Source organism: Burkholderia sp. BCC1996, assembly GCF_905339955.1.
GTDB lineage: Bacteria > Pseudomonadota > Gammaproteobacteria > Burkholderiales > Burkholderiaceae > Burkholderia.
Genome location: NZ_CAJPHM010000044.1, coordinates 1 through 42739 on the forward strand (window position 1 = coordinate 1; position 42739 = coordinate 42739).

A 42739-nucleotide genomic window follows, 5' to 3' on the forward strand; every position below is an offset into this window, starting at 1 on the left:
CAACAGACGCTTGAGCTTGCTGTTCTCCTGCTCCAGTTCCTTCAGGCGCTGCGCTTCGGAGACCGTCATCCCGCCGAACTTCGCTTTCCAGTTGTAGTAGGTCGCTTCCGAGATGCCGTACTTGCGGCACAGCTCCGCCGGCTTCAGGCCAGCCTCGGCTTCCTTCAAGATGCCGATGATTTGTTCTTCGGTGAATCGCTTTTTCATTGCCGTTCCTCTCTGGAACGGACTCTACACCGTCACCGTACTAAACGCGGGGAGCAGGTCACTGCTGCTATCACAAGGCTTCATGGCGTGAAGGCACGTATGCCATACTGAGTTCACCGTTTTCGACGGCCCGACATTAGAATCAATGGCGGGCTACCTCGGCGCGCTTTAGCGGACTAGTCAGCCTTCTCTAAGCCGCCCATACGAAATTCGTCACGCCCCGGGCCCATAAACCAGTAGCGATCGATCTCCCGTTGGACACGACCAATTAGCGGCATCAGTTACCGAACCTTTTCCCGAGTAGCGAGCTACAGCGGGAAACGGACACAGTGGCATTGTTCTCGCAATACCTTCTGATACGACGTCATCTTTATATTTTGTCGCTGTAATTGATTCCGGGCTCTTTCCGCTTTCCACCCACGCATCGATAGCCGCCAACGCATCATGATCTGCATCGAATGGTACGGCTGGCCCAGAAAAGAAGCCGGGAGCATTATATTGATTTACGAATGCATTTGGTCCATATCCTCCAACGCAATGATCCATGCCAGGGGCCAGAAACATGCGAACATTATTTTGTAGCGCGCCATAGCCACCACTTGCCTCCGCCAGATTTATATAATATTGAATTGTATTATTCACATTAACAAAAGGATCATTAAGACCTTGATATAAAAATAGCTTACCACCTCTCTTTATGTAAGCCGCCATGGCACTCGCGTCATTCCATCGACCGTTTTTCATGGCACTATCGATAGCTCCTACGGCCCTATCGGCAAACGTTATATGAAAACTCGACGAATCGGCTGGATTGGCGCGCCCGAAACTCTGCCCAAGGGAAATTGTTCCGTCGTAACTGCTGGCTCCAGCGAACACGAGATCGCGGATCGTATAGTTTGCGAAAGACCAATCGGTAAAGCTTGTCATATATGGCTGTAGGCCAAAAACGTCAGGACCTGGGAGTGGCGATGACGGGAAAACAATCGAACCCACCGCCTCATCGGAACCCAGCACCAGAGGTGACCATCCCGCCGCAAGCATCGCACCGCTAGACTGCCGTGCTGTTGACAGCATCGCCGAAACGCTATCAATTTGATCTGAAGTTAAGCAGCTGTCGCTGGCTGCTACGCTGGATGGGCAAATCGGCAAATCTCTACGTGGGTTGAAATCGCAGGCATTTGGATTTTGCACCAGTCCATCCGCAACACCGTCGCGTGAGTCGCACGCCGATAATACCGTATTCGCGACCAGCTTCAGTTGCGCGGCGCTAAGTGCAGCTCCGCTACTACGGAGCTGAGTAAGGGCTCGCGTCATAAAATTTATATTGGTAAGCAATGGGTCGTACGGCGCACCAGCGACAATTCCGTCGAAGTCGCCTGGATATTTTGTTGCCTCGACCATAGCCTCACGGCCGCCATCTGAGCATCCCAGGAAATAGGATCTCTTAACCTTTCCAGCTTTATAAAGCAAAGCCGTAGCTTGTGGACCAACGACAGCAAGCGTATGGACCGCACGATATAAGTAGTCGTTAATTGCCTCCGTATCAGGTACCCCAGGCGACTTTATTGCCCAACTCGGATCTGCCTCAACTGAATTACCAGTCGCAGTAATCGCCCCGTCGACATGGCCATCATCGGTCTGCCAAATCGCGTACCCGGCTTTAACGTGGGCCGGGGTAGGAATGCCTGCATCGAAGACGTTACCGCAGTTCCCGCCGCAGCCGATCTGAAGGTATTTTCCGTTCCATTTGTCTGCAGCTGGCAGTACGGCGGCGAAGTTCGCTGTTTTTCCCGTCGCCGCGTTTGTGACATAACTACCTGTCACCACACAGTAAGACGGTGCGCCATCTCCGAGAGCGTTCGCCGCGAGCAAACTAACACCGCCCTTTGTAGCACGGATCTGAACCGGCAGATACGTCAGTAGGTTCGGGATGTCCTTTACGGTTACTCCCTGTGGCATTACCTGCTGTAGGGCACGCGGCGTGCACATTGACTCGATTGTTGGCTTATCCTCCTGCCCAGACGTTGAACCATCCCCAGTGCAGCCCGCGACAGAAATCGATAATATCAGAAGCACTATCAACGAACTCACAACCGATGTTTTTAAAATTCGCACATCAATTCTCCTAATATTTTCTACCAAGACACCCCGAGTATGATGCATACATTGAATGACAAAAATTCAGGATTTCATTAGATTTATCTCATATACATATTTGAATCAATCACACGCATTTTTCAACACACCTTCTCTGACATTTACCCAATGCATTTTCGCCATCCCATCCAAATCATCCGGCAAGCACCACAATTCAGAGATATATTTCACCAGAATCAGGGGAGTTATAAATCACCCAATGCACGCAGATCAATATTCAACAAAAAATCCTCGACCACATTAACTCCACTTTCCCACAACGCAGATTGCCAGTCCGCAACGGCCGGTTATTTCATCGCAAATTGCCATTCCCCTGACATGCTCACACCCTCCGACATTCGATTATTTTTCACCGCGCGCCCAATTCCGCCACCAAAATCGGCAGCCACCGCCAGCAATGTTGCGGCACAAACGAATATTCGTACGCTAAATCATCCGAACATCAAACGCCCATAGAATATCCATCATCGTCCTAGAAGATGATTTCCCTAGATTTAATAAATCTCGATTGTGGCTCACCGAATTACCAATCAACCCCCAAACTGCCTCAGTGCATCACATCAAAAATTAATTTCGGAAATCTAAAAAAACGGATCATGTCAATCGCGCCTTGATCATCAACTTGAGCAACGACCAGAGGCTTGAGCTCCAGCGCGGGATGTCGACTCATACGTTTCCATTTCGAGGGGGATCGTCTTATCCTGGCTCAATCATGAAACCGGATTCTTGAGCTGAGAGTTCCAACCTGGCAATCGCTACTGTTTGCAGACTCAGCTCGATTCTAGGCCCGCGTACCGTATCCTCCAGCGACAATATGCTTGCTCGCAAAACACACGTTATTAATCAAAATTACCCGCCCCGCCATGCTTCTTTCCGTTTGCTTAGGCGCGACCAAGATTTGATCCGCTAAGTATCGTTTGCACCTCATCACCTCCCCTGCAAAAGAGAGGCATGCGCCCAAGCAATGATGCTTGTTTCCGTTAAAACTTCTACTGCAGATCGCAGCAGCTGCGAGACGCTGCATCAACGCAGTTCATCAATGCACCCTGACACATGCCCATCTATTTCCCAATAATCATAATACTCCGACTTCTTGCCCCCTGGATTAGGTCCATAGATACCCAACATTCGCGCATACCTTGGTGCCCAGTATCTCCCTTTAGCTCCTGCCGGAACGTTGATGTAATCACCAGGTCGCGCTATAAACTCTTGACCGCTCACTTCCACATGCAGTTCGCCCTCAAGAATAAATGCGCTCTCTTCGTGCGGATGTAAATCCGAAAAACCAGCTCCAATCAGCTCCCATTCTGTCACTGCCGTATTCCGCCAGCCGTCTGGCGACGGCGCAACAATCCAGCGTGCGCGCATGCGGGGAGTAGCCGGTGTCACTGGTTTAAGGCCATTAGCGTGAATCAGTTCTACCTTATGCATGCCGTCACCTTTCTTCAGTAAAAGAACACTTTCATATAGTGCGAGCAGCCAGAGATCGATAACGCATTTGCGCGCCGTGTCTCACGACAGTCCAACCATGTTCTGACTCGTGTTGCAAAATGAACTCGGAACATTCTTTGAAGTAGATTCACGGTAGAAGCTTCGTGGACCGTAGCCTCAAACACGCAAATCTACCGAGACCCTGACCGGTAAAAGTGTCTGCCTACACGACCAACCGCAAAGGCAACCGATCATATACGCCGTTACGATCGTCATGGTCATAAATCGGCTCACCGCCCAGATCAATACGCTTTACCCGTGCCGCGAGCGCGTTGTAGACGGCATGAGCTTCGGCACGTGCCAAGAGCATCCCTGGGCAGGAGTGAGCACCGGTGCCAAAAGTCAAATTTACCTTACCGTCAACAGACCTTTCTACATCGAATTTATCTGGATTAGGAAAGGCTTCGGGATCACGGTTAGCCGCGGAAATCATAAATCGAATCATCATCCCTGGCGGAATTTTCACACCACGAATATTCAGTTCCTCGGTTGTGAACCGAGTGAAGGAGACCTCCGCAGTATACAACCGGGCAATTTCATTAAAGATGGCGTGTCGCTTTTCAGGTTGATTACGCCACATATCGAACACTTCAGGGTGCCTTGCGAACATCTCAAGGCCACCAGTGATGAGATAAGCAGCATTTGGAGTTGCGGTCGCCCAAAACAGTAGCAGACCCTCAAAGAGTTGACGCTCGGTCATCTCGCCTTTGACAACCGAGTCAATCCAGCTGGAGACCATTCCTTCGTCCGGAGATTCACGGCGCAAACGGATATAGTGGTTCACGCGGTCAGTGAGATAAGCGAATGCCGCGTAGCATCGCTCCTCCTCTTCTTCCGAAACGACAGATCCGAGAGCAAGCATGGCGTCATGCATCCAAGCGGCAGCAGTGTCGAAGCCATCATTCGGGATACCGAGGGCTTTGCACATCGCATAGTGTGCTGGGATCAGGGCGAGATTGCGATAGGCTTCGATCATTCCCGACGGCCCCAACCGGTCAATCACGTCGATTACTTCCGCCGAGGTCGCCTCGACCCATTCCTCGGCCTTCTTCGGGGTGAACCATTTGTTCGACTTGCGGCGCATCGCAGCATGTTCCGGCGGATCGACGACGATCATACTGTCCTTAAACAGACTCCATGGGCCCCTCGGCACCCAACTGGGGGCCTTTGTTGTCAACGAGGGATGCTTGCCGAAAGTCAACACATCGTAATAGTGAGAAATAACATAGGTGTTCTCACTTAACGGGTCGCGATACACCGGCGCCTTCTCCCGTAGCACTTCGTACCAAGGGTAGGGATTCGCCCGAAACGCTTTGTCCCGCCACGGCAGCAATATCTGCTCGCCGGCATGCTGCTTATCGTGCGTTTGGACGCCATCGCAACTGGCGTTTGTATAGAGAGCGTTCATGTCTAATGTTCCTACGACTGATTACGGCAGTTTTAACAGAATCGCCACGCATCCTCGACGACCGATCGATCCTCAAGGCAACGGCACAAGAACAATGCTAACTATCGTTCGTTCTTACACTACGGTGAACGCAAAACATGTGCCATCAGTTTTTCTCCCTATGTCTGAGCAAGATTGACGGCCAACGTGTCTCGCCTGCCTCGATTTGGGGCGGACCCGACGCTTGACCGCACCATCATCGCGCGGACGGCTTACTTCTAGCGCACACACGGAGCGACCTGGAGTTGACCCTGTAATCCCGGACACAGCGTCACACTAAGGTTGCTGAATCCATTGAGCGCCGGAACTCGCGAGGCGAGCGGTACTTCAGTGCGCTATGGGGATGCTTCTCGTTGTAATGCTCGAACGCGATGGCCAAGTTGCGTGCAGCGGTCGCTGCGTCCGGCTTCGGCATGAAGGCGACGTAATCGCGCTTCATTGTCTTCGCGATGCTCTCCGCGATGCCGTTACTGTGGACTGAGCACCGCAGCGTCCCCGGTTTCGGGCCGATGTCGGCAACGTAGGCGCGGGTCCTCTCGGGCACGGGTCCTCTGGGCGATCTCGCCCGAACCGTTATCCGTAAGCCATTCAATTTCCGCTGGCGCCTTCACAGCGTTGCCAAAGCAATGTTCGAAGGCCGGGAGCATTGCGTCACACACGATGTTCCCGCCGCGGCCACTGGTCGCCGCCACCCAGCTCATCGCCTCGCGAACGCAGCAGTCCAGCGCAAACGTCACGCGCAGCGGTTCGCCGTCGTCGCGATGAAACTCGAAGTCATCAGACCGCCAGCGCCGATTGCTGTTCGCCAACGCGACCTTGAGGCGCGCATCCGGATCGGTGCTCGATTCATGCGTGTCGTTGCTGCGCCGCTTCCCCTTCAAGTCGGTGTCGACATTGCGGCCATCGCCGGCCGGCGGATCGTCCGATCCGTCCTTGGGCCGGAAGCTCTTGTGGCTGGCCAACGCCTGGATCAGCGTGCCATCGACCGAGAAGTGTTTTCTGGACAGCAGCCTTTGCTTGTCGGCCAAGCGCATGACTTCGATAAAGAACGCTTCGATCACTTCGTGCTCGAGCAAACGATCGCAGTTCTTCGAGAACACCGAGTGATCCCATGCGGCGTTTTCAATCGCCAGCCCGACGAACCAACGGAACAGCAGGTTGTAGCGCATTTGTTCCATCAGCATGCGCTCGCTACGCACCGTAGTAAACACTTGCAACAGCAGCGCACGCGGCTGTTTCTCGGGCGCAACCGATGCTCGACCGCTGCCTGCATAGATCGTGCTGAACAGCCCATTGCGTCGCATCAGCGCTTACTTGACCAGCAGTCGAAGCGGCCTTAATGGGTGATCGGCCGGAACAAAATCTTCCCGCTTTACCGTCGTGAACATCGGTTCTTGCATCTCGTCCATTCCGCGCATCGCTCTCGTTTGCCCAAGATCATGAACACGATATCTCTAACGCACCGCCCTCAGGCCTCGTTTACTCCGTATCCAATTTCAACAGCCTGCTAGGCCTGCGCTCGAGCATCATGGACAACCACTTTTCGTCGAAAACCTTGTTATTAATTAACTATACATTTAATAACCACACCAAAATTCGCTTTTTGATCAACATTTTAGCACCCTAAGGCAGGAGTCGCCCCATCTTAGGGTGCCCATCAAAATAGCACCTCGGAATAATGTATGATTACACTACCACGCACCCAAATCTTCTACGGACTCGGAATCAACAGCGGCGATATTTTCTTTGAGTTCTCAATAAAAATATTATCGCTGTCTGTTTTTAATAGATACCCAGCCGCAACCAGCGATTCTGATGTAGCAGCGATCTTCGCTTGGTAATCACTTCGCCCGCCATACAGGGATGCGAGTGAGGCTCGTCGATCACCGATTGCCTTTGTCGAGTCGTTGATTGCGAATGGAATCGCCGAGCCACTCCAGCCGCAACCTTCCCCAATTGCATGGCCGCTACCACGATAATTCCATCCAGTGTAGGTTGCGATCGGCACTGCAACGTCAGGCACTTTGATTCCAGACGTTTCATTTCCATTGCGATCTACTTTCGGCACGAGGATTGTATACTTCTTTGACAGATCTACACGTGGAATTTCTGAACTATAATCAGTTACAAATATCTCATTATACAAGCCCGTGTAATTCACCGATATTGTCGTTGAAGCCGCATTTGATCCACTAGGCACTGTGATGCTACTGAGACTCGGAAAGTTGAGTATGGAAGGAACAACAGCATCACCAGAGTTCACTGATGGGTACTGCGACGCAGGTGGTTCCGCTCCTTGAGCGATCCAGTTCACGAGCGCGGGAACCAACGCACGTTCGACGGCATCTTCTTGAACTGGCGACTCCGTAAACTGACAAATGCTGCCGGATGGCGGCACCGTCGCCAATCCAGTTGTAATGCCCGGCCCCCCATCATGCTGCGTGCCTGCAATAAGGTAATAACGGACGTTTGTAGGCAGGGTAAGGTCATGCCCTGCGCCGTCAGTTGTGACCAGCGATGCCCCGGCGCCCCACCATTCGTATGAACCATCAACTTGCATAATTTGCGGGCAGGTTTGCGTAGCCAAACATTTCTTCAGCAGACCATCTGTAGCGCCACTTATCGGATCTGTAATTACATTGTAGGAAAATGGAAATTGAAACCCTGGCATGAAATGATCTTCATGCTGTTTCGACCAGCGTCCTGGTTGCGAAAACTGATAATTTGTCCACGTGCGCCGGCCACCAGCGATGATCGGCATCAACCCATCAAACACCATTTTTCCGTTGACGTCTTCGTTAAAACCTTGGTATAGGAAATCGCGAATAAAACGCCCAGACTGCGAGATACCTTCGCCTATCGCAATATCAAAATTCGATGAGCTTTTTGCACACGTAGCCCCCACGCACGCGGCATTCTTCAACCCGTTAAGAGGGTTCGCATCCCCAGCTGCGTCCGCTTCCTGATAGCGCAAAAACGAGATAAGATCTCGAACTGCGGCAAATCCAATCCCGTTAATGATCGGATTTTTTGCTGTATAAACAAAATTATAGATAGTACCCAAGTCAGCAGGAACACTTTTCCCGCCTGGTCCCGGGACAGATGAAGGCGTGGAAAATTCCACGGAATATGTACCGTCTTGATTTATTACGTAATGCCAGTTCGTCACCTGTGTCGATGGCGCGCTGTAGATTTCATATCCACCATCCCCCTGACCATAGTTTTCGAGCCACGATTGGCGCGCATTAAGTACAGCTGACGTAGTATCGGATGGATCTGCTGGCGGGTAAGTCAACGAGATAGAATTGATGCCCCCAGCATAATCTGGAACAAACTCCTCTCGGCTCTGACCGACTAACGTCGAGTTATTCGCTAGTTGGGCAACTGGAAAATTGGCTCCAATAGCTCCAGCCGCCCCGATCGTGTCATTGCCGGTTTGGGCAATTGTCCCTTGCCATCCGCTCCATACGATGGTGTATCCGGCTTGAAGTAGTGATGGAATTGTTCCGTCTGGCGAAGTACCGACATCTAGCGCACCACCACCAATAAATGTGTCTTTGCCTAATTTATTACCGCGATTAACGACATCGTAGAACACCACTCGTTTTCCGCTTGCTGGATTCTGAGGGGTCAGAATTACCACATCAGTTGAGTAATCGACGTAACCGTTTTCGTTGACTGGCGCGCTCTTCAGATTCACAATACCAGCATTCGCGGACGCGTTTGGATCTAGTTCACCGTATGCCGTCGCCGTGATCAGCCGATATGGACCTACCGCGCCAGTTGGTGTAGCACCTCCAAATGCTGGCACACTCGATAGCACCTTGAGATTATTGATGCGCCCTGCGGAACGATCGATACCCGACACTGGAGACGACTGTAGCTCGTCGGTGCCTCTACAAGAACAAAGCATAGAAATACATAAAGCCAGCCATATCGCCTTCCCCTTCATTTTCCACTCCCTTTAAAATAGAAAACAAATCTTATCGTCAACCCTGACAATACCGCCCTTTTGCGCCCACCAGTTCGCACCTTCTATATTCGAAGCCAATCGAATGAAAATACAAAAATATTCAAAATCGCGAATGTCTGGCGTTTCCTCGGATCAGTTGCACTGCGAACGCGATCGCGCCATCAGCGATTCCGCTCTCGCCGTCGATGAATTCCCGCCAACATACGCGAGCGCGAGGACGAACGTCAGCCAGTACGACCGATCGGTGCGATGCACAATGACCAGGCCAACGAGCGCAGGCTGAGCGACCAGGCCGTTATGGGCGACCGTCTTTTCAAGCATCCGCAGAATTGCGGCACGGCGGCGAGCGCCGGTCGTCCCGGCCAGTGCGCGCGAGCACCTCGATGCAGTCGGCGCATGTCGCGACGGGGTCGCCTTTTAGCGCGGCGAGTACGTTCTGGTTCGCGACCGTCGCGACGACGACCTAGATAGACATCCCGCCGAAAGTCGACGCCCGCCGCCTCAGTCTCCTTCAGCAGCCAGCTGCGGCAATACAGGCAAAGGCACCGGCAGATTAGCAACAGCATCGCAATGTCGGGGCCAAGCGGGTCGCCGAGGGACAACCCCATCAGATGGCATAGCGCGAGTAACGCGATTCCGAAACTGGTCATGAGGCGGCCGTCGAGGCAATATATTTTGTACTACTGATTTACCTATGCTAGACACACGGTCTTATCTTATAATTTCGAAAGATTACCTATTTGTGGCTAGACGACTTATAAAGCTGTCAAATCAAATTCGGTACGGCATCGATGAGTGGCCTTACCCCAATCACCCGGCGCTCAGACTTATCCATCTGCGGCGAGCATCCGTCCAGACGCCGCAACAAGGTGCTCAAGGGCGCCTTGTTCCTATCCGCCTTCGCAGCCTTGCGAGGCCTAATCTCGCGGGCGTATTATGCGCGCGAGATCAAACAAGGCAAGCACCGCAACCTGGCGCTCATCGCGCTGACAGGGCGACGGTGCGACGTCCTGTTCGCCCTGTTCGCCCTGCTGCACGACGGTACCATTTACCAACCCGATTCAGCCCCTAACGCTTGACCAACCACTTAGCCCCATCGAGACGTTATCTCAACACAGTACCGCGGGAGTTCGGATTGAACGAGTCGAAACGAGTTCGGTCCATCTAGCATCCGCATACCTTAGTGAAGTCGATTGCCGGCGGCGCGGAAGCACCGCCTTATGCAATAGGGCTAGACTCAGCGAAATTAACGCCAAACGCAAAAAACTGTGTAGCACACAACCACTCCCCCCCCATTCTCTTCCACGCAAAGAGTATTTTGTAGACCAAAGTCTCCCCTCCCGCCACAGGCTCAATCGCACCGATAAGATACTCAAGCACACCTCCCTCTCCCGTCGGGATAAAACGCTCGCGCTTGGATTCCCATCGATAGACTCCGACAATGTCTTTGTATAGCGCAAAGATACTCTCCCTTCCTTTCCATGTCGCCCCTTCCGGCCCGACCACCCAAGCATCAGAGGTATAGAATTCATTCGCAATCGCCTCCGCGTCCTTTTCTTCGAATGCCTTTCTCATCAACTCGTGTTTCGAGTCGATTGCGTCGATAAGTTCACTATCCATCACATTTTGATCATATGACATAACTCAGCCCCTTTAAAATTAATAACGTTTTCTCACGAAGCAGGCCATTTCAGTCACCTAGGCTGGCTATATGAATTAGCGCTTCCAAAGATTGCCATTTCCATGGACATCGTCCTTACAGCAAACGGCATCTTCTCTATGAGCTAGGCGATTTGCATTGCGTCCATTTGTGCACGACGGAAGCCATCGCGTTTGCGTGCGTGAATGCCGCTAGCATACTCCCATTCCGCAGCACCTCGCGAAGATCAGATTGGCAGGCATCTAGCTAGGGCGACCCGAAAAGTTTGACCGCGTAACGATATAGGGCAGAGCAAAGATATAACGACGCGGGATGGCACTCGCCCTTCGAAATTAAACGCCGAGGATCAGAAGCAGTTGGCTCGACAGATGAGAGAATTTTAACCATTTCTCTATAGATGATGAGGGCGCGATCATCCGGAAATTCAGCCGGACTAGCACCGCCCTCGTTATATCACGGTACGCTGGACCATTATGTAGATAACGACCATGAAGCAGTGGACATCACGCAACCTACCCGAACGAATGTTTGTACGTTTACGTTAGTGCGAAGATTGCGACACTGTCAAGCAGGTAAAAAAAAACTCCCCGAAGCGCCGCAATTTCTGCACCTCACGGGAATGAGAAGGTGCAGCAAGCTGCCGGAGGTAGCGGAGAGACTGAAAGCGTATAGGCCGGGCCGGGAAGCGTCCTTTCAGCTTGCGCAGACGCCGAGGTGTTCCGTGAACATGACGAGTGGTTCAGGCACCGGCTCCGTGCAGTGCAGCTAATGCACTCGCGTCGAGGTACAACGACGTACCGGGAGTTGTTGGCACTGGGCGCCTCGAAAGAGGATGCCCACCGCGTGGCCACGAACAATTGGCAATAGTGGCGAAACATTCGCTGGCTCCCCGAATCGCGCCATGACGATCGCCTCCTTCGACCGCATACGGCTCCTCATTCAGTTGCGCTTCGCTTCATTTGCCATGGTCAGTGTACGGCGAGACCTACACCCACAGGAGTGCGCCCATGCTGGGCGCATACGAAAAAGGCGCGCGTTGCTGCGCGCCTTTCGCGGGAGGTTGCGTGGAAATCAAACACCTGACGCTTACGCCACCGTCTTCACCATATCCTCGATGACTTTCTTCGCATCCCCGAAGACCATCATCGTCTTGTCCATGTAGAACAGGTCGTTGTCGAGCCCCGCATACCCCGCCGCCATCGACCGCTTGTTCACGATCACCGTGCGCGCCTTGTACACCTCGATGATCGGCATCCCCGCGATCGGCGATTTCGGGTCGTTCTTCGCGGCCGGGTTCACGACGTCGTTCGCGCCAAGCACCAGCACCACGTCGACCTGGCCGAACTCGCCGTTGATGTCCTCCATCTCGTGGACGATCTCGTACGGCACCTCCGCTTCCGCCAGCAGCACGTTCATGTGCCCCGGCATCCGCCCCGCGACGGGGTGGATCGCGTAGCGCACGTCGATGCCCTTCTCGACCAGCTTGTCGGTCAGCTCCTTCAGCGCGTGCTGCGCGCGCGCGACCGCGAGGCCGTAGCCCGGCACGATCACGACCGTTTCCGCGTTGCCGAGCATGAACGACGCATCCTCGGCCGAGCCCGACTTCACCGGCCGCTGCTCCTGCTTGCCGCCCGCCGCCGCCGCGCTCGCCTCGCCGCCGAAGCCGCCGAGGATCACGTTGAAGAACGAACGGTTCATCGCGTGGCACATGATGTACGACAGGATCGCACCCGACGAGCCGACCAGGGAGCCGGCGATGATCAGCATCGCGTTGTTCAGCGAGAAGCCGATGCCCGCCGCCGCCCAGCCCGAGTACGAGTTCAGCATCGACACCACGACCGGCATGTCCGCGCCGCCGATCGGGATGATGATCAGCACGCCGAGCACGAACGCAAGCGCCGTCATGATCCCGAACGGCAGCCACGACTGCGTCAGGAAGAACAGCACGCCGAAGCCGAGCATGGCGAGCGCGAGCATCAGGTTGATCAGGTGCTGGCCCGCGTACACGACCGGCGCGCCCTGGAACAGCCGGAACTTGTACTTGCCCGACAGCTTGCCGAACGCGATCACCGAGCCGGAGAACGTGATCGCGCCGACGAACGTGCCGATGAACAGCTCGATCCGGTTGCCGTACGGGATGAAGTTCGGCGACGTCGCGTCCTGCGGCACGAGCCCGAACGCCTCCGGCTCGGCCACCACCGCGACCGCGATACACACTGCCGCGAGACCGATCAGCGAGTGCATTGCCGCGACGAGCTCGGGCATCTTCGTCATCTCGACGCGCGCGGCGACGAACGCGCCGACCGCGCCGCCGACCACCAGCGCGCCGAGCACGAGCGCGAGGCCGAGCGGCAGGTTCGCGCCGAGCCACGCGGCCTGCTTGACGATCAGCGCGAGCGTGGTGACGATCGCGATCGCCATCCCGGCCATGCCGAACAGATTGCCTCGCCTGGCGCTCTTCGGATTCGACAGGCCCTTCAGCGCCTGGATGAAGCACACCGACGCGACGAGATACAGCAGCGTGACGACGTTCATGCTCATCGCGCGCCCTCCTTCGCACCCTCGATGCGCTTCGATTCCTTCTTGCGGAACATCTCGAGCATTCGTCTCGTGACGAGGAAGCCGCCGAACACGTTGACCGCCGCCAGCGCGACCGCGAGCGTGCCGAAGAACTTGCCCATCCCGCCGAGCGTGAGCGCGGAAGCGAGCATCGCGCCGACGATCACGATCGCCGAGATCGCGTTCGTCACCGCCATCAGCGGCGTGTGCAGCGCGGGCGTCACGTTCCACACCACGTGGTAGCCGACGTACACCGCCAGCACGAAGATGATCACGTTGATGACCGTGTGATTGATGATTTCCAAGGTCCCCTCCCGTTATTTGCGCGTCACTTCGCCGTCGCGGCAAAGCAGCGTCGCGGCGACGATGTCGTCGGTGAGATCGATGTTGAGCGTGCCTTCCTTCGTGACGATCAGCTTCAGGAAGTCGAGCAGGTTGCGTGCGTAGAGCGCCGACGCGTCCGACGCGACCATCGATGCGAGGTTGGTATGGCCGGCGATCGTCACGCCGTTGTGCACGATCACCTGGTCGGCGACCGTCAGCGGACAGTTGCCGCTCTTGCGGCCGTCGAACTCCGGCCCGCGGCCCGCCGCGAGGTCGATCAGCACCGAACCGGGCTTCATCGACTGCACGGTCTCGACGGAGATCAGCGTGGGCGCGGGACGCCCCGGGATCAGCGCGGTCGTGATGACGATGTCGGCCTGCTTCGCGCGCTCGTGCACGAGCGCCGCCTGCCGGCCGAGCCACGACGCCGGCATCGGCCGCGCGTAGCCGCCGACGCCTTGCGCGGCCTCGCGCTCTTCGTCGGTCTCGTAAGGCACATCGAGGAATTTTGCGCCGAGCGACTCGATCTGCTCCTTCACCGCCGGACGCACGTCGGACGCTTCGATCACCGCGCCGAGCCGCTTCGCGGTCGCAATCGCCTGCAGGCCCGCCACGCCCGCGCCAAGGATCAGCACGCGCGCGGCCTTCACGGTGCCTGCGGCCGTCATCAGCATCGGGAGAAAGCGCGGATACAGCGCGGCGGCGACGAGCACCGCCTTGTAGCCGGCGATGTTCGCCTGCGACGACAGCACGTCGAGGCTTTGCGCGCGCGTCGTGCGCGGAGCGGCTTCGAGCGCAAAGGCGGTTAGCCCCATCTCGGCAAGCTTCGCGGCATTCTCAGCATTAAAGGGATCAAGCATGCCGACCAGCACCGCGCCACGCTTCATGAACGGCAGCTCGCTCACCGTGGGCGACTGGACCTTGAGCACGAGGTCCGCGCCGAAGGCGGTGGCCGCATCGGCAACTTGGGCGCCCACAGCCGTGTAGGCCCCGTCGGGAAAGCTCGCGCCGGCACCGGCACCGGCCTGGATCGTCACCGTGTGACCCAGCGCGACGTATTTCTTGACGGTCTCCGGCGTCGCCGCCACACGGGTTTCGTACGCCCGCGTCTCTGCGGGCACTCCAATCTGCATCGTTGTTCCTCCTCGCCTTCATGTTCTATCTGCTCGGGAACTGAGCAAAATAGCTAGTTGAGCCAGCGCGTGATCCTGGCTAACCGTCCGGCGCCTGAGGCACCTTCGCTCTGTAGCAGTACTAGTTAGCAGCTTGCGCAAGATTCTCGCCATCCAATCCCGCAAACAATTTGCTCACAACGGCGATCTTCGTCCGATAATGCTGCAGTTCACCTCTGGAGCAGATGGGCAATCAACCTCTATTGATAGCGTTTGTTGGCTTCATTGTTGTGTCCATCGACACCATTCGTGGTGGTCAAGATTACGCAAGAGATCGGCTCGGTGCCGCTTGCGCCGGTAGTTAGCGGTAAGCGAAAATCCGACAACTACGAACACAATAGTCCCGACAGCTATTCCCAAGCAAACTCCCTCCACGTTAGGCTCCTCTTTTCTTAATTCCCCCACATCCTGCCGTTAACAGTAGATTGCGCGCTGCCACATGTCCGATAGAAGTGCATTAAGCAACCGGCACACGACCTGCGGGTGCAATCTCTAACCTCTTCCGACCACTTTATTCCACGGACAGCCCAGTTCGTCGCCGCGATTGCATAAAGACCCGCCCCCCCGTCAAGGCGGGTGCGGGTCCTTCGCACCTGCGAAAGGCTGCGCTAACACCTTACAATGTAGCCAGTGTCTCCTTGAGCCACTCCGCGGACGCATTGCCGATCTTGGCAAGATGATCAGGCCTCGTATACAGGCTCATGTGGTCAACGCCAGACACTGAGACAAACTTCTTGTTTGGGCAAGGAATTGCGTTGAACATCTCGATCTCGAGATCAGCAGATGTAATGTTGTCCCCTTTTGCGAGCGCCACGAGGACCGGCAACTCATGAATGCGTTCTGCGTACGGCTTAACCTGATAGCGCAGCAACCACTCAACGGACTCGATCGTCGTCCAATGCTCGTGAAGCGGCGCCTCTGTTTCCTTGATGGCCATGAAACCTGAATAGATATGGGGGAACGGCCACGCAGTGAGCTCTTTAGTGGGGTCTTCCTTCGGCGATTGAGCGATCCGGCCACTCTTCTCACCCCGATAACGTGCATTGCGATCCTCCGCCAACACACGCTGCAGCAGGGCAAAGCGGGTTTCGCCATGACAACGTCGAAGTGTCGTGTAACCATCTATGACAGGCACGATCGACATGACGAACGCAAGCCGGGGTTCGATCGCCGCCGTGATGATGGCATGACCGCCGGCATAGGAGATCCCCATAAGACCGATACGCGCGTGATCAATCCCGTCGAGCGTATGAGCAAACGAGACCGCATTGCGAATATCCTCCACCTGCTCCCAGGGGTTCAGATCCTGACGGATTTCCCCCTCGCTTTCGCCAAAGTTACGGTAGTCAAACGCCAGCGTGGCACAGCCAATCGCGTGAAACGACTTAGCATAGTGCGGCATAACAATTTCTTTCGTGTAGCACCAGCCTCCGGCCATAACAACCAGCGGGACATTTCCGTGCACGCCCTCCGGACGCGTCAATACACCCCTCAGCGTCAAACCGTTGCTCTTGAATTCAACTTTCTGTTCCACTGCAGTGTCCTCCATGGCAATACCAACATACAAAGCTGACGTTAAATATCAGCAATCTAACTTCGTCCAATAGACTGGCGTCACGGCGACCTATTGAGCACCATCTTTTTCAAAAAGGCGGCTCACCTCATACGGAGGAATATCGACGCGCATTGAGCGTATAGACTAAAGTCACAGCTCATTTCTTTGTTATTTGCCAAGCGCCAATTTACACGCCAAAAGTGACAACCTTTCACTACATCGCCATCCAGCTTTTGCGAGCACGGCATTCAATGCCCCCCTGCCTTGGTCTTGCCCTCTGATAGCCACATGCCAGTGCCAATTGCGATCCCCTGAATCACTGTTTGCCAGGAGGTATCCAATCCCAGCATTTTCATGGCCTGCACAAGCTGCACAAGGAACAATGACGCGCCTGCGACGGAGATCACATTGCTGACACCCCCGCTTATTGCCGTCCCTCCCAACACAGCCGCGGCAATAGGGGCCAGCAGATACGGCGCCCCAACGTCGAGCGTGGGATTACGCAAGAATCCACTTAACAGTACTGCCAGCGTACCGTACAGGAAGGAGGCTGCCATGTACGCGCCTGCCTGATACCGCCACGTCCGGGTGCCTGTCGCATAAGCGGCTCGCGGGCTGACGCCGACTGCCTCAAACCTTCGGCCGAGTACCGTACGGCGCAAAACGACAGCGGCTAGAAGAGTCAACCCCACGGATACCAGAAATGACATAGGCAAATTCCAGATGAGTTCACTCGAAAAGTTGGCGAGGCGTGGCGGTACGCTGGACTCGGCCGAGAGACTCTGCCAGAACCAGAGCGCGCCACCGCTGACCAGCGCACCAACCGACAGCGTCACAATCAGCGAGTTCAACCCTAAAACTGCAACCATCAATCCGTTGAACGTGCCCACCACGACTGCTGCTGCAAGTGCCGCCAGGATCGACAGCATGAGTCGATCATCATTTCCGCCCGAAACCGCGAGCAGCATCACGCTTGATATCATCACCGTCGACGGCACCGACATATCGATACCGCCCGTCATCATCACCAGGGTCTGCCCGATCGCAGCCGTCGCCAGGAAAGCGGCGAGCGGCAATATGGCCATGAGCGCCCCCGTCTCCACGCTGCGAGGAACGAATACCCGCAGCGTAACCATCAGAATGATGACAGCGATCCAGATGGCCCCAAAACGACGCTGAGGCAATGCGATAGGTTTCCCGCAACGTTGCCGGTCGCGGCCGTCTTCGCCATAGCTTTCCGCCTTCGGTGTAGATGTATTCATGCAGATTTCCGATTTGTACTTCTGCCAGATCATTCAAGCCTACTGCGATAGAAAACGCTCTGCCTTGCCAGCACATGCCGATCGTGCGGTTAAGAATCTCATTACGTTACGGTTTCCTGAGTATAGAAACACCGCTGTCAATGTCATTGCTCCACCTGCAATCAACCCGGTTGCAGAACTCAGGCCAAGAATCGATATCACGTTGACAATCAGCGTGAAGAAAAATGCGCCCAGCAGTGCGCCCGAGAAGGAGCCACGTCCACCACTGAGCGCTGCCCCACCTAGCACCGACGCGGCAACGCTGGTCAATGCATAATTCTGGCCGACTGTTGGATGTCCAACGCCAACCTCCGCGCCCAGAAATATTCCGGCACATGCACTTAGAAATGCGCAGACGATGTAGGCTCGGATATGAATCCACGTCACACGCGCACCATTTCGTCTCGCCGCCTCCTCCCTGAACCCGGTTGCCTTGACTTCAAGCCCGGAACGGGTGCGATGGAGCCAGAAGTCAAAGCATATCGCCAGCACGATCAACACAATGCATGAGACTGGTATGAAATCAATGTGAGACCGCAGCAGATCGGCGAGGTCGCTGCTTATCAAACCGCCTGGTATCGGTCTGCCAACCAGCGCAAATCCCTGAAGAATGCTGAGGGATGCAATCGTTGTGATTATTGCGTTAACCTGAACAAACCGGATTACCGCCCCGTTGACGAGCCCGATTACGAGTCCGGCAACCAGACAAGCTAGAACTCCAGCCGATATTTCTAGGGAGGTTCCTCCCTGAGCAACCACGTAGGAAGCCAGGACCACAATAAGACTCATCACTGAGCCAACCGAGATGTCGATGCCTCGAACAATTAAAACGTTCAGTTGGGCCATCGCAACTAGTCCGGTAGGCGTAAGTGCATACAGCAGATGCCGGATGTTGATGCCTTTCAGGAAGACTTCGCTTTCTCCCGCCGCATAGGCACTGACCAGAAATGAGAGAATGGTGAGCAGGACGATGGGTAGTATCGCGTCGGCGCTCCCATTAGCGAAACGCTTCTTCAACGTCGCGTACCGATCACGGTCATTTTCCGGTTCTAGGCGGCCACTGTCCCCGATAACTTCCGACCCACGCGCGGTGAGGAAACTTGTGACAATACGCTCCTCGGTTACGTCTTCCCCGGCAAGCTCTTTGATAATGCGCCCACGAGAAAAGACCAGCACCCGATCACAGATCGTAGCCAGTTCCTGCGCATCCGATGAGTTGATCACACAACAGCCATTTTCACGGATGTTCTCCTGAATCGCGCCATAGATCTCATAGCGGGCGCCGGCGTCGACCCCTTGCGTGGGCTCGTCGAGGAGAACGGCTCGTGCTCCGGATCGAAAGCAACGCGCGAGCATAGCCTTTTGCTGGTTCCCACCGGAAAGTCCGCGGATAGGTGCATTGAGGTTGGCTGCGGCAACGCCAAAGTCCCGCCTCATAGCCTCACCATAGCCAATTTCGGCAGCGGCTCGAAGCACTCCAAACCGGAGAAACCTGCCTAAAATTGGCAGAACCATGTTCTTTCGGACCCCGAGCTCAGGAAACATCGCTTCGCCCTTTCTGTCCGCACTGAGATAAAGAATGCCTCCCCGCAAGGCAACAGCAGGCGATGACGTGTCGACGACACGACCGCCACACTCAACATAACCGTCGGTGCGCGAGTCCAGTCCGACGAGAGCCCGCAACGCCTCGCGCTGTCCATTTCCCTCCGCACCCGCAAGACCAACTATCTCTCCTAGGTAAACGTCGTACGATACTTTGTGAAATCCATCTCCAGATAAGTCCCTGATTCGCAGTAACTCCTGTGTCGAGTGACTTTTGCGCGTTTCCATTTGTGCGGCCTCGATATCCCGGCCCACCATCAGGGTTACAAGCTCACTCTCTTCCATATCCGGTCGTACCGGATAGGTTCCTCGATAAACACCATCTCTCAGAATCGTGACTCGCTCAGCCAATTCAAGAATCTCGGGCAAGCGGTGGCTGATGTAGATGACGCCCGTGCCGCAGGCTGTGACGTCCTGCAGGACATCATTCAGTTTTTTCACGCCCGCAAGATCCAATGTAGACGTCGGCTCATCCAGGATTAGAACTCGCGGTTTCGACTGAAGCGCTTTCACGATTTCAACGAACTGTCGCTGCGCAGGCGTCAGATCTGCGACGATGTCAGCAGGCGAGATGTCAACACCGTACGGCCGGAGCTCCGCTTCGGCCCAGGGCATCAAATCCTGGTAGCTGACGTTCAAGCCACCAGCTGCAAGGAGAAGGTTCTCGGCAACCGTCAGCTCAAGGATCAGCGAATCGTCCTGATAGACGGTCGCGAGCCCCAGTTCGCGAGCCGCGCGTGGATCGGACACTGCCAGCAGCGAACCGCCGATATGCACCGTGCCGCTGTCCGGCTTGACAGCGCCACTCGCGATCTTCATGAGTGTGCTCTTCCCGGAGCCGTTCTCCCCAAGAATCGCGTGAATCTCTCCAGCACGACATTCGATGCTGACGTGGTCCAGCGCCCGGACACCAGGGTAGGTCTTCGAAACATCGCTGAGGCGGAGAACAACCGCTCGGGCGTCGTTACAGACAGATTCGTTCATGGTCTAGGTCATCCGTTGAGCAGGAGTTATCTCAAGCGTTTCATGAGCGAAAAATGGATCACTTGGGAAACATCGCCTTGAGCGTCGCTGGATCCACCAAGGTTGAAAGCGATGTTTCCATTGGCAGGTCACGGTTACAGAGTCCCTTCCTCGCGGGTTTCATTGAAAACGGTACGTAGATCGTGCTCGGGATGTGAGCGCCGGATCTCACCATCATCGCCGCTGTCAACGAAATTCTGGCCGTGAAGTTTCCGCCTGACGAGTAGTAAATGCGAAAATTCGGGTTATTTAACGACTCCCAGTCGCAGAACAGGCCCTGTTCGTCCGTGCGCAACGTCACAACGGTATTAATTGGCCGGCCGGCCGCCTTGTAGGCGCGAAGCGCAGCCCGAAATCCGTCGGCGTACTCATAGAGCCAGCCATCAAAATTTCCATATTGGGATAGCGCAGCCGAGATCGCCTGAAAAGTGCCCTCCTGGGTCCAATTGGTATCGATGCGCGTCAGGATCTTGAGGCCAAGCTTGCTTGTCTGCTTTGTGGCGCAGTTCTGCCACTCGGAACTGATGGTATTACCGGGCGTCCCGCCAAGTGCGACCACCGACTTCGCCGAAGGATTGTCCCTAACGATGGTGTTTACAAACTCCTGCCCGAGGGCGCAGATATTCTCGTGAACGCTAGTCGGGTAGTCCTTCCCTGGCGCGCCCGCTTCCGTGCCGTTGTTCAGGACAACCGTAATGCCGGCTTCCCTTGCCTCCCGCACGGTCGGTGCTAGTGCGGCTCCGGAATCCGCGTAAAGAACGATCACGTTGACGCCTTGCGCGATGTATGAGTTCAGATCCGAGATAGCTTTCGATACGTCCCCCCGTGCTGACGAATACTGAATCTTGCCGATTTCCGGATACGTCAACGCCTGCTGGATGAACTCCATCTCGGTCACGCGACGCCAGACGTTCTCGCCAAATCCATCTGCGTACGCCACTGACAGCTTCCCGCCTGTTCCTGTCGTACACCCATTGGCCTTCCAGCATTGCAACGCCTTGGCTCGCTGTGCATCGGTCAAGGGGCGTGCAGCACGTTGAAAGGAATCCGTCACTACCGGATCTGCCAGGGAAGTTCCCAACCGGCTTTGCATCAGCTGCGTTGCAGTATCCGCGAACACGGCTGACGGCGTTGTAAAGTAGCAAACCGCAGCAGCGGCTATATATCGGATAATGATTTTATTTAGCATGATTGACTCTCGATATTTGCCGTCTGACTGCGGCCTCCTGCCATCTACGGTCTCTTGTCGAAGCTCAGATGAGCACCATCCCGCCGTCGACCATGATGGTCTGCCCCGTAATGTAGTCGGACGCATCAGACGCGAGGAAGGTCGTGACACCTGCAACATCCTTCGGGGTCGACACACGGCCCAGCAGGATGCCCTGCGAGAAGTCCTTGATCAGCTGATCCGGCTTTGACGTGACGCCGTACTTCCGGGAATCTTCGTCGAGCTGGGTCCAGAGTTCGGTTGCCACCACACCCGGCGCGAAACAGTTCACCGTGATCTTGTGTTCACCCAGCGCCCGCGCGGCAGCCTGAGTCAATGCAACCACCGCGAACTTCGATGCGCAATAATGTGCGTAAAGCGGCCAGCCCTGTTTGCCGCCAATCGACGTAGTGTTGATGATCTTTCCTCCGCCGCCTTGGGCGATCATCTGGCGCGCCGCCTCCTGCGTTCCGATCAGCACGCCCCGCCCGTTGATGGCCATGATTCTGTCGAAGTCGCTATCGGTGACTTCCAGGAACGGACAGGTTTGACTAATGCCTGCGTTGTTGAACATGACATCGAGTCGACCGAACCTGCTCACAACCTCCGAGATCATCGACTTGACCTGCTCTCGATTCGCGACATCCAGCGCGGTCGCAAAAGCCTGTCCACCTGCGCCCTTGATTTCTTCAGCCACCTGGGAGGCGCCATCGCGGTTGAGGTCCGCGACCACAACGTGTGCGCCGTTTTTGGCCAGATCCGCTGCAATACCAGCCCCGATCCCGCGCCCAGCACCAGTCACAACAATAACCTTGTCTTTGACAGATCCGCTCATTTTCGTCTCCTATATCGTACTTTTTAAAAAATGAGGATTGAGCTACTTCCCTAGGCTCTCCCCCCGGAAATCTGGGTCAGGCGGTCAATAGCCTTATCCCTCAATTCCTTCTTCAGCAGCTTTCCGTTCTGGTTCCGAGGAAGATTCACATGCTCGATCTGCCAGAAATCCGGAATTTTGTAATCGGCGATTCTCTCATGAAGAAATTCCTTGATTTGTTCAGATCCTCCAAGCTTCGAATCAATCTTCAGCTTAACGAAAGCAAATACACGCTCCCCCAACACCTCGTCTGGAGTCCCAACTACGGCACACTCTTCGACTTCGGAATGTCCCATGATTGCATTTTCGACCTCGGCACTGAACACCTTGAAACCACCGCGGTTAATCATGTCTTTAATTCGATCGTGAACGTATAGAAGTCCGTCTGAATTCCTGCTACCAACATCCCCGCTCTTCCAGAAACCATTCAGGAAGGCGCTTTTTGTAGCCTCACTGTTATTCCAGTAGCCGGGGCTCACATTCGGGCCACGAATCCAGAACTCACCACTCTCTCCAACTGGTACAGTCTCGCCGTGTTCGTCCACGACCCGGATTTCCGTGCATTCAAGGGCGAGTCCGACGCTTGCCGGTGCCGTTGCAGTGAGCTCCGGCGCCATGATTGTGCATACTGCACAGGTCTCCGTCGCGCCGTATGCGTTGATCATCCGGAGCGTCGGTGCGATGCTGGAAAACCGCTCAATCGTGGCCGGCGGCATGATCGCGCCGCCGTAGACGCCGTACTTCCATGACGACAGGTCGTACTCGTGAGTCGCCTCATTCATTGCAATCAGCTGGTACATCGATGGAACGAGGACTGCGTAGGTGATCCGCTCGCGCTCGATCAACTCGAGTATCCGCTTGACCTTGAACTCCCGAACCATCACGATAGTTCCGCCAGACGCAAGAGTGACGGAAACAAGCGGTCCAAAACCCGCAATGTGCGTCGCTGGGACGGTCAGGATACTTCGCTGTGGTCTGTCGATTGCCAGCGCATACAGGTAATGCAGGCACGTATGAATGAAATTTCCATGCGTCAAACACGCTCCCTTTGGCTTCCCGGTTGTGCCCGACGTGTAGACAATCATCATTACGTCGTTGCTATTCAATTTAGGAAGCGGCGGCTCTCCATTCGAATTTTGTAGTTCGTCAAATGATCTCGCGTCTCCTGCGATGCCATCGACAAGCCAAGTTGCCCTAAGACTGCTTCTACAAGGAAATTTTTTATACCACTCGGTCGCGGTAATGGCGAAGACCGGCGCTGCATCAGAGACAATATATTCAACCTCCGCTGTCCCCAGTCTGGTGCCAAGCGGAATGGCAATACCGCCGGCCCGAACACATGCGAGCATTGCAACGAGGTATTCAAGACGGTTGTCGAGCATGACAGCTACGCGATCGCCGCGGACCAACCCTGCCTCGACCATCCCTCGCGCCGTTACTTCGATCAAGGTGTTGAGTTCGCTGTACGTGACGCGGCGTTCACCGCACACGACCGCCTCCGCCGATATGTTCCGGTCAACGGCGTCGCGGAACATTGCGTCATATGAGGCTGGCCTTACCGTGTATGTACGGTACTCCCCCTCATTCCCGTCCAGCGCGCAAACGACATTCACGCTTTCATCGACACGCCAGCGCCCTACGCTATGGGTCCCTAACGGCTGGCCCCAACGGTCGTGGTTGGGCGATTGATCGAACGCTCCTTCACGGGGGACTCCGTGGTACAGATCCTTTTCCGATGCCATTTGTCGTTCCTTTACCTGTTCAATCTTTTAACCGGGCCCAGCACCTGCAGCGATCGTTCGCTTTCGTGCGGTTCACCATCGCCCGGTCATGAAATTCTTGACCGGCTTGATTATTCTTACACGCGCATATGCATCATGTTATCGATCTCTCTAATTTTGAGCGTCTTAGCGAGGGACAAACATCACGCCGAAAGTGACACTTCTTCGTCTATTTTCTTCATATTTGATTAGGTATACAAAATATTCCAAGACGTCAATCTCAAACTTTCACTTCGTGTATGCTATCCGTCATCTTCCGGAATCTTTCACTAGATTGCTTTAACCACATCACTCGTGCATGGACGTCTTTTATCGGTTAACGAACCCGCGACAACCGCCCCATTTGTCCATCGATACCCGCAGGACAATAGGGAAAATTTTCCGAGCGTTTCGCCTGAGACGGTCAGCTTGCTAGAATCACGGGACGAGACATGCAGTCACGACATCGTGGCAATATCGAACTCGACCAACCAACTTTGCGTGTCAGATGACGGACGAGACCGCTATCCGCACTGCTTAAGCTTGCTTCCGGGCCAGACTGCTCGAACTGGCACTCCTGCGGCCCCCAAGCGGGATCGCGGAATTCTCTATCCGTCCCACCTGTGCAATCGACTGTTGTCACGGGGTGCCATGTGCCGCCAGATGATCAGGTCCCAAGTGAAGCGGAGGTGTCACTGTCGCTGAAGTACTTACTAGGGAGTACTCCCGTCACTCGTCTAAACATCGATGAGAACGCTGCCAATGTTTCATACCCCAAGTCGCTGGCGACCGACGTGACGGACTCACCTTGACTAAGCCTGGAAAGTGCAATGAAGACACGTGCTTGTTGTCGCCATGTGAAGAACGACATACCGAATTCGGATTGAAACTTGCGCGCCATCGTACGCTTCGATGCCCCGACAATGTTTCCCCATTCCTCGAGTCCCAAAGGTGAGCCCGGGTCGTCGAGTACGGCTTGGCAAATTTTTGCCAGTCGCTTGTCACGGCCGCTAGGGAGCGGAAGAGCATCCTCTGATGGTCTCGCCGGCTCCGTCATGAGTTGCGTCATCTCAGTGACAAGCAGACGCGATACCTGGCGATCTATTTCGCGCAAGTCTTCGGACGCGCGTATCGCAACAACCCGTAAGATAAGTTCACGCAGAAGCGGAGTTACTGAAAGCGTTCGCGGTGCCTCCGCAGCATTCTCTTGCAGGGCCTCTGGATCGACGTACACCGTACGAAGTTGCACCGCGCCGCGCGCACGCATTTTGTGGTTGACGTCCGGTGGCACCCAAACCGCGCGCATCGGCGGGACTAACCAGAGACCTCGCTGTGTCGTTACTTCCATTACGCCCGAAACGGCGTAGACCAACTGGCCGTGCCGATGACGATGTTCCTCGATCATGTGGCCGCTGGGTAAGTTAGCTGCCTTACCAATCACATTGCCGCCAATCTGTGCTGCGCTCTCCATGATTTTCAACTCCGCCACCTTTGCTAGCGAACGTACGTTAGCTTTAACTATGAACCGGAACGCCTTCAATGTCGCTACACAGAAACCCCAACGCAACATTGCTGGTCCGAGGGGCCCGACTGCCAGACTGCACCGGTGAGATGACCGGCGGTTGCGGACCACCGCCCACATCAATTGCCATCACACACCCGACAGATCGCCCCAATTTGATGATAATCAAAAGCTCGTTTGCGCAATTAAAGAGGGCTCGATGGCTTGCCGGACCCACCGATCGCCCACCCCATGCTGTTTTCAAAGAGTTTGAGGTGGGCATAGTCGCGCGCTAGCAGCGCCGCTTATGCAAACATGCGAACGACGCGCGCACCACAAGCGCACCGCGCTAACCGACATTTTTTGTTGCCGAAATCTGATTATCTAGGGGACGGGCTTCCGCCCCAAAATGAGCCGTGGATCAATTGTAGGTCGCTCGCGCAGGCGAGCTAACCGGCAAAAGCGTGAGCCTTGTGGCCTGCTGCAGGAATGTTCCTGGCAAAGCTGCGTGCAATGAATCGTGCCAACCGGTGATCCATGACCATCGCTTCGCACGCGTTTCCGCCAGTCTCCTACCAATTTTCCCAGTCTTAATTCCAGGCACTACCTCGCCAGCCATGCGGGAGGCATCGCGCTCACACCGTTCCCTACAAGCGCCAGCAACTGCGAAGTGAACCAGGTGCTGCCGCTCATTGAGGCCAAGCCGCCCAGTCGCCATGGGCGCCGGCGACCACTGTCAATCCAGTTTCTGTGTTTGGACGGATCGTGGATTCGACACCGAAGAATATCGAAAGCCGTGGCACGCGACCGTGATCGAAACCTAGTCCACCAGTCTGGGGAATCACACGCAAGCTCTCTGGACATGACTCGCTGGATGGTCCGGCATACCGTCGCCGGCTGTGCAACTTCGTGCGACAACACCCTACGCGCGGCTCGTGCTCATACGCAAGGCGTCCAGATTTACCACCCGCATCACTTGCGGGCAACGCCGACATGACGTAGGTGGATAGCGCTTCCCGGGTGGAAGCGGTGTGACGCCGCCTATGTGCAACCATTCAGTGACGCGGAACTTTATCGATGCCGCATCCCAATCTGTCTCAATGGGCAAGTACCGCCTGATAGCTCGAGGCAGCACTCTTTCGACCAGACAGCGGAACGTGATCATCACAAAGCCGTAATCCTGAAACTGTCCCATTTCGCGTACATTTTGGCCCCCCTCCCCCCGGCGGTTTCTCGCTCAGTTCCCTACCATGCGTTCTGTGACGACTCCCCGCTGGGCGCCACGGAATTCAGACCAACCGGCATCAGGATGCTTACCCCGCGTCCGCAACAACTAGCGAGCTTTACGAAAGTGATACAGGCAATTGTTACCCGCGAAAATCATGTCGATCCTTCGATCCTGATCGAGACGGTCGGCATGCTCAGGGCGACGGGAATCCAGGCGTATGACTTCGAGATTGATGAGATCTGCTCCTGTTGTGATCGCTCGCCGCGAGGAATTGATTCCAGCCCCCCAGTTCCGCGCATCTTTATTTGCTGCGTTGACAAACGCCTCTCGACAGTTGACTCACTTCGGGACAGCGCGGGTTTCCAATTGGCTGCTGCCGCGGCGAATGATGGGGCCGCAACCCTGACGGTTCGACATTGTGTCGGCGATGAAGGTATGGCGGCTAACCGCTCGGCTGAATATGTTGCCGAAGTCGCAGTGCACCTCTTCGACGCGCCTCCCCCGCACCCCGCCGTTGTCCACCTGGACCTGCATGCGGCGCCCGGATTCCGACGAGCACGACTGTCCCGCGTGGGTGAGGAGGGTGATGCATTCACTTTTCCGATTGGAGAGCACCATCTGACGCTCACTCCAATCGCCCTGGACACCACTCAAACCCCCGCAGTCAATGCATGGGCATCAAACCTCCTTGAGAAGATGCAGCCGTGCGAACCACAAGGCATGGGGTGCACGTGTTGCGCTGGTACTTCTTTTTTCACCCAACTGATCTGCAACCAAAGGAACTCTGAAAATGACGAAAATTGATTGGGAACGCATTGAACGAAGCGTCGCGCGCGACCATGGCCGAATGATCTGGAAGCCCTATGGCGCGCCGCAGATTCTCAGCCTTGAGCGTTCTGCGCTGCATGATGCACCAATCTCAGTCCCGTGGGCTATCCCCGAGAAGCTCGCGGTCTCGGTCGCCATTACCGGGGCGTTTTTCCGCCATGACCAGAATCCGCACCAGGCTTTAACCCCGAAGGCCATCCGCGAATCTGCCGAAGAGGTTCTCATCGCGGGCGCCAGCACCGTTCACATCCACGTGCGTGACGACGAAGGGTTCAACGTCCTCTCTCCGTCGCGTTTCCGAGAGGTAATCGAGCCGTTGAAGGCCAAATATCCGGACCTCGCTGTCGATGGATGTCTCGTACCGGCACTTGATGGCGAATGGGAAGAGATGAAAAAGGTTCTCGATTCTGGGTTGCTCGACGCAGCGCCAGTGAATACGACGGTCACGTATATCGGTGATTCCCTTTTTGCCAAGCCTGCGCCGTTGATGATGGAGAAAACCCGGCTCATTGTCGAGTCCGGCGCCATCCCCGAGATCGCGGTCTACACCGACGCGGACGTCTCCAACGCTGACCGGTTCCTGCTCAAGAGCGGGCTATTGAAGACGCCGGCCGTGTGGCTCATCCTGCCCGCGCTTCCCGGCTGCAGCCCAATGGACAATCCGCGGCAGATGATTGAAGGATTGACGCGAAGCGTCGGCGCCATTCGTGACATCGACCCGGACGCGTTCATCATGGTATGTGCAGCAGGCCGAGCCTCGATGTACGTCGCCACGCTTGCCGCCCTGATGGGGCTGCATATCCGCGTCGGTATGGAGGATACCTACTGGTTGTGGCCCCATCGTGACGATCGTATCCAGTCGAACATGCAAACTTTCGAGCTGGCGCAGAACATCTCCGCAGTAACCGGACGCCCCATCGCGTCGCGCTCCGAATACCGCAAGATGATTGGCGGAAAATAAGCCACCGCACTCCGCGAAAGCTCAAAACGAGGCAAAGATGCGAATCGAAGACAAGGTTGCAGTTGTAACTGGAGGCGCATCAGGCCTCGGCTTGGCTTGCGTGCGCAAGCTGCGCAGACGCGGAGCACACGTAGTGGCGATAGACGCCAATCCAGCCACGCTTGAAACGCTCGAGCAGGAGGGCGTCGCCACATATCAGCTGGACGTGTCAAGCGCTGCGCAGGTCGAAGACGCGTTCGAATCAATCCGCAAGCATATCGGTGCGGCTGCTGTCCTAGTGAACTGTGCTGGCGTCGCAACGCCAGGAACAACAGTCCGACGCTCAGGTGCGATGCCGCTGAACGAATTCCGGCGCATCATCGAGATTAATCTGATCGGCACGCTCAACACGATACGCTGTGCCGCGGCTCATATGATCTCGACGGCCCTAGAGCAAGGACACGACGCCGAGAACGGTGTCATCATCAATACCAGTTCGATCGCCTCAACTGAAGGGCAGATGGGTCAGGCGGCTTACTCTGCGTCAAAGGGCGGAGTATCGGCAATCACGCTTCCGCTTGCGCGCGAGTTAGGAAAGTTTGGTGTTCGCGTCAATGCGATATCTCCGGGAGTCTTCGAAACTCCGATGACAACCCAGTTACCCGAGAAGTCAAGAAAGGTCGTTTTTTCGGCTGTCCCACCTTACCCGCGCAGGCCTGGTTCCGCTGAAGAGTATGCAGACCTGGTCACCTCCATCCTTGAGCAGCCCATGTTGAACGGCACCGTCTTGCGACTGGATGGTGGACTTCGCATGCCCGCTCGATACTGAGACGCATATGGAAATCTCCAATACCGTGGCCGTGGTTACCGGAGCCGACTCTGCGCTCGGGAATGCTGTTGCATTGCTACTCGAAAGCCGGGGCGCGAAGGTCGCACGGCTTGCCACCGACAGCGCAGCACCACACAACCTCCCGTCGTCCAGCTCGCACCTATCATTCGCCGTGAGCATCACTGACCCACGCTCTGTGGAAGCAGCCTTTCGGCACATCGAAGCAACGCTCGGGCCGCCGAGGATACTGGTGAACTGCCACGAATATTGCGATCAATTTCCCATTGCCGAAGCCGATTACCGCAACAACGTATCGCCCTGCTCTTTGGAACGATGCGAGAGAGTCATTACAAGCAACCTTGTCGGTATTTTCGATATCCTGCGTCTGTTTGCGGCGTCCGCCGCCTCCCTTCCACCGAATCAAGGCGGTGAGCGCGGCGTCATCATCAACACAGCCCTGGAAACTGCAGATGACGGCGCAGTCAACGAAGCCGCGTTGGCCGCCGCAGCGGGTGGGCGAATTGCCATGACATTGCCTCTGGCACGGGAACTCGGTCGTTATGGAATCCGGGTCCTGTCCGTTATTGCTTCCAGTTTCGCGGAACCGGCAGCGGACGAGGACCAGTTGGTCTTCTCCATTGAACGTGCGTTCCCGGAGCGCCCGGGCGAACCTCGCGAATTTGCCGAACTCATCGCCGCCCTTATCACGAATCCGATGATGAATGGAACAAGCGTCCGTATCGACGGCGGCGGCCGGATGAAGCCGGCCAATAGCGGCATGATATAGGCAATCGCACTACCAATACCTGGTGATGATATCAACCGGATGCAGCGAGGTGCGACGTACTCCCCTGCTGGCGGTTGATATCGACGTGCCTTGCGCCACCTCCGTCCAGCCGATACGCTCTCCAGACACGCTCGCGGTGGCGCTCGCGAGGTTCGGCATCTGTCGCGCATCCCGCAGATAGTGCACCCCGCGACGGTATCATCCAGCGAATTCGATCCCGCGCCCGCGACCAAATTCCCAATGAATGCGCCTCGCTCCCGCGAGGGACGCGGATCCGCCCGGCTTCGCTCGAGCAGCGGGCGGGCCAGTCCGGACCATTGATCTGATCTGGGCGCCGGTCGCGCGACACACGTGAAGAATCAGCGCCTTGAGCCCGGTTCCAGCTCAGGACAATTGCGCCGGAATGCTCTTCCGAGGGTTCCAGTCGCACCATCAACGAGCTTCATGCACCACACTGGATCCGCCCATTGGCTCGACGCACGCGCGAAAGTCCGGTTCACAACGCATATTGAACTGGCACGGCTCCTGCTTCCATAAGGAAAAACCTAACTTGCGTTCGTAAGTACGAGCACACTAAGCTGGTGTTGTACCTTTGGAGTTACCGATATGTCGACGACAAGACCCACGATTGCTATCGTAGGCAGCGGCCCTTCAGGCTGCTATACGGCACAGTTCCTGCGGCGGCAATGGCCGGATGCGGAGATCACCATATTTGAATCGCTCCCTGCACCGTACGGACTGCTAAGGTATGGCGTAGCCTCCGATCACCAGGGCACAAAGGCCGTTTCAGACCAATTTGATCGGCTGTTCGAGCGTGACGGCGTACGATTGGCCGCCAACATAACTATCGGCACCGATCTCGGGTTTCAGGACATTGCAGAAAATTTCGACGTTGTCGTCAGGGCGACGGGACTCCAGCACGATCGTTATCTCCCGATCGAAACCGATCTGCCTGACGCAATTGTGGGTGCTGGATCGATTCTGAAGGCGCTCAACGGTCACCCGGATCTTGACCACCGGTTATCGAAGAAGGGGCGAGAAATCACACCGCTCGGGCAGCATCTTGCCGTGATCGGGATGGGCAATGTCGCGATGGATGTAGTTCGCATTCTGTGCAAGAGCGAATCCGACCTAGCCGGTAGCGATGTGGACGACGATCGTCTGAAAGCGTTCAAAGCTCACGGGATCTCATCAATCGACATCTTTGGCCGGTCCCCGGTATCCGCGGCGAAGTTTGATCTGTCAATGCTCAAGGAGGTGCTGGCACTTCCGGACGCGAGATTTGAGGTGACAGGCACGGAAGATTTTGATCTTGAGAGCTGCAAAGCGGCAGCATTACTTCGCGATGCGACTCACCAGAGCTCAGCCCGAAGCGTCACCGTCGAATCCAGCGCGAATCCCGTGCAAATCCGGTTTCACTTCCTTGCCGCGCCGCAATCTTTTATGCGCGGAGAACACGGCAACGAGCTTGCGGTCAACCGAACAAATGGGTCAACGCACAATCTGTTTCTGGTCGACACGGTGATCTGTGCTACCGGCTTCACGAATTGCCTCTCAGGTGGAGAGGTGTCCGGAAGCGATGACAGCTGGACTGGCTCAAATGTATTCAAGGTAGGTTGGCTAAATCGCAACGGCAAAGGCACCATTGCTGCAAATCGCAAGGACGCGAAAGAAGTATCTGAGCAGATCGTCACAATGCTCGAATCCGGTCTTCTTAAAGAGAAAGGACGCGGCTTCTCATATGTCGAAGACAAAATAAGATCGAAAATGATCGATTTTGATGGCTGGAGAGAGATTGACAGGTACGAATGCTCCAATTCGCCTTCGCATCGTTGCCGTCGCAAGTTGACCGACGCTTCATTTATGGTTTCGATTGCGCAGCGACAGGCCCTACCCGTTGCCGACTGAGTTTTAATACTTAAGATAAGTAACACCCGCTCACAACATCACGTCACAATATAACCGTTTACAAGGATTATTCGTATGCTTATTCGCATCCTATTTGGAACCGAAAGCGGAAATTCAGAAATGGCGGCTGATGATATCGCCGAATACATTATCGAATCCGGAGCCGAAGCACAGATTATCCCGATGGAGAAGTACGATGTATCGGAACTGGCCGAAGCTGGCGTCGTCATCGTCATTACCTCCACCTATGGTGAAGGCGAACTGCCCGAGACCACCGCGCCTTTCTACGAGGCGCTCAAGAATACACGGCCGGATCTCGGCAACCTGAGATTCGCGGCGTTCGGCTTGGGAGACAGCACATACGATACCTATGGCAACGGGATTGACTTGGTGGCGGGCCTGCTGTTTGAACTCGGTGCTTCACCGGTCGGGGAAATCGGGCGACATGATGCCGCGAAAGGGGAAGCACTCTCCGACGTCGCCGTCGAATGGGCCAACAAGATTCTGCCTCAACTGGTTGAGCTCGCGCATCAGAAAAGCTGACGGCCGGACGGTCGCCAGGTGCATGCCCGATGTCTGTCACCAGTCAGCCACACGCCTTTCGTAGAACCGGGCGGAAAATCCAGCCCGATGACCATCGAGTTAAAGGAGTAAAGCCTTGAACGACGTAAAATTTATGAAATCGCTCGAGACGAAGGATATTGACTATGTCCTTCATCCCCATACGAACCACATCAAACATCGAGAAGTCGGCCCTATCATCATTGAGAAGGGTGACGGCGTGTTTGTCGTTGATAACGCTGGCAAGCGATACCTTGAGGGTATGTCTGGCATGTGGTGCGCTGGCCTCGGCTTTAGCGAAAAGCGCATTGGCGAAGCGGCGAAGCGCCAATACGACACTCTGCCCTTTTATCACGTGTTCGTGCACCGTTCGACTCCACCTACGATCGAGCTTGCCACGAAGCTCATCGAAATGGCCCCGGTGCCAATGAGCAAGGCGTTCTTTAACGCTTCCGGTTCCGAAGCGATCGACACTGTCATTAAGCTCCTCTGGTACCGCTCGAATGCAATGGGCGAACCGAAGCGCAAGAAGATCCTTGCACGCCAACGCGCGTACCACGGCGCCACGATCGCGGCGAACAATCTGACCGGCCTCGATGCGAACCACTGGGGTCATGACCTGATCATGCCGGTGGTACGCCTCACCTGCCCTCATTATTACCACGAGGGATTGCCCGGGGAGACCGAAGATGAGTTTGCGAGCCGCCTGGCCAGCGAGCTCGAACAAAAGATCCTCGCAGAGGGTCCGGAAACGATCTGCTGCTTCATCGGCGAGCCGATCATGGGTGGTGGTGGGGTCATCGTGCCGCCGGCGACCTATTGGGAGAAGATTCAGGCAGTCCTGAAGAAGTACGACATCATCTTCGTCGCCGATGAGGTCATCTGCGGCTTTGGCCGGACGGGCAATATGTTCGGCACTGAGACCTGCAACCTCCAGCCCGACGTGTTGGTGTATTCCAAGCAACTGACGTCCGGCTACATTCCGTTTGCCGCGTTCACGATGAACGAGAAGGCCCTCGGCCCGATCTACGACGCCAGCGAGAAATACGGCGGCATGTGGCACGGTTTTACGACCAGCGGTCATCCGGTCGCTGCCGCGGTGGCCCTCGAGACAATCCGCATCATTGAGCAGGACAACCTTGTCGAAAACGCAGCGAAAATGGGGGAACGCCTCCGACAGGGCTTCCGCCGATATCTCGACCATCCGCTGGTGGGAGAGGTGCGCGGTGTCGGCCTTCTTGCCGGTGTCGAACTTGTCACCGACAAGGAGAAGAAAAAGGCCCTCGACGAGTCCGGACGACTGGGCTACATGGTCGCTGATCGCATGCGTGCGAATGGCGTCATTACCCGCCCAACGGACGACGCCGTTCTGTTTTCTCCGCCCATGATTATTGATACCGACGAGACAGACATGATCGTTGATGCATTTGGTAAGTCGCTCGAAGAGGTAATGAGCGAACTCGAAGGCAGGAAGTACTGATTCGAGTCGTCGTTGGTGGGGCATGCTAACGGGTGTGCCCCAACTCACGTCCCTCCCCTGGTGCACTCTTGCCAGCGGGCGTGCATTGATTCCTCTTCAGGCGACTGCGCAATTCCCTGCCAGAGCGAACGCCTTCGCCGGATGGTCGCTCGCAATCACGCAAATCCCGGATCCGTGCAGGACGTCCATTTTTTGATTCGAACGGAAGGCCTCCGGAGGACGGGGTCGCCACAAACAATTCAGGAAGTAACCATGGGACCTTCCACGCGGATCCTGCAGGTTCGCCACGAGCTCGAGATACATCTTAGGCAGTTTGACTGGTCCGGATTGACTAGCGGACGCAAGAACATCCTGAATGCGTTTCTTAAGGTTGCCACGGCCGAAGGGTACGGTGCCGTGACAATGAGACGCCTGGCCCACGTTCTCGGTATCAAGGCACCCAGTATTTACACTCACTTCCCCAATGGACGGGACGAGATCGTCGGTCAATGCCTCCGGTGGCACTACTACTGCTTTGGGACAGCGGTACTGGAAGCCGTGAAACCAACGCAAGACGCCGATGAGTTCCTGAAAGCCCTGATCAGGGTTCATATCTCACATCAGATTCAAAAGCCTGAGAATAATCTTTGGGATCTGCTTGTTGCAAGTGACAAGATCGGTGGATTCCTGACGTCCGAGACGCGATCAGAGGTTAACTACTGGATATCTCTCTGCTCAAAACTGTACGAAGCTGCTGCGTACGAATACTGCGACATGGATGCCGAATTGAGAGGCCGCCTCGCACTCGCAATTCTGGACAGCGCTTCATCGTGGACTGACTGGAACGGGACATCGAGCGACATCGATCGTTTATGCAACAAGGCATTTCATGCTGTGAAGGGCATCTTCACTTTCAGTGCACTGACGATCGCCTAAGCATCGAATGATTGTCATCTGGATGTCTTGGCGCGGCAGTGGGACGATGATTTTCAGTCGAAGATTCAGTTTCTCCGAATCATCGAGCCACCGAGCCGCGAATTTTCATGAACGTCCAGCAGGGAGCTGCTCATCAGGCCGGGAGCATTCGCACGGAGGATCACGTCCGGCATGCTACGAGCAATTGCAAGGTTTGGTTTTTTTCAGATGTGAAGCATAAGCATATTCTGGATCTGCAGGAACGTGTGATTCTCGTGTTTTCTCATATAGCCAAGGAGTGGCCAATGAACGGAAGGCTTGATGGAAAGAATATTATTGTCGTAGGCGGAACGAGCGGCATGGGCGCCGCGCAGGTCCGGCGCTTCGTAAATGAGGGCGCCAAAGTGCTCGTCGCAAACCGTGACCTCGTGCGGGGCAACGCGTTCGTCAAGGAATTCAACGGAGCCGCTACATTTGTTCAACTTGACGTCAGCAGCGAGGAGGGGTGGGAAAATGTCATCGCAGCTGCTGATGAGTTCTTTCCCGGACCGATCGATGGGTTGGTAAATAACGCAGGGGTGCTCGTCGAAGAGTCGCTCGAAGAAACGAGCCTCGAGATGTTCCGCCGCCTCGTGGATATCATGCAGGTGGGTGCATTCCTCGGAATGAAGTCGGTTGCCCCCTCCATGCGTCGCGCAGGAGGTGGATCCATCATTACGGTTTCGTCGACTGCCGGGATTGTCGGATATCCGAACCTGCTTGCGTACACAACAACGAAATTTGCGGTCAGAGGTATGACGAAGGCCGCAGCGCTGGATCTTGCATCAGCCAATATCCGCGTGAATAGTGTTCATCCGGGAGATACCGAAACACCGATGATTGAGGGTAAAGGTTATACAGCCGATCTGGTGCCCCTGAAGCGCTTTGCCCACCCGGACGAAATTGCGTCCCTCGTTCTGTTCCTGCTGTCGGACGAATCCAGATATATCACTGGCACGGAGCAGGTCATTGACGGGGGCTACACCGCCCACTGAGCCGTTGCGACGATATGAAGCCAGGCGAACCAGCCACAGCCTCGTGAAATCGCTCCCGGAGTGAGATCCACCGTCCGGGGGCGAACACGCAGCCAAATCTCCAGTGTCGGCGCGAATCACTAACCACGGCTTGCGATCACGGAGAAGGAACTCAACTCGACAGTTCGAGCGATTTCCGTAAATAATTCCCTGGATGCCAATTCTGGTGGGCGACGCACGACGATCGATCAATCTCTCACAGCTTGCGAGTCGGGTAAACGGCCGATTCAATGGTAGGGTACGCGGACGCAGGGAAATTCCTGCGTCCGTACTTCGTACCCTTACGCTGCCGACTTCACCACCGAGATCGGCAAGTTCACATAGGCGCGGGACCGTCCGGTGTTATCCATCTCTGGTTCGCCCTCCAGGGTGAATCGGTCCACGTTCTCCGCCAATACCCGGAAAACTGTCTCAATCTCCCCGCGGCTGATAATCTGGCCTGCGCACTGATGCACCCCCATGCCAAAACTCACACCCTGAAGCGCGTTTGCCGGGCGGGTAAGGTCCAACTCGTTTGCATTGGGAAAGACATCCGGATCTCGGTTCGCTGCATCGATGATGAACTTGACGCACTCCCCGACTTTAATCGTCACGCCGTGGATTTCGATTTCTTCCGTCGCAAAGCGTGAAAATGAAAGCTCCGGCGGATACAACCGGTAGATTTCGTTGATAAAAAGCGGTCGCTTGTCCGGTTGAGCCTTGAAAATTTCGTAAGCCTCCGGATGGCGGGCGAAGTATTCAACCCCCGAACTGATGATGTATGAAGGGTTATGACCGCCGGAGCCCCATAGCAGCACCACCGACTGAACCAGTTGCGCTTCGCTGATGTCGCCGTTGTCGTAGCCGCCCAGTAGCGCGTCGGCCATTCCCTCGCCGGGATTTGCGCGCTTCCATTGAAGAAGGTCCCTCACTCGGCCGAACATATATTCGAACGCTTTTGTTGCCCGCTCGTTCTCCTCTTCCCCGGCAGTCTCACTGAGAGCCCGCATCGTCTTGTGCATACAGAAGATTACCGGTTCGAAATCGTCTGCCGGCACCTGTAGCGCGTTACACATTGCGGCATGCGACGGCCCGACCCCCAGCTGCATGTTGGCATCGAAGTGCTCACCGTTAGCCGTTCTGTCCAAATGGTTAAGCACATAGGTTTCCGCTGCCTCAACCCATTTCTGCACAAGTTTTGGTGTGAACCACTTGTTCATGGGCCGGCGGGCAGCCGTATGTTTCGGGGGATCCAGGTTGAGCACTGTCGCCGACAGGGCTTTCCAGGGTCCACTGGGAGCGCCATCCGGCGTAACAATGGAGAGACTTGGCAGCTTCCCGTATCTGACCATGTCCTCGTAACGCGTCACCACGTAGGTACCGTCCAAATCCCGATAGATGGGGAAATTCCGGCGCGCGTTGTCATACCATGGATAGGGATTCGCCACGTACTGTGCGTTACCCCAAGGCAGAATTTCTTTTCTCGCTGTTTCAACTTCGCTCATCTTTCTTCCTGTCCCACGTTGATCGTTCACAAATCCTTTAGCACTCGGCCTACTAACGAACGTTAGCTCGCTAATTTAGACGAAGCATCATCCATGCCAAGTGAGCCCTTCACGGTTGCATGCGGTTCGAGCATCGGCCTGCGCGCAGTCGTGCGCGCTAATGGTGCGCCTTTATACGAAACTGCACCATTGATGAAAATACTGGGACCTATCAGCTCTCTTTCTGAGATACGTTTCGCCCACCAATGTCATCATCGACAAGTGTGCGCACGAGAGACATCTGGATCACAGACACGGGGGCAACCTGCCCGTATTGGCCCTGCCCGTCGAAAGCCGGTGTGTGCCTGACTCGATGGATCGATGGCATGCATGCAGGTCCGTTTGCCTGTCCCTCGCTTGATGGCTCATCCGTATGCGCACTATATCTCCTGGCGCGATATGGGCAGGAAATACTGATGGCAGTGACGAAACCAGCTGCCCATCTTGTCTGATTCTTTCCCAGCGAATATCTGTCGTTTCATTCTGGACCTGGGCCTCAGGACAGGGGAGCCCTGGATATCGCGGGGCAGCCCAGTCTGGGACAAGGCCAGGGTTGTGAGGATGGCCAAGTGCACGACAGGAGGAAGCGCTATCGCGTTCCGCAGTTCATGCCCCATTGGAGCAAGCCGATCGAGCCATCGCCTTGGGGCGCTCCAGCGAACTAGCCTTGAGCCATCGAGCATTGCGTAGTGCCTCCCGCCGTCAATCCCAAATATCAATAATGCGTCTCATTACGGATTCGATCCCCGTACTAGCGAATGTTCGCTATACTTAGACACTGACACCATATCTGGTATTTTTTTGTTCACGCGTTAAACGCGATACACCATATCGCCGAATCCAACCCGGACGCACGAGGTTCATCAATTGGTGTTCCCAGGAGATGCTTCGGGACCTTATTCAGGAGAGTGACTACCTTGCCCACACGAGTGCAGACTGCTATGCGTGAACTGAAGCAGCAGTTGGAAAAATTCGACTGGTCTGAGCAAACGCCGGGCCGCCGCAACATCCTTGATGCCTTTCTCAAGCTCGCCGCATCAATGGGCTACTCCGCCGTATCAATGCGGGTGCTGAGTACCGAGGTAAACCTCAAAGCGCCGAGCATATACTCCCATTTTCCGGGAGGGCGCGATGAGATCGTAGCGGAGGCATTGCGCTGGCACTACTACCGTTTTGGCATGGACGTTATCGAAGCGACAGGTGGTTGCCGAGGCGCGGAGGAATTCTGGGACGCACTCGTCCGGCTCCATGTGATTTGCCAGTTAGAACGACCAGAGTGTGATATGTGGGATCTCGTCGTGGCGACGGACCGGATTGGTGAATTCCTGCAGCCAGAAATCCGCAAGGAAGTCCGTCAATGGCTCGCGATCTGCGAGGGGCTTTACGAGGCAGCTGCGCTTGATATGGGCTATGTCGAGGCAAAGGTCAAATCCCGCATCGTGATGACGCTCCTCAATGGCGCAGGATCCTGGTGCGCATGGAATGGAGACAAGGCTTGTCTCGACGCCTGCGCCCACATGGCGATCGTCGTCACCCGGTCGATTCTGTCTTCAGAAAAAATCGCTCCGGATACAGCGCCAGACAGGCGCAAGGCCGCAAATTCTTCGCGTGCTCGGGTCGATTCCACCCAGTGAGCAGACTCCCCAGGAGCCACCAAAGCATCTCGCCGCTGCACCGTTGTCCTCAGCGAGCTGGTCCCCTTTGTCCTGCATGCGACAGACTCAAGCAACCTGTAACGGAAGTGGTTCACGGTTACGCTGCAGCGGGGAGCATCCCAACTCGCGCGCAACGTCACGCGTACCGCCATATCGGGTTTGCGGAAATGACATGCACGCTCATTCCGGACGAGGACGGTATCTACCCGACCACATACCGCCACGCCTGACGGACTCCCGATGCGGAGCGGCGCTGCAGGTGCCGGATGTCAGATCACCGGGAGCCAGAGGCTCGGCGCGCTGGCGATGCAGCCTTCCACCGGCTTCATTTGCCATCCTGACGAGCCGCTCGTGTTGGACTTGGGTCAGCGAGTCAGGCTATCCGGCAACAGACGCCCGGCGCCTGCCGGGGATGATTTCCGCCAACATGGTGGCGTGCCAGCCCGTCCGCGAAATCCCAGTTTCGCCTGTCAGAATCGTCGCGGAATCGGTAAAGGCAAGGCTCAGGGGAAAAGCTGATCAAGTCCCGCGCTTTGCAGATCCTGCGTCTCCTGTTACGAGGGGATGCATTTTCCCGGCACCGACTGCGAACCAGTCGGAAAATTGAACTGATGGGCGTACTCGCCAAATCGACCCGGGCGACTCCCGACTCCGATCCCCCGTGATGTCATTCAGCATATTTCGGCGCTTGAAGCAGTGTTCCGAATGTCGGTGTGAATATAGCCGCCCGGCCACCTTCGGTCGAAATTCCTGAAGCTCCCGGAATTGCGGGAACGGCTGTTGCCGGTACATCCTGAAAAGAAACGTCGTCCGCTATCCATATGGGCTCGCGCGATCACCTATCTGGCGGTAGGAACGTCCCATTGACATTCACGGAACGTTCCATAAATGCGTCACCCGCTAGTGCGCACTTTGCCAAGGCTACCGCGCGATATCGCCTCCTGCGAATCAATCGTCGACTGCCAGATCAAACAGGCGGTCGGCCCGCCCTAGACTGTCGTATACGTGGGGACGCATCAGCTTGAAGTAAACGGCCAGCAGCGATCCAGCGATCAGGGTTGCCAGCAATACAAACGCCAAGGCATTATTCTCTCCTGGTGCGCCACCGACCACCAGGTCGAAATGCAGAAGTGCAAATACAACTGTCGCCCCCAGTGAGAGCATTGCGATCGCTGGCGCGATATAAATCCTGAAGATGCTGACGCCAGCAGGAACTCCTGCACGGATAAACCACACGATGACGGCCAGACTCACCAGGGTCATGAGAACAATCACGCCGAGAGAACCTAGACCGCACATACGGCCATAGAGTGTGTTTGCATCGACATTGCCCATGATGAACGGCATCATCCCCACCGCCACGCAGACGGCCACCGCTGTTGATGCACGGTGCGGCGAGCGATGCCGACTGTGAACCCGGCCCAGATATATAGGAATCGCCTTGTCAAGCGCGAGATTGAGAACGTAACGGGACAACACGTTATGAATCGAGATGAGTGCTGCGACTACAGAGGCAATCACGAACCCATAGGCAATCTGGGTGAAGATCGGTGCGACGAACACGCCGATTGCATGCGGGAACATCATCGACGGAGTATTCGTTGCTACGTCGACTGCCTTTTGACCGTAAGCCGCAACCATGGTGTACGCGGACAGCGCGTAAAGCACACCGATGAAAAGGACAGCAGCGTACGTTGCCTTTGGGATTGTCCGATCCGGATCACGTACCTCATCCCTGAACAGGGCTGTAGCCTCAAACCCCAGAAACACAAGGATGGCAAAGAGAAGCGTAACAGGGACGTCGCCGTGAAAAAACGCGGCAGGCGTGAGCGGTGCAATCGGGAGACCTTCACTCCCTCCCTTCACGAGAACCGCGACGTTAAAGATCATCACGATCAGCACCTCACCAACCATAGCCAAAGACAGGATCTTGGCGGAAAGTTCGATGTGAAAATACCCCAGGGTGCTGACAATGGCCCAGCCGAGGATGGCCCAAGCCCACCACTCTGTCGAAGGCCCGTGCAGGCTCAAAATGAACGCCTGTACACTGATGCCCAGAAAAGCGTAAGTGCCACCAAGTATGAAAATATACGAGGCGATCGCAAGGAACGCAGCCCCGAGCCCGACGATCTTTCCCAATCCGGAACTGATAAACGAGTAAAAATCACCTGGCTTTGGTACGTGCTTTGCCATGGTCACATACCCGATCGAAAACAAGATCATGAGTACGGTCGTGACGATAAAGGCGAAGCACGCTCCTGCGCCGTCGAAGGTGATCGTGAACGGTATATAACCGGTCACAACTGCGATTGGTGCGGAGAACGCCAGAACAGTCAACGCGAGCGCACGCGCCCCCATTTGACCTGAGAGCCGCTGTTGAGTCGATTCGTTTGCGCCCGTGACGTTCAAAGGCTCAAGTAAGCTTGCTGATGTATTGCTTTCCACCTGCATGTGACAACTCCATACTGGTCCATCTAGTTTGTGGATACCGCTATACTAGTTGGGCTCCTGACAGCAGGGTGTCAGTTGACCCGAGAATTCGCGTGCCAGCACCAGCCCCCAAGAGATTGGAGTCCGAACCCTTTCACCGCTGGATGTTGGTATAGGGGCACGGCTAAAACCGGCCTGCTTATCGCGTCAACGACCAGCCCGGATGGGGCAGAAGCGACCAGTGCGGGAGCCGCAACGCATCGAACCTTTAACGAACGTTAGTTCGTCAAAAAAATAGATGCAATAGCCAGGCAAAAAAGTATCGCAGTTGCTCCGGGTTATCCGGTGGACGTGATGCGATGGCAACCGCTGGGGACGCCAGTTGATGAAGTGAACTGGAACGTGCGCTCAGGCAACATGAACGCTGGAGTTAGGCGGCTCCGCCTCGCTCCCATTTGCCATTGCGCCCCCCCTTCGCTGTCGTTTTATGAACTCATCACAGGAAAGACAACATGAGACGTACGAGCTGCGAGTGCCCCACCTTGGGCGCCCCCTGAAGCACAACGGGTCGATGCAACTATGCCGGCCGGTCGCCTTTGGACCGGGGGCAAGCCTTTGGTCGTGGATCCCGCTAGCATAAGGGTGTATAGGCGAGAAACCTATGACGTTTGTTACCGTATCACAAGTCAGATCGGCCACCCGCCGCGCGGCAGCCAGGATTGCAATCGCGCTCGTCGCAATATGGATAGCCTGGGCTAAGTAGCACCCTATTAGGACGGGCCGGGCCGGG

29 protein-coding genes and 4 pseudogenes are annotated in these 42739 nt (G+C 55.7%); 11 read left to right on the forward strand and 22 right to left on the reverse strand.

The window, feature by feature from the left end:
• From U4Z64_RS35470 to U4Z64_RS35510, 9 genes and pseudogenes are all read right to left on the reverse strand, one after another.
• Positions 1-207: transposase (locus U4Z64_RS35470; RefSeq protein WP_321822450.1), on the reverse strand; the 207-nt coding region annotated here is incomplete at its 3' end.
• A gap of 213 nt (positions 208-420) precedes the next feature.
• Complete coding sequence (locus U4Z64_RS35475; protein ID WP_321822451.1) at positions 421-2349, reverse strand: tannase/feruloyl esterase family alpha/beta hydrolase; 1929 nt, start codon at positions 2347-2349, stop codon at positions 421-423.
• A gap of 562 nt (positions 2350-2911) precedes the next feature.
• Positions 2912-3034: a hypothetical protein gene (locus tag U4Z64_RS35480; protein WP_321822452.1), complete on the reverse strand. Its 123-nt coding sequence runs from the start codon at positions 3032-3034 to the stop codon at positions 2912-2914.
• 353 nt (positions 3035-3387) lie between these two features.
• Positions 3388-3795: a cupin domain-containing protein gene (locus U4Z64_RS35485; RefSeq protein ID WP_321822453.1), complete on the reverse strand. Its 408-nt coding sequence runs from the start codon at positions 3793-3795 to the stop codon at positions 3388-3390.
• Positions 3796-4018: 223 nt separating this feature from the next.
• Positions 4019-5263: a cytochrome P450 gene (locus U4Z64_RS35490; RefSeq protein ID WP_321822454.1), complete on the reverse strand. Its 1245-nt coding sequence runs from the start codon at positions 5261-5263 to the stop codon at positions 4019-4021.
• Between the two features lie 310 nt (positions 5264-5573).
• Positions 5574-6120, reverse strand: a pseudogene (locus tag U4Z64_RS35495) (integrase core domain-containing protein); the annotation flags it as partial.
• Positions 6121-6711 (reverse strand): annotated as a pseudogene (locus U4Z64_RS35500) (transposase); the annotation flags it as partial.
• 302 nt (positions 6712-7013) lie between these two features.
• Entirely contained in the window at positions 7014-9254 is a 2241-nt protein-coding gene (locus U4Z64_RS35505) for an alpha/beta hydrolase domain-containing protein (RefSeq protein WP_321822455.1), read from the reverse strand.
• Positions 9255-9604: 350 nt separating this feature from the next.
• A pseudogene (locus U4Z64_RS35510) lies at positions 9605-9925 on the reverse strand (malonate transporter subunit MadL); the annotation flags it as partial.
• A gap of 135 nt (positions 9926-10060) precedes the next feature.
• Between U4Z64_RS35510 and U4Z64_RS35515 the strand changes: the two are divergent.
• Positions 10061-10354: pseudogene (locus tag U4Z64_RS35515) on the forward strand (IS110 family transposase); the annotation flags it as partial.
• A gap of 139 nt (positions 10355-10493) precedes the next feature.
• Here U4Z64_RS35515 and U4Z64_RS35520 read toward each other — a convergent pair.
• The 11 genes from U4Z64_RS35520 to U4Z64_RS35570 form a co-directional block, all read right to left on the reverse strand.
• Positions 10494-10916, reverse strand: coding sequence for a nuclear transport factor 2 family protein (locus U4Z64_RS35520; RefSeq protein WP_321822456.1), 423 nt, complete (start codon positions 10914-10916; stop codon positions 10494-10496).
• 1105 nt (positions 10917-12021) lie between these two features.
• Positions 12022-13476, reverse strand: coding sequence for an NAD(P)(+) transhydrogenase (Re/Si-specific) subunit beta (locus U4Z64_RS35525; protein ID WP_321822457.1), 1455 nt, complete (start codon positions 13474-13476; stop codon positions 12022-12024).
• Positions 13473-13799, reverse strand: a complete 327-nt coding sequence (locus U4Z64_RS35530) for an NAD(P) transhydrogenase subunit alpha (protein WP_321822458.1) — start codon at positions 13797-13799, stop codon at positions 13473-13475. The genes U4Z64_RS35525 and U4Z64_RS35530 overlap by 4 nt, the downstream gene beginning before the upstream one ends.
• A gap of 12 nt (positions 13800-13811) precedes the next feature.
• On the reverse strand, positions 13812-14951 hold the full coding sequence (locus U4Z64_RS35535) for a Re/Si-specific NAD(P)(+) transhydrogenase subunit alpha (protein ID WP_321822459.1): 1140 nt from the start codon (positions 14949-14951) through the stop codon (positions 13812-13814).
• A gap of 655 nt (positions 14952-15606) precedes the next feature.
• The gene (locus U4Z64_RS35540; RefSeq protein ID WP_321822460.1) at positions 15607-16524 is read right to left on the reverse strand and encodes an alpha/beta hydrolase; all 918 of its coding nucleotides are present in this window, start codon (positions 16522-16524) and stop codon (positions 15607-15609) included.
• A gap of 269 nt (positions 16525-16793) precedes the next feature.
• On the reverse strand, positions 16794-17840 hold the full coding sequence (locus U4Z64_RS35545; protein WP_321822461.1) for an ABC transporter permease: 1047 nt from the start codon (positions 17838-17840) through the stop codon (positions 16794-16796).
• A gap of 6 nt (positions 17841-17846) precedes the next feature.
• Positions 17847-20432, reverse strand: a complete 2586-nt coding sequence (locus tag U4Z64_RS35550; protein ID WP_321822462.1) for an ATP-binding cassette domain-containing protein — start codon at positions 20430-20432, stop codon at positions 17847-17849.
• A gap of 58 nt (positions 20433-20490) precedes the next feature.
• Complete coding sequence (locus tag U4Z64_RS35555; RefSeq protein ID WP_321822463.1) at positions 20491-21660, reverse strand: substrate-binding domain-containing protein; 1170 nt, start codon at positions 21658-21660, stop codon at positions 20491-20493.
• 64 nt (positions 21661-21724) lie between these two features.
• Complete coding sequence (locus U4Z64_RS35560; protein WP_321822464.1) at positions 21725-22513, reverse strand: glucose 1-dehydrogenase; 789 nt, start codon at positions 22511-22513, stop codon at positions 21725-21727.
• Positions 22514-22563: 50 nt separating this feature from the next.
• Positions 22564-24294, reverse strand: coding sequence for a class I adenylate-forming enzyme family protein (locus U4Z64_RS35565; protein WP_321822465.1), 1731 nt, complete (start codon positions 24292-24294; stop codon positions 22564-22566).
• Between the two features lie 685 nt (positions 24295-24979).
• A complete protein-coding gene (locus U4Z64_RS35570; RefSeq protein ID WP_321822466.1) occupies positions 24980-25783 on the reverse strand; it encodes a helix-turn-helix transcriptional regulator in 804 nt (267 codons plus the stop codon).
• Positions 25784-27122: 1339 nt separating this feature from the next.
• Here U4Z64_RS35570 and U4Z64_RS35575 point away from each other — a divergent pair.
• The 9 genes from U4Z64_RS35575 to U4Z64_RS35615 all read left to right on the forward strand — a co-directional run bounded on the left by U4Z64_RS35575 (position 27123) and on the right by U4Z64_RS35615 (position 36302).
• Positions 27123-27845, forward strand: coding sequence for a hypothetical protein (locus U4Z64_RS35575; protein ID WP_321822467.1), 723 nt, complete (start codon positions 27123-27125; stop codon positions 27843-27845).
• Positions 27832-28830 (forward strand): 3-keto-5-aminohexanoate cleavage protein, encoded by a 999-nt coding sequence (locus U4Z64_RS35580; RefSeq protein ID WP_321822468.1) that lies wholly within the window; start codon positions 27832-27834, stop codon positions 28828-28830. The genes U4Z64_RS35575 and U4Z64_RS35580 overlap by 14 nt, the downstream gene beginning before the upstream one ends.
• Before the next feature lie 37 nt (positions 28831-28867).
• Positions 28868-29638 (forward strand): SDR family NAD(P)-dependent oxidoreductase, encoded by a 771-nt coding sequence (locus U4Z64_RS35585; RefSeq protein WP_321822469.1) that lies wholly within the window; start codon positions 28868-28870, stop codon positions 29636-29638.
• A 7-nt stretch (positions 29639-29645) separates the two neighbouring features.
• On the forward strand, positions 29646-30425 hold the full coding sequence (locus tag U4Z64_RS35590) for an SDR family oxidoreductase (protein ID WP_321822470.1): 780 nt from the start codon (positions 29646-29648) through the stop codon (positions 30423-30425).
• A 606-nt stretch (positions 30426-31031) separates the two neighbouring features.
• Positions 31032-32333, forward strand: a complete 1302-nt coding sequence (locus U4Z64_RS35595; RefSeq protein ID WP_321822471.1) for an NAD(P)-binding protein — start codon at positions 31032-31034, stop codon at positions 32331-32333.
• 75 nt (positions 32334-32408) lie between these two features.
• Positions 32409-32876: a flavodoxin domain-containing protein gene (locus U4Z64_RS35600; protein WP_321822472.1), complete on the forward strand. Its 468-nt coding sequence runs from the start codon at positions 32409-32411 to the stop codon at positions 32874-32876.
• Between the two features lie 133 nt (positions 32877-33009).
• Complete coding sequence (locus tag U4Z64_RS35605; RefSeq protein WP_415750626.1) at positions 33010-34374, forward strand: aminotransferase; 1365 nt, start codon at positions 33010-33012, stop codon at positions 34372-34374.
• 252 nt (positions 34375-34626) lie between these two features.
• Entirely contained in the window at positions 34627-35289 is a 663-nt protein-coding gene (locus tag U4Z64_RS35610) for a TetR/AcrR family transcriptional regulator (protein WP_321822474.1), read from the forward strand.
• A gap of 107 nt (positions 35290-35396) precedes the next feature.
• On the forward strand, positions 35397-36302 hold the full coding sequence (locus U4Z64_RS35615; protein WP_321822475.1) for an SDR family oxidoreductase: 906 nt from the start codon (positions 35397-35399) through the stop codon (positions 36300-36302).
• A gap of 320 nt (positions 36303-36622) precedes the next feature.
• On the opposite strand, the gene U4Z64_RS35620 is transcribed toward U4Z64_RS35615, so the two are convergent.
• Positions 36623-37825 carry a cytochrome P450 gene (locus U4Z64_RS35620; RefSeq protein WP_321822476.1) on the reverse strand — a complete coding sequence of 401 codons (1203 nt, stop codon included), beginning with the start codon at positions 37823-37825 and terminating at the stop codon, positions 36623-36625.
• A 980-nt stretch (positions 37826-38805) separates the two neighbouring features.
• Here U4Z64_RS35620 and U4Z64_RS35625 point away from each other — a divergent pair.
• Positions 38806-39498: a TetR/AcrR family transcriptional regulator gene (locus tag U4Z64_RS35625; RefSeq protein ID WP_321822477.1), complete on the forward strand. Its 693-nt coding sequence runs from the start codon at positions 38806-38808 to the stop codon at positions 39496-39498.
• Between the two features lie 969 nt (positions 39499-40467).
• Here the strand turns inward: U4Z64_RS35625 and U4Z64_RS35630 are convergent.
• Positions 40468-41970, reverse strand: a complete 1503-nt coding sequence (locus U4Z64_RS35630; RefSeq protein WP_321822478.1) for an APC family permease — start codon at positions 41968-41970, stop codon at positions 40468-40470.
• Positions 41971-42739 lie beyond the last annotated feature (769 nt).

Excerpts from the sequence above, each read along its gene's own strand:
- U4Z64_RS35615 (WP_321822475.1), top strand. The coding sequence starts at position 35,397 with ATGAACGTCCAGCAGGGAGCTGCTCATCAGGCCGGGAGCATTCGCACG.
- U4Z64_RS35610 (WP_321822474.1), top strand. The coding sequence starts at position 34,627 with ATGGGACCTTCCACGCGGATCCTGCAGGTTCGCCACGAGCTCGAGATA.
- U4Z64_RS35620 (WP_321822476.1), bottom strand. The coding sequence starts at position 37,825 with ATGAGCGAAGTTGAAACAGCGAGAAAAGAAATTCTGCCTTGGGGTAAC.
- U4Z64_RS35490 (WP_321822454.1), bottom strand. The coding sequence starts at position 5,263 with ATGAACGCTCTCTATACAAACGCCAGTTGCGATGGCGTCCAAACGCAC.
- U4Z64_RS35595 (WP_321822471.1), top strand. The coding sequence starts at position 31,032 with ATGTCGACGACAAGACCCACGATTGCTATCGTAGGCAGCGGCCCTTCA.
- U4Z64_RS35555 (WP_321822463.1), bottom strand. The coding sequence starts at position 21,660 with ATGCTAAATAAAATCATTATCCGATATATAGCCGCTGCTGCGGTTTGC.
- U4Z64_RS35535 (WP_321822459.1), bottom strand. The coding sequence starts at position 14,951 with ATGCAGATTGGAGTGCCCGCAGAGACGCGGGCGTACGAAACCCGTGTG.
- U4Z64_RS35580 (WP_321822468.1), top strand. The coding sequence starts at position 27,832 with ATGACGAAAATTGATTGGGAACGCATTGAACGAAGCGTCGCGCGCGAC.
- U4Z64_RS35545 (WP_321822461.1), bottom strand. The coding sequence starts at position 17,840 with ATGATCTGGCAGAAGTACAAATCGGAAATCTGCATGAATACATCTACA.
- U4Z64_RS35480 (WP_321822452.1), bottom strand. The coding sequence starts at position 3,034 with ATGAGTCGACATCCCGCGCTGGAGCTCAAGCCTCTGGTCGTTGCTCAA.
- U4Z64_RS35485 (WP_321822453.1), bottom strand. The coding sequence starts at position 3,795 with ATGCATAAGGTAGAACTGATTCACGCTAATGGCCTTAAACCAGTGACA.
- U4Z64_RS35505 (WP_321822455.1), bottom strand. The coding sequence starts at position 9,254 with ATGAAGGGGAAGGCGATATGGCTGGCTTTATGTATTTCTATGCTTTGT.
- U4Z64_RS35570 (WP_321822466.1), bottom strand. The coding sequence starts at position 25,783 with ATGGAGAGCGCAGCACAGATTGGCGGCAATGTGATTGGTAAGGCAGCT.
- U4Z64_RS35525 (WP_321822457.1), bottom strand. The coding sequence starts at position 13,476 with ATGAGCATGAACGTCGTCACGCTGCTGTATCTCGTCGCGTCGGTGTGC.
- U4Z64_RS35560 (WP_321822464.1), bottom strand. The coding sequence starts at position 22,513 with ATGAGCGGATCTGTCAAAGACAAGGTTATTGTTGTGACTGGTGCTGGG.
- U4Z64_RS35565 (WP_321822465.1), bottom strand. The coding sequence starts at position 24,294 with ATGGCATCGGAAAAGGATCTGTACCACGGAGTCCCCCGTGAAGGAGCG.
- U4Z64_RS35625 (WP_321822477.1), top strand. The coding sequence starts at position 38,806 with ATGCGTGAACTGAAGCAGCAGTTGGAAAAATTCGACTGGTCTGAGCAA.
- U4Z64_RS35630 (WP_321822478.1), bottom strand. The coding sequence starts at position 41,970 with ATGCAGGTGGAAAGCAATACATCAGCAAGCTTACTTGAGCCTTTGAAC.
- U4Z64_RS35520 (WP_321822456.1), bottom strand. The coding sequence starts at position 10,916 with ATGTCATATGATCAAAATGTGATGGATAGTGAACTTATCGACGCAATC.
- U4Z64_RS35605 (WP_415750626.1), top strand. The coding sequence starts at position 33,010 with ATGAAATCGCTCGAGACGAAGGATATTGACTATGTCCTTCATCCCCAT.
- U4Z64_RS35550 (WP_321822462.1), bottom strand. The coding sequence starts at position 20,432 with ATGAACGAATCTGTCTGTAACGACGCCCGAGCGGTTGTTCTCCGCCTC.
- U4Z64_RS35600 (WP_321822472.1), top strand. The coding sequence starts at position 32,409 with ATGCTTATTCGCATCCTATTTGGAACCGAAAGCGGAAATTCAGAAATG.
- U4Z64_RS35585 (WP_321822469.1), top strand. The coding sequence starts at position 28,868 with ATGCGAATCGAAGACAAGGTTGCAGTTGTAACTGGAGGCGCATCAGGC.
- U4Z64_RS35575 (WP_321822467.1), top strand. The coding sequence starts at position 27,123 with ATGCTTACCCCGCGTCCGCAACAACTAGCGAGCTTTACGAAAGTGATA.
- U4Z64_RS35590 (WP_321822470.1), top strand. The coding sequence starts at position 29,646 with ATGGAAATCTCCAATACCGTGGCCGTGGTTACCGGAGCCGACTCTGCG.